A 49,335-nucleotide genomic window follows, 5' to 3' on the forward strand; every position below is an offset into this window, starting at 1 on the left:
CTAAAAAAAACGCCAACATTACAAATAGAAATGCCGATCTTTACTCATGAGGAAAAAATTCAACTGTTAATTACCCAGTTGCCAGATAACCGCTCAGCAGATATTGATCCCGTCATGCTAAGCCAGCGTTATAACTTTAATCCGGAAAGTTTACCGCTTATTTTGCAGGAGGCAGAACTCTATCAGCAACAACGTAACTCTGCGGATATATTGCAACAATATGATATTCAAAAGGCATTAAATTTACGTACCCAGCAGAATTTTGGTCAGTTAGCGCAAAGAATTACGCCGAAGCGTACATTAAGCGATCTCTTGGTATCAGATAATATCATGCAACAATTACACGAGATCTTCACCGCAATTAAATATCGGGAAAAAGTATTAGCGAGCGGTTTTAAAGATAAGGTTAGCTATGGCATAGGGATTAGTGCGCTATTCTACGGTGACTCAGGAACAGGGAAAACCATGGCCGCGGAAGTACTCGCCAATACCATTGGCGTAGATTTAATCAAAGTCGATCTCTCTACGGTGATTAATAAATATGTGGGCGAAACTGAAAAGAATCTCTCCCGTATCTTCGATCTGGCAGAGTTGGACGCCGGCGTTTTATTTTTTGATGAAGCAGATGCATTATTCGGTAAACGCAGCGAAACTAAAGATGCTCAGGACAGGCATGCCAATATTGAAGTGTCTTATCTGTTACAGCGCCTGGAGAGCTATCCTGGCCTGGTTATTTTATCGACCAATAATCGCAGTCATTTAGACAGCGCGTTTAATCGTCGCTTTACCTTTATTACACGCTTTACTTATCCTGATGAAGCATTGCGATATCAAATGTGGCAAAAAATATGGCCCAAAAATATTAAAGTTTCACCGGATACTGATTTTAGTAAATTAGCACAGCGAGCGAATATCACCGGTGCCAACATTAGAAATATCGCCTTGTTGGCCTCGTTTTTTGCCGAAGAAAATGAAAATCAAGAAGTTAGTCATATTAATATCGAAGCTGCCTTAATGCGTGAGTTAGCCAAAACAGGCAGGCTCGCCATTTAATGTTTCAGTAAAAATTTAGCAATAAATTAAAATGAGACCATTTTAAACATTCAGTATTTATTATTAACTTAGAGGATTTAGCATGTCGAAATATCAAACAATAATTGAAGTGAATAAAGCAATGGAGACTATGTTGCGCGAGTATTTGAATAAAGAAGTCGCTATTCGTTTTGATTTGCCGGATGTTGATGCCGTACAGTCTGACGCCGCGGTAAGTGTGTTTCTTTATGATATACACGAGGATCTACAGCTTCGCACCGCTGAGTCTCGCGGGTTTAATGCCGGAGCGGGGCGGTTATTACCCGGTTGGGTCAATATCAAGTGCAATTATCTAATTACGTATTGGGAATCTACCGGGCCTGCTACGGATGCCAGTAGCCCGGATAGTCAGCCAGACAATCAGGCAATACTGGTCATGTCTCAGGTACTGGATGCGTTAATTAACAACCGCCAATTGACAGGTATTCCTGGAGCCTATACGCAGGTTATTCCACCCAAAGAAAACCTGAATAGTTTGGGGAATTTCTGGCAATCATTAGGTAATCGTCCACGTCTTTCACTTAATTATTGTATTACTGTGCCGATTAGCCTGAGTGATAAACAAGATGAAGTGACGCCGATCAAGTCACTGTCTGCTAATATTGAGCAAACGGCTCCGCTCCATCCACAGATAATCAGTAATGCACTTCGGGAACTATTGATTGTTACCATCGGTGGTGGTGTTGAAGCCAGATTGGCGGTCACTCATGTTGATTTGGATACCACCCCTATTGCCAATATGACAGGTGATATATCTAAAGTAACGGTTTCATTGCTAGTTTCCGGTATTACGGGGGCGGAATATTTCGTCCAGATGGGGGCTGTTTTTGATGGCTGGGTAAGTAATGAAACCGCTGTGATAAATTGCGATGGCTCTGACGTTTATATCAACTCTATTGATAAATCGGGCTTGTCTGAGTTTAAGTGAAAGTGTAACAATTAAATAATTCCAAACACCTATTTAGGTATATTACTTTAATCGTCGTAAATATTCATCCGGCACTATATTTACCAACCTATAACGTCAGTAATATACCATTCCTGAGGAGTACGAAGATAAGGAATGTCCCCTATACCTTAATTTAACCAATATGCATTTAGTTATATTGACGAGGTACAGAATTTTGCCACTTGCTGGTTGTGGAGCTATAACCATGAACGTCCACACATGGGGCTGGGTGGTATAACACCGATGCAAAAACTGACATTGAGCACAAATATTCTACTATAACCTCCTGTCGAAAATGGGATGATTACCACCTGACCACAACTTAATGCGACAGAACCCCACAGCGCCTTTCAGAATCCAGTCTTAAATAATCATATCCTGAGGATAGTCTTATGCTTTACTCCAGTGAGTCGAAGGAAAAAAAAACACACTCAAAAGAAACCGAAAGAGATAATGCTGGCCATTTGTTTCAACAGGTCAGCCAGGGCAGTGTTGGTGTCTCACCGCCTGATGAGGGGGGGAAGCTGTCGTCCGGAGGCGGCTATGGCCGTTTATTCGCTTTTATTCGTGAGGCCCACCTGGAAGAAGCTCAGGAATTCAGGCTAAAAGGGTATAACAGCCAGGTGCCCGAGGTTGACGGGGTGTTACTGACGCAGCTGTGTGACGACTTGGCCGCGGCCAAATCTCGCCTGTGCCTCCAGGTAAGCGTTGGGGGGGCGCTGAGTTCTCTATGGCTGCTGGATCAGATAAGCAACATAGAGCGTCTTACGAGCAAGCTTTCGGACGACGTCATAAAGCGCTGGGTTGAGCATGAGCTGCCACGCAAAGGCAACGGGGAAGCCACGGAGGCCGCATTGGGGAGCCGGCGTACGGCTCAGTCGCTGGCCAGACGGCTGGAGTCAACCCTGCAGACACTGATACTCGTTGTCCGTACCCTGCGTGCCATGGATGACTACAGCACCCCGGAAAAACGGCACGACATGCTGGTCGCTGAGTTGACCGGCGCGTTCTCCTCCAGTGATAAAAGTACGGTGATACAGGCGCTGGGGAGCATCACGGCAGAGACGTCAGGCCATGCCGCCTGGGCACGAGCAGCGGCGTGGGAGGCCGGTAAGTCCTCCACCGTCAATGCGATGATTGCGGCCTCGCGGCACGAAGCAGATAAAGCCAATAAAAAAGCCCGTCAACTTCAGGGTGATCCACAGACTTTCTTTAGCCATGTCGCCGCCTATCTTCAGAGCCTCTCCAGCGATTTGGTAAAAGCGTCGATTCACGCGGGCCCGAGCACCACTTCCCCGGCCATACCGCAGGTGAATAATGATGAGGCGGCTGCCTCTTTGTTGCGCTCAAATTCTCTCTCGCAGCGTATAAAAACGGGTTTTGATAAGAAAAAATCACAAGCGCAAACTGCCGTGGCGGGAATGAAAGTGCACGCGCACCGGCTAGTCCGGATCACGCAGCATGGTCACCCCACCAGAACGCCAACAAAGGACCCTGAACACGTCGTTGCCGATTCCATCATCAGAAGCATTTTATGGCAGTGGCAGCAGCCTGCAATCAAAATTCAATACGCCAGCGCTGCGCTGTTGTCAAAAGTGGATGAGCTGAAAAAAATTGAAGGGATACTGGCTTCTTACTCCGCGGCGGATGGCCGGGGAAGCGAACAAGAGCGCCGCAATACCCCTGTCAGCCCGTCGGGTGAGGAGGACCTGGTTGCGGAGATCAGGGAATGGCTGAGCGGCAGCCTTGAGCAGGAAAACCCCGAAAACCAACGGGCGGTAAAAGTGGCGACGCTGGAGCGGTTGCTGGGCGGCGATATCGACCATGCGCAATCCCTTTTGGCACGCCTGGGTAGTACCACCGACAGTATTCAGAAGGCGCTTAAAAGGCAGAGGATGTCAGTCAATGACATGCTGGAAGCACGGCTGCCTGTTGATATTGCCCGCTCTCTGTGGGCGAAGACTGATCATTTGGTGGATAAATTCATGCCTGACATGGCCAGGGAGCTTGCTACCGCTGCCCAAGCGTTGAATGACGCTACTCTTGCTGCCGGAAATTCAGCGCGCAATTTATCCGAGGCCAAGGTACAGGCAGGCAAAGCACAGTTGCTGGCGACAAAGGTGAAGGAACGTCTGTCGGCAGAGTCTGCACGGCTGACAGAAAGGCCACTGGATGAACATTCACGGGGCGCACGCCTTGCCAAGCATTGGGCAAACCTCGCCAAAGAACAGAACGTGGGTAATTATCCGCCACCGGATGCACAGCAGGTACTTGCCTCCCTGAAGGAACAGGAGCTCTTAGCGGGGACTCTTTCAACCGGCGATCCGGCCGGGTATCTCTTCGCCACCCGGCTTGCCGGTGAGCTTGAAAATGCCGGTAATGATGAAGTGAGATTACCGATGAGCCCGGAGCAATATGCTGCCTTAGAGAAGGGGCTTGTTGAGTATATTGTGAAATGGGGGCAAAAGCGGATTTCACGAGGGGTCACCCGTATTGTTATTGAACTGTCCTTTGAACAGGCTTTGAATACGGTATCGTTCAACGTGTCCAGCCTCTTCCGGCTACCCTATAAGGTGCTGAAGGCCGGGATAAAAATACCGTACAATGTTAACGCGGTTAATAATTATACTATGCCCGGTCATGATAAGCCCTATAAGGCGATTTATGGCTTGCTGGGCAAAAAACTAAAGCAACTTGGCTTTAATCTACTGACGGCGCCCGTGCCTGGCGCGATCAAACTTGCGGCCGGCGCCTGGCTAACCGCAGGTGCGGCCTTGCATAATGTATATGTCGGGCGCAGCGAGAAAACATTCAGCGCGGTTTGTCAACATGTGGCGGAAGGGAAGAAAAGTGAAAAAATAAAAATGGGCTCAGTGGGGGGGATGGTTTTTGATTCAGTGCTCGATACCGCCACTACGGCCGCCTTTAAAGGGGCGAAAAGAGGCTGGCAATCAGGCCGAAGTGAAAATAACGTTATTTCCGGTAATGCGTTCGTTAGCAAACATGTTGGTGAAAGCAATGATGAAATGCATCCACAGGCGCAACGGAGCGAAATGGCTGCCGAAAATGATAACCTTGCATGGGAGAATGCTGCGGCAAATGAGAGAGAGGCCATGCCGATGAGTTATTCATCGCCATTACAGCCGCAAACGGATGTTAAGCCGTTGTCTGATGAGCATGATCCGGATGCTGACCGACGTAAACGGGGAGTGGCGAATACGGCTCCCCCTCCGTCCCCTGAATTGCATGATAACATCCCATCCGACGCGACGTTACAGTCAGGGAATTTTGATTTTGATCGAGACATACATTATAAGGACTTCTCCGATGAGATGAAAAAACAAACCTATTTACATGCCATTCAGTTTGTATTGTATCAGATAGAGAATGATATACAATTATCAAAGCGAATCAGAGATAATGCCCATCTTGCCAGAACCGGCGGCAGGCTCCTCGTCCCTGTTGATATAGAAGGGCACAAGCTTAATAACACGATATTCCTTCCTGAGAACCGTGGCACCAAATCGGGTGTGCTTATTCGTCTGGACTCTGACATTCCTTATTACTCTGTTTGCAAAGGGGAAGACCTTTTAGAAGATGTCAAATGGGCTATGCCCTACAATGCTGATAAGCGGGAGATCGATAGAGGTGTAAATATCCATAAGATGCCTTTCACTACCACTCATTTCAGTGGCATTGATACACTTAATAATATCAGGGCCGGAAGAGACAATTTTGAGGAAAAATTTAATTATAATAATCCAGAACCGATGGATATAGTGAGTATTTCAGAAACACTCGCTAATACGATGGAGGCCGACTATTATCTTAAAAGACAAACCATTACCAACAAGTTATTGGTTTCCAAGGCGTTTGAAAACCCTAATATTTTTGCCCCTGACTCTTTGGCAATCGAAGAGGAATCTTATCCGGATCACACTTGGGCTAGATATTTTGATATAGCTATCAGTAAATTGAAATCAAAAGATTACAAGTTACGAGGTAAATTTAATATCAGTGAGGAAAGTTATTTAAAATTAAAAGAAAGAATGTATAAGGATGAGAGGGAAGGTAAACAACCCACCATAAAGTTGCCTGCTGATGAAATTAACGCAAATGGAGAGCTGACATCTGAATGCATTAATGGCTCGATAATGAAACTAAAGAAAAAAATAGCGAGTCTAAAAATAAAAAAAATGAAGGCATTGTGCTGGTTAATTATGAGAATGAATTAACCAAACTCTCCTTGATTGATATGGAATCGTTAATTAATTACCTTAAGGCAATTGGTGATGAAGATACTATAGCCAAAATGAAGAGTTACAAACCAAAAGGAAATTATGAAGATGTGATTTTCGCAGCCAATTTGGCGCAGGAGCTGATCAGTGGGATGAAAAATTTTTCAGAAAAATTTTCTGAGGAAGAATTTTCAGCTGTTATTTATAAATTAACGATAGAAAAGGGTATTTCCAGCCTTAATCTAACAAGGATATATAATAGGTTTATTCTCGACAATAAACGGTTAAATCCTTTTTTTGAATTTTTTTCAAAAGAAAAGCCAGCTGGATACTTCACTATTGCTGACTTTAAGAAAAGTGGGAGTGCTGAAAGCAGGAGTGAATTTAATCAACAGTTTTATGATTATCGTGACAAATATAATAAATATGATGCCGAAATATTATCCTGTAGTCTTATAGCAGGTAGCGGCATAACATTTGATGAAATTAATCAAAAACCACAGTCTGTACAGACTTTAGCTGTATTTGGCAAAACCCTAGATAACTATACGACTGCTCATCATGAGGTTATTCATATTGTGGAGAAACCACCCCAATATATTCCTGGAAGAATTATTCTGATGCAGTTATCATCCGGGAGATATATTCTCGTATCCAACTTGATGGGTAATCTTAGTTCTGTAATTCTTACCGAGCAGGCGGGTGATAAGATTAATGATTTGTTATCGAATGAATTAGTTACTTTTGAAAAAAACTGGGTTACTAAAAAGGTAGATAAAAGATATAGGCAATACAAAGACTTGTATTATCGTCAGCAAGTCAATGATATGATTATCAAGCCACTGTATGGTAACGACTGGAATAATAACCCAATAAAAAATATATCACACGAATATTTCACATTAGCAAAAGACGATAAAGCGAACCCCATTTTAATTAATGATACATCGACAGTGGCCGGCACGCTGGCACAAGGACTGGAGATTGCGCAGGCTGCCTATGTGGAAGTTTTACATCAAGTTATGGATGAAACTAATGAGATCTGGAAAGCAATAAGAGGTACTATTCCGCTGGTTAATATCGTTTACCATTCATTGACAGATTCAGAATATAAAATTGACAGTGGAGAGTTACTCCTTGATCTCATAAGTATTATTCCTGTAGTTAAAGGCATAGGTGTTACAATTAAATCAGCATCTTCAATCATGAGGTTAGGCAGCACTTCGTTGAAAGCTGGGATGAAAAATGGACTACGTGGATTTGGTTTGTATACATATGTAGCAAGGCAAATTTCACCAGATTTGTTATCCGCAACCTTAAAAAACTCATCGTTGATGACAAAAGCACTTTATGATGCGATGGAACCTATACCGTTAAGATCTTCTTTAAAAGGTCTGTATAAAGGGGTGAAAAATGATTTAAAATTAACATCGTTGGATGGTTTTTCAGGGGATGTATTAGCCCGTAAAAATATAAAGGCTGATTTAGAGTTAATGAATGATGGGGTGTTGAAAGATAATTCAGGCAAAAGATTCATAAGAGGTGAAAAAGGCGAGTTGTATCACGTCGAAAAAAATCACAGAAATAACAGATGGATGTTGATTGATGGTGATAAAAAAACACCTATCATTAATTCATGTGGTAGATGGTGGAGGATAAGAAATGAAACAAAAAACAGAGAATTATTCAGGAAAAAGTGGGAGGTTAACGATATCAATTTTGAAGGAGTCCACTCTAATCACGGCATATATAAAATTCGTCCTGACAACCTTCAATCTGTGCAGGATTATAATTATTACATTAAAAATAATAATAAATTCTATCAAGTTAAATATGATAAAGAGAATAATACATTACGTTTAATAAACCCCACTTCACCTAGCCTGTTAGGACATTACCCTCCGATAATGTTGGATAAAAATAATAAATGGGTATTTAACACTAATATCGGACTGAAAGGAGGTGGGAAAGATTCGTTCTTACGCGAGTTTTTCGGTAAAAACAAACATAAGTCTTCACAAACTCATGAATCCTCAACTAAAAAGCAAAAAAATATTCCTTCAGAGGTAACAGTAGCGCCGCCAAAGGTACAAGCATCCACCTCTGATCCGTCGGCACCAGCAATATTAGTGCATGTAGTGCATGTAAAGTCACCCCCTATCCCCAAAGTGAAGAGTGACCCAAATGAAATTACTCCTAGAGATGCGATGATAGTCGTTCCTCTTCGTAGTGGGAAAGTCAACAATGATACACCGCCGCTAATCGATCCTGAAAAATATAATAAACTCGATTCGCTGTCTTTGGAGAGGACTAAGGTCAGCGATAGTACAATAAGGTCCGCAATTTACAACAAAAACGGTATTACCGGACCATTTTATGGGGTTGGGGATCACTATAAAAAGATAACTGAAAATACAGATTCTATTTTGAAACAGTCTGCAGAAAATGATAAAAAATTAAAAGGCACCCTCGATAAAATGAAAGTAAAAGAAGCAGTGGACATGAAATTTACTAAAGGTAAATTAAGATCTTATGCGGCTCATTCGGGCGCTTCGAATACGGCAATCCATACTGATAGTTATAAAGATGGTTTTTTTAATCTTCCCGGGAGTTTGAGTGAAAAAAATCCATTCCCTGGTGTGAAGATTATCGAGGATACAGTCAACCCTGCTCTTCTTAAATATAAACCGATTAACATTCCAAGAACTACAAAATGGAATCCTAAAAGTGATTTAGGATCTTATCACGTAGAGGATACAGAAAAATATATTTCTGAGGTCAAAAGCCTATATGAAAAAAGTGGAGTAAAGCTTACTCCTCTAGTTGAAAAAAGAATACGGGATTATCTTTTAGCCCAAAAGAATATTTTACCTAAAAAGGCCGGCATTGCTGGGTTGCATGCAGAGGTACAAGCGTTTAACTATATGGTTACCAAATTTAATAAAGATGTAACGCAAGCTGAAAACCTCAACCAAATCTATATATTTACTAAAAGGCTAGTTGGAAATAAGAATAACGATTTCCCTGCCTGCGTTAACTGTTCAGGAATTCTATCTGGTTTGGAAAATATAATGACTGGGAAAGTGGAAAAAGATGTGAAATTGAATCGTCGGCACTCTTGGTAGTGACGCAGATTTAGTGCTGTAGTATGATTTACCTTTTGGATGACAGATGGCAAAGATTGATGTTATTTGTCCCCGTTGCTCAGAAACTCATGGCGTTATCCGTAACGGCCACTCTGGCTCCGGTGCTCAGCTAGACCGCTGTAATCACTGTCTAAAGACTTTTCAGCTTAATTTCCGCGACAAAGGTGCCAGAGCAGACACCTATCAAACCATTGTTGATATGGCAATGAATGGTTCAGGCTGCCGTGATACCGCTCGAGTTCTGGGGATAAGCCTCAACACCGTTCTTCGCCATTTAAAAAACTCTCGCCTCAGCAGGTAGCGCAGGACGTTGAGCCCGGAGCTGAAGTTGTGATTTGTTGTGAAGCCGATGAGCAGTGGTCTTACGTTCGGTGTAAAGGCAATCCCCGGTGGCTCTTCTACGCTTATGACCGTATCCGCAAGCGTGTTCTGGCGCATACCATCGGCCCAAGAAATGCCTTGACCTTGAAACGGTTATTGACGCTGTTAAGCCGGTTTGACATCGCCTTCTACATGACAGATGCCTGGCCGGTATACCGAACGCTGCTGGCCTCGACCAGCCATGTCATCAGCAAGAAATACACTCAGCGGATCGAACGGCATAACCTGAATTTGCGGACACATCTTAAGCGACTTGCTCGTAAGACTATCTGCTTCTCAAAATCAGAAGAAATGCACGATAAGATCGTCGGCTGGTATCTAACAATTAACCACTACCACTAAATTTGCGTCACGACCACACAGTCGCTGTTTTTGTTGAGGAGATTTGTATTAGAATATTAAAGATTGGAACCGGAAAATGTAGAGTGGATATGACACGATGATATTACGATCGTATAATAATTGTTCGGGCAAGGGAGTGTTACAGTGTAATAGCTTAATAAATAATCATTAATCTGAAATTTTCTATAGGGTGATAGTTTTACACTTAATGTTAGTTATTTTAAACATACTGTTAGTTATTTTAAACATACTGTTAACTTAAGGTAGTTATTATAAATAAAATAACTTATTTTTTATACTTAGCAGATGCCGACGGAAGGGCTACACTATTTACGGACTACCTACAGCAACCATAAATAATACGTTATAATATGGAGGTAATAGTGTTTATTTCAAAGGAATTATTGAATTTCATTACGGTTGCAAACGTTAAATCGTTAGGTAAAGCATCTGATTTACTATTTGTTACGCGTTCTCCCATTTGCAGAAGTTTGAAAAAATTAGAACATACTCTGGGTGTTAAATTGTTTATTAGGACAAGGCAGGGTCTTATATTAACGGAGGATGGAATTATGTTATATAATAAGGTTTTCACACTGTACTGTCAGCTTGATGAATTACAAAAATTATATAAACGAGAGCGTTCATCTTTAATTGATTTATAATTTATAGTTGATATTGTAATTTATATTACTAGGATTAGTCTATGGGTGTTAAAACCACAGCCTAATGCTAAATACAGTCACTACTGAGGAGCATATAGATGAACTCAATGAGAGTACTTACTGGTTTTTTATAATTGAGATTGGTATGATGAGCCATCTCAACAAACTATCCTTATTAATAATCTATATTGATTTATGGTATATATATTCCTGAAGTTAATGAGTATCATCGACAAAAAATAATTTGTTTGCGAACATATTTACTTCACTGTTATAAGGATAAAATAATATCGTAGTTTACGGATGTTCTGTCAGCGTCCGTTAGGGGCTGATATCGATTTTATATTACCCAATATCGTAGAAACCATCAGTTTTACCTGTTGGGATACGATGATCCAGAGCGATCCGCCAGTACAAATTGGCTGGATTCTGATAATTATCAATGAGATTGGACTTGAAAAAGAAAGATAGCTCATCTGGTAAATAGTTATAGGAGGTAACTATCGCGGGCAATGGAGAAAGAAATAATGCGTTATATATCATACTACAGAAGTTACACTGGTAGAAATAAATGCACTTCTGTAGTATTTTCCATGATTAATACTTTTGGTTTTCCCTGGTGTTGATTAGACTAATGTTGTCGCCTGGCTCTTGTGGTCAGGTTTTTTTATCAACTTGTTCTGTATTATACGGACATAAATATGGGAAGATAGTTGTACTAAGGTGCAATTCATGGCTGTACTTTAAGGTAGAAGGTAGGGTATAGAATGCACTCAAATGTCAACAGAGAAAATGAATAATTGAAAATTGAATTATTAGATCGAGAGTAAGCCATAATAATATCCGATTCGTGGCCAGATTAACTGATGTTTAAATATGTAAAATAGAATGTAGTTTGACTGTGTACTGATTGTTTACAGATAACCCCAATTGGTATATTATTTTTAGTAATAATGGATTTTGTTAAGGAGAAGGACACTTGACTAACTTATTTTTCAATAATGAATTAATTAATACTACTATAAAAAGGCAGCTTGAAAGAAAACTCGAAAAATATACTAATATTAAATATGCCTACGCCATAATGAACAAGAAAAATCCGACTGACTTCGCAATTATTTCCAATAGAATAGAATGGTTCGAATTTTATACACAGAACAATTTTCAGTTTATCGATCCTGTGCTTATAACCGCATCACATCGAGTCACACCATTTTCCTGGGATGAAAATATCATAATAAATTCAGGATTTAAGTTGCCAAAAATATTTGACATGGCAAAGAAGTACAATGTGATTAACGGATATACCTTTGTTCTGCATGATCAAAACTCTAACCTGGTCGTTCTCTCTCTTATGACTGACAAAGATTGTGATGGAGATATAGAGGATAAAATAGATGAAGATAAAGGTAATATTCAACTGCTATTGATGATAACTCACGAGAAACTGACTTCACTTTATAAAGATCTCAATAGTGCCAGTGATTTTTATAAAATGAATAACAATGAAATTTTTTCAAAGCGTGAAAATGAAATTATTTACTGGGCAAGCATTGGCAAATCCTATCAAGAAATTGCTATCATTTTAGGTATAAAACTTACCACAGTAAAACATCATATGGGGAACGCAGTAAGAAAACTAGGTGTGACTAACGCCAAGCATGCTATAAGTCTTGCCGTTGAGTTGCAACTGATCAGACCCGTTATTCCTGACCTTCAAAGATAATGGCCAATTATTTAATGTATCATTCCCAGTGGGTAAGGCTTTGTTAATTTTGTGTATCAATATCTGTTGATTGTGGTCATCAACGGGCATGTAGACCAAATAAATTCTTTGATTTTTTTCTGACATGCCTTGCTCAACGACTGAAATCAACCAGCCAGACCTTTTAAATATAGTCAACATTGGATGGCTGATTATAGCATAAATACCTTCATAGCCCTGATGTCTGGTATAGTTTATCATGGATAAAAAAAGCATTGAACTGAGAGGATAATGTTGTAATTGCAGTTTTTTAGCACGATCTTTATCAATGAATAATCTGCTAGCTTCTACATAGTTTCCGTTCGGGAGTTCAATATTGTTGAAATATGACTTAAATACTCCGGTTATCATGTTTGGATATTTTATTTCGATAAACCGAAGACTGCAAATAACCTGATTATCATGGACTCCGAACAGGTATGTAGTGTGGTTGTTATCATACTCGTCATATTCCATACCATTTTCACAATTAACGATCCAATTGAGGCGATCTTTAAATACTTTTTTCCTAAGTGAAAACAACTCGCTAGACCGGCTATCGGACAGGAGATTATAGCTAACATCAAATATTTCCATCATTTTATTATATTCCATAACCGAATTAACATCAGACCATATCTTAAAAGACGGCGAAGAGACGCCAGGGATCTTAACAAAGCGAAGTCAATAAGTAAATTTTTTGGCCATGTTACAACCGCATTGAACTGAAAGTACTTCGTGCTTGAGAAAATCATTCACTCGGCCACTCAATCCTACCACGACTTATCGTCACTTTTCTCATCGACTCAAATTTACCTCTCTAGATGCTTAGCAGTGCTAATCCTCATGAGGATGAACTCTGCATCGATATCAATTTTTTAAACTCTGCTATTAGTTGATTATCTGATTCATCGGTCAACCATATTTATGTTGTTAATACTTGACTGATTTACTCAAAGAATCAGTGTTCCATTTGTCACTCTCTTCAACTACGAAATAGTCTTGTTTCAGATCACATTTATAGAAAAATATTTCTGGAAATATGTAGGCACATTCCTACAGTTGGTTTCCGAAATTCTTTGTTTATTTTTTATGCTGTTCATTAATGCCTTTAATTTTGTATGGTTATATTTCTGTTGTATGAAATCTCTTACACATCAATGGGAGGATCTATTTTTTTGAATTTTTATTGCTTACATATTGTTACATTTAACTCATTGGTGTTAGGTGGCTAACATTTCTACACTGCGCCCGCAGCCTGAACGTAACAACTTAATATCAATAAAAATAATTTCAATAGTGTGCTGATCGAATCCCAACCGAGCCTGAAATGGACTGCCCCTGGCAGGTTGGCTGAGGCCACTACCGATAAGTGTGTTACAGCAACGGTCAGTATATTTTTAGGCCTGTTCTCCGTTCATTTTCACCAAAGAAACCGATGCATCCACCGTTTATCTTTATTTCTTTATTTTTGTTCAGTGACTGCTTGTGCGCTGATTGAGCAAAAATTAATAACGATGTTTGACCTCATGGGCCTCGGTTTCCTTATTTAGGAAGTGGTTATGGGCGGTAGCCTGTCTGACGCCAGTCTCATCAGGCTTAGGGTCGTGATCGGATTGTGGCGTAGGGGGCTGTTTAACCGTCCGGAGATGAAAGATAACACCTGATGCCTTGTGGTTTTGATAGGGAATAATATATAAAATGATGAGGGTAATTAAATTAATATTTTTAATTATTTTATTTTTTATAGCGTTAATATCAGTCTTTCTGTTTTTAGTGAAAATTAGTGCATATAAAAATGCCACGTCAAGAAATAAATATTGGAATGAATCAATCTCATGTTATTTTATTGCTTACACTCCAAATTATAAGTACTACGGTGGTGTCGGACGCGTATTAAAGTTATTTTCAAATCAGTATTTTTTATTGTCTATAATGAAAGAAAAATTGAGAAGCTCAGCCTGGCATTTTTGGGAGTATCAATTCTCAGATCACGTTGCACCAGAATGGTCAGGGGACGATGTTTTATATCCTTCAGATCATGACTGGTCTGGGTGGACTCTTCATGAGTGTAAAGGACCGAGTTGAAAAGTAATTTTTAATTATGCATTCATGAGGCTACTGCATATATTACTCTCAGAGTGATATTAATATTTATTTTTAATCTTTTTTGATTTATCTGTCATGCCAATTTTGATAGTTAAAATAAAATATACAACAAGAAAACAGGATGATTGCCCGAGCTGGCGAATGTTTACAGTTACGAAGAAGAGTACCTATATAGTAATGAAAAAGGAGGGCGTAACGGAAGCTGCAAGCGGTTTTCTTCACCCAAATACAATATCATTTTGTAATATTTACGATGTTCCATTTTAGCGGGATAGAAGGGATTCATATTTATGGCAATATTGTTTTCTATAGAGTTCTTTTTGGTTTTCTTGATATTTTTTATTCTATACTGGCTGATGTCTCCTTGGGCTAAAATACAAAATATTATGCTGTTGCTGGCCGGGTATTACTTTGTTTTTCTCACCAGTAGCCTTTCTTTGTTTGTTCTGCTGTCCTGGAGTTTGTGTGTTTATCTGCTGGTCGCGATGTCCACCCATGAAAGATTTAAAAATAAGATTACGCTGACGTTAGGCGTGATGGTATTTGCCTATTTTATGGTGTTTAAATATTACTTACCGGTCAGTGAATGGGTTCAGGCTAGCCTGGGCGCACATCGCATTAATTTATCTTTGCCGATGCTGAATATTCTTTTACCGCTAGGGCTCTCTTTCTATCTTTTTAATTCAGTTAGTCTGGTTCTATCCGTTGCGCGCGGTGAAATAAGCCGACCCGGCTTGCTAAGCCTGCTGCTCTACATCAACTTTATCCCTACGCTGATTGCCGGGCCGGTAAACCGAGCTGCTGCACTGATGCCTCAGATTGAGGCCGGTTCGCGTACGATACTGGATTTCAAACGCGCGTTTTATCTGATTGCCCTTGCGCTGGTGAAATTATTTCTGCTTAGCTCGTGGTTGAATGAGACTTTCGTTGCTCCGGTCTTTAGCCTGCCTGACGGGCAAAGCGGTTGGGATTCTATTATTGCCGTCTATGGCTGGGCGTGGAATATCTATTTCAATTTCTCCGGATATACGGATTTAGTCACCGGGATTGCCCTGCTGCTGGGATTTCGTATTGCCAAAAACTTTGCCCATCCCTACCTGGCCGATACGCTTAAGAATTTCTGGCGTGACTGGCACATCAGTTTGTCGACCTTTATTCGGGATTATATTTATTTCCCACTGGGTGGTAGCCGAAAAGGCTATTGCCGTACCCAGGTGAACGTCATGATTGCCATGGTGCTGTCAGGGATTTGGCACGGCGCGGGTCTGAATTTTTTGCTGTGGGGGGCTATCCATGGTGCCGGACTGGTAATTTATAACTTATGGCATGACCGGGTATCCGGCCCTCGAAAAAGACATATGCCCGCCATACTGGCCCGACTGCTCACTTTCCATTTTGTCTGCTTCGCGTGGATATTCTTTAGAGCCAATAACTTCGATGATGCGATGATCATTATCAGCAATATCAGCCAGTTTGAACTTGCCTCTCTGACGGATCAACAGCGTTGGACGATCGGTGGATTTATCCTGGTGCTGATTGCTTATCCTGAGCTGGTTAATCTGCGAAACAGAGTCGCAGCAGCGCTCTTAGGCATTAAATGGTACGGGCTTCCGCTTGTCATCGTTCCGGTTCTTGTTCTGGCATTTTTCTTCGCTCCATCTGGCGTTCCGGGATTCATCTATGCAAACTTTTGATTATTGTGACGCGATTAAAAATACCCTTAAATCTTCGCTGATCGCCCTGACCTGTGCCGGGGGACTTATCTGGCTAAACCAGCAATCGCTCAATCAGTACTGGGAGCTGCACTTCCATCGCGAGAGTCCCTGGTCAAAGAACTCTTCGCTTTTGTGGGGGCAAGGCGCGAAAATCATGGTGGCCGCAGAGTCTGCAAAGTTGGTTTTTATCAGCCAGTTATTTACCTCTTCTCCAGGGGCTGGGGATGGGGGGCGGCCAGCAGTTTCAGTGGAAGAGTCTTTTGTTGTTCCTAAATCCCTGACGATAGCCGTATCTGAGCTGAATTCACCTGCGAATGACCGACAGCTCAGCCGGTGGCTCACTGTGCACCGACCGATATCCGTTACGGAGCAGGTCAAATTCGAGCCAAGAAGCCGGCCGAGCCATCTTTATAATGAGCAGGGCAAGGCGCTTTTACCTGCGGGTAAAAAAGTATTGTTAATTGGTGATTCGATGATGGAAGGGGTGGCTCCCAGGGTCGTCAAAGCCCTTAAGGACAACCACGCAACGACTGGAGTCAATCTCAGCAAACGCAGTACTGGCCTTGCCTATCCCGGTTTTTTCAACTGGCCCGCAACCACGGAAAAAGCGTTAGAGCAGGATCCTGATATTGGTTTACTGGTGGTTTTTCTTGGCCCTAACGACCCCTGGGCGATGCCGGTTGAGAAGGGTAAGCCCTTCGTCAAATTTAGATCTGAAGTTTGGGAGGCGGAGTACCGGAAACGTATCCGCCAAATTTTGACGTTGGCGGAACAGCGTTCTATACAGGTCATCTGGTTATCGCCGCCCAATATGCGAAAAACTAAGTTAAATGCGGACATGGCCTGGCTTGGCACCTTATATACTTCAGAAGTGCAAGACATGGGCGGTATCGCTATCAACGTTAATTCCCTTTTCGGTCATCAGAATGATACTTATATCCAGACGATGACGGTTAACGGTAAAGTAACGGTCGTTCGGGCAAATGACGGTATTCATTACACTCCGGCTGGAGAGAAATACATTGCCAACGCTATTATTGAAAATATCCATTTTTTGTCGCAAAGGAATAAAGATATTGATGAAGGATAAGTTGTTAATTTGTTCTGGAATAGTCGCACTGATTGCCTTATCACTTATTCTGACCTCTTGCACGGAAAAAACCAAGGCCGTGCCCAAGCAGGTAACGGCACCTCAGCACGCTGGGGTATTAACCGATTACGGCGTGCCGCAGATAAAGAAGCTCGCGGATAAACTGCGGCACAGCGATACCGAACTGACGCATATTATGGTCATCGGTGATTCTCATACGGCGGCTGACTTTCTCTCCGGGCAGCTCCGCAAACAGCTCCAGAGCCAGTTTGGTAACGGTGGGATTGGGTTTATCAGCCCGCTGGCAGTTCCCGGAAATCGTTACAGCAATGTTAAATTCAGTAAGGCCGGTGGCTGGCAGCTTGAGAACAGTCGCAGGGAGAAAAATCCGGGCTTTACGTTAGGCGGTAATATTGCGGTACCTCTTTCAGGAAAGAGTGAAGTTCGCATTTCCGCCGTAGACGGAGAGCCTGAACTGCGGGCACAGGCGCTCTACCGCTCTCGTGGTGAAACCACTCTTAACGTGCAGGCACAGTCGCATTCGCTGGCCGATAGCGGCTGGCAATGGGCTATGTCAGCTCCCGTTATCGTCCCCGCTTCTTTTGCTGTCTCAATGACGGACGGGGGGGATGCGCAGTTGGGGGGGTTCTGGTTGACGAACCTTCAGCCTCATGGCGTGATCGTTAGTGCACTGGGCATAAACGGTGCGCAGGTGTCGATGCTGGATAAATGGGAGGCAAACTGGCCGGGTGTACTAAAAAAGCTGGAGCCGGATCTGATTATTCTGGCTTATGGCACCAATGAAGCCTTCAATACCGACCTGCCGCTCAACCATTATCAGCAAATGCTGACCCGCCAGATTAAAAAAATACGGCAGTCGGTACCGGATGCGACCATCTTATTGGTCGGCCCCGGAAGCAGTATTATGAATAAAAAAGGCGTGGGTTGTCGCCAACGTCAGCCCGAGTTACTTAAACCGATCATTGCTGTCCAAAAGCAGGTTGCGCAGGTGGAGAACGTACTATTCTGGGACTGGTTTGCCTTTATGGGCGGGGATTGCTCCATCGAGCGTTGGGCGGTAGAGGGCAAGGCTCGCCCTGACCTGATTCACCTGTCTGCTGAGGGCTATCAGGACAGCGCTGCGGCGCTGTGGCAGGATTTAGCAGAAAGGCTTAATCTGTAAACTCGTTGAGTCATTTAGCGCACATGGCTGTTATGAAACTAAGTGATCATTATTTTCTGTTCAGTGTTTCTCAATATATTTTAATTTACCCTAAGCTAGCCTGTTTTTTCTTATGGGTTATTGAGTGTGCACTGTTCTTTATTTAATGTATTAGAACCTAAAACTTCATATAAGACATATTTAAATCAATTAAGCCTAGCGTACAAATTTAATTAACCTATTAGGTAACTATACGTAGACCACTATCCTCATATCACCCTTGGCTTTACTGGCTGCGGGTACCACAACGGCGTCTGTTGCGCCAAATAAGCTGGCAACGGCAGCAACCAGCGGTATTATCATTGCTCCAGGAGAGTATTTTTCGTTTTGTCGTATGGTGGGTAACCCGACGGAAATACGGGGATTTGTTGAAGGAATGGCGCTTTCTTATGGTGAGGCACGCCAGGGAGTTGGCGGTGGAATTTGTCAGTTAAGTAATCTTATTCACTGGATGGCGATCCATTCACCATTGGTGGTGGTAGAACGGGCAAATCATAGTTTCGATCCTTTTCCGGATGAAGGGAGAGTTTTACCTTTTGGCTCCGGTGCAGCCATTTTTTATAACTATATTGATCTCGTTTTGCATAACCCAACGAAAAATACCTTTCAACTGGTCTTTAATGTGGCTGAACACCAGTTGGAGGGCGAGTTGCTGTGTGATAAATCTCGGGAAGTAAAATATCATGTTTATCAACAGGCGCATCGGTTTGTTCGTCGGGGTAATCGGGTATGGCGACAGAATGAAATCTGGCGTGATGTTTCAACCAAAGGCCAGGGATCAATTATCTTACATTCAGAATGTTTGTATCGTAATAAAGTGGTGGTCAAATATCATGTGAATGCAGAGCAAATTGAATCGGACTTATCATCAACCGAACAGTAATAGCCGGCAGAATGCCATCTATGGTACTAAATTAAATATCAGAATTACTGTTGAGAGTTTTCGGCTGCTTACGCGGCTACGACCCCAACAGAACATTTCCCCTTTAATCGATTTTGTCAGCAGCCTGAAACCAGCAATAAGCTGGTTTCTTCAATCATTAGCGGTAGCCCGAAAATAGACCAGCAGCCACTAATATGATGGGGTGCTGGTATAAATCAGTCTTATGCTTCGATCGGCGCACGCCAGTCATCAGCACCAGAAGTACCGGCAACAGTGTGCTCCCAATTGATCTTACGGTATGCCAGCGATACACGAACCAGTTGAGTAAACTCAGCTTTGGTGGAGTCTTGGCAATGTGGCATTTTACAATCGATATCAATAATAGTGGCATCTTCCAGTTGGGTGGTGAAGAAATGCTCTTGTTTACCTTCAATCGACGTGCGATACCATTTTAATTCAACGGTAGGCAACATTTCCCCAGATGCTAAGGCGTTATACATCAAAGGCACGGCTTTATTATAAGCTACGGTAAAACGTAATGGTTTATGTGCACGTTGACCAGAAGGTTGGCCAGATTGAGGATCGGTTGGCACAGTAACGATATGTTCAAACTCTTGAACCAACATTTGGTCTTCATGACCTTGAACGAAGATATTACCTACAGATTCGGCAGTGAAAGCACCCGCAGTAATATTACCCTGAGTTTTTCCTGTGATGGCGATATAAGCTGGAGTTGGCATCTTAATTATCCTTGATAGTTTTCTTCATATTGATTAAACGCTCATCATTTCTGCTGTCCATATTAAGTCAGTCCAGAATGTAACGCGTTCCATTACTGTCTGACATTACTATAAGCAGGTCTCTTCTGAGTGCCAAGTTATCTTCAACTTATGTTTTTTTATTGATAACCAAATTAGAATAAAAAATTATAATATTTGCGTAACTGGTGTTTTATGTTGAAATTTTGATTTTCATCGGCGGTTAAATCAAACAAAACAATAAGTTTATATGATTTTATTTTAATTTAATCGATTGTTTTAGATGATAAAGTTAATTTTTTTTAAGTTATTTTTTGTGATCATATACAGAATGATGGCGTGGTCACAGGAATCAAACCAGCATCTAACAATACAGAAAAATTTATGGATTTTAACTTGAAGATCGTGGACGATATATTCATTGAAATTAGGGCTATATAAGAAAGTTCCTACAGTGTGTTAGGCGAATTTACATTTTATGTGATTTGGCTATTTGCTGTGGACGTGGGTTTTAAAATTTCGATATTTATCTTGACCAGGTTATAGGGAAAGAAAATTACGGTGTATTACAGTAATTGTTATCTTCTTAAAATAGAGGGTAGCAGTAAGTCAACTGACACCGATGATATCTGGATTTCATTTTATGGTGCGTGTTTGTGGTATCCAAATAAGGATATTGGCTGACATCCCTTATAGTGACTAAAAGGACGAGTGATGAGTAAGAATAATCAAAGCAGTGTTGCTCCTAAGGAACGGATTAATATCAAGTATGTTCCGAATACTGGAGATCAGGTTGCAGAAGTTGAATTACCGCTGAATCTGCTGGTTATTGGTGATCTTAAAGGTATTCGTGAAGATACGTCGATTGAAGAACGTCAGGTTGTTTCTGTCAATAAGAATAACTTCAACTCAGTAATGAACGAAGCGAATATCAATCTGGCTTTCAACGTACCTAACCGCTTGGAAGGCGACGGAAAAGAAGACATGTCAGTCTCGCTGTCAATCAGCGCGCTGGATGACTTTTCACCTGACAATGTAGCGAAAGAAGTCCCTGAACTCAAAAAAATTCTGGAACTGCGGGAAGCTCTGGTGGCATTGAAAGGGCCGTTAGGGAATATCCCTGCTTTCCGTTCTCGTCTACAGGATTTGCTTGGTAATGAAGCTATGCGTGAGCAGTTGCTGAAAGAACTGGACATCCTTAATCAAAAGTAATTAGAGCGGGTAAGAGGGAGTTTTACGTATGTCGTTACACGAAGAAAATACCGTTTTAGCAGCGGAACCTGCCAGTGCAACATTCTTGCTTGACGAGATTATGTCTCAGACGCGCATGACACCAGGCAATGACGGTTACGACATTGCTAAACAGGGCGTTGCTGCTTTTATTGCCAGTATTCTGGATACCGGAACCCACTCTGAGCCGGTTAACAAACTGTTAGTCGATAAAATGATTATTGAGCTCGACAAAAAGTTGAGTGCTCAGATGGACGAAATCCTGCATGCCAGCGAGTTTCGTGAAATAGAATCGTCGTGGCGCTCATTGAAATTGTTGATTGACCGTACCGATTTTCGTGAAAACATCAAAATCAATATCATGCATGCAACCAAAGATGAGTTGCTGGAAGATTTTGAATTCTCTCCGGAAATTATCCAGTCAGGTTTCTACAAACACGTTTATTCCTCAGGATATGGCCAATTCGGTGGCGAACCAACTGCGGCTATTATTGGTAACTATGCGTTCAACAACAGCTCGCCGGACATGAAGTTATTACAATATGTCAGTGCGGTTGGCGCGATGGCACATGCACCGTTCTTATCCAGCGTTGCACCAGATTTCTTCGGCATCAATAGCTTTACTGAATTACCGGCGATTAAAGATCTGAAATCTGTTTTTGAAGGGCCAGCCCATACCAAATGGCGTGCTCTGCGTGAGTCTGAAGATTCGCGTTATCTGGGTTTGACTACCCCCCGTTTCTTGCTACGACTGCCTTACTCTACCATTGAAAACCCAATCAAAAACTTCAACTACTATGAAGATGTCAGTCGTAACCATGAGCATTTTCTGTGGGGTAATACCGCATTTCTGCTGGCGTCGAGCCTGACAGACAGTTTTGCCAAGTATCGTTGGTGCCCGAATATTATCGGCCCGCAAAGTGGTGGCGCTGTTCATGATCTCCCGGTTCACCTCTACGAGGCTATGGGGCAGATTCAGGCAAAAATCCCAACCGAAGTTCTTATCACTGACCGTCGTGAATTCGAACTTGCGGAAGAGGGATTCATCACTCTGACCATGCGTAAAGGCAGTGATAACGCCGCATTCTTTTCTGCCAACTCAGTACAAAAACCAAAAGTATTCCCGAATACCCGTGAAGGGAAAATGGCAGAAACCAACTATAAGTTGGGTACCCAACTGCCATACATGTTCATTATCAACCGTCTTGCTCACTACATTAAAGTTCTTCAGCGTGAGCAGATTGGTTCATGGAAAGAGCGGCAGGATCTTGAGCGTGAACTCAATATCTGGCTGAAGCAGTATATCGCTGATCAGGAAAACCCACCGACCGATGTTCGTAGCCGCCGTCCTCTGCGCTCGGCTCAGATTCAGGTATTGGATGTTGAAGGTGATCCGGGCTGGTACCAGGTTGTGATGCAAGTGCGTCCGCATTTCAAATATATGGGAGCCAGTTTCGAGCTGTCACTGGTTGGTCGTTTGGATAAGGAATAACAACGATGGCTGCGCTTCTGAATTGGACTCGAGGGAGTTCTGCCAGCTTGTTTGACCGCATCCAAGGGAAGGGCTTTAGCCCTTCCCCTCATGGCCGTATTCAGGATTTATTGAATTCAATCAAACAGCATTTGAATGAAGTGCTTAATTCTCGTCCTGGCGCTTGTCAGAGTGCTGTTGGCTTGGGTGTTATTGATCTTAATGATGCGACTGCAACGTCAACCGATTTTCGAAAAAGTATTGAGCAGGCCATTAAGCACTGTATTGAGCATTACGAACCTAGAATTTCTGCCGTTGCTGTTCAATCTTTAACCAATAATGGCGATCCACTGTTATTGAGTTTCCATATTAGTGCGTGTGTTAATTTCGACAATATTGGTGATGTCGTCGAATTCAGCATCCAGTTGGATACTAACCGCCGTTACTGTTTTAGCCAGGAAGCATAATGTCGTTCGAAAAGTACTTCAGAGACGAGCTGGATTACCTCCGGCAATTAGGACGTGATGCCGCAGTTGAACGGCCTCATCTCGCCGTATTTTTATCTGAGCAAGGTTCTGATCCGGATGTTGAACGCTTACTGGAAGGCTTTGCTTTTCTGACGGGCAACCTGCGTGCAAAGATCGATGATCAGTTTCCAGAATTAACCCATGGTTTACTGAATATGTTGTGGCCGAATTACTTACGGCCAATCCCCAGTATGACCATTATTGAATATACGCCTGATGAGAGCGTCATTACTGAGGCAACTCTGATTAAGCGGGGTTGTCAGGTAATGAGCGCACCCATTATGCAACAGGGTGAGCGCAGTTCATTCACCCACAGTAATGCTCAGGTTGGGCCACAATGTATTTTTACGTTGTGCCGCGATATCTGGTTGTTCCCGATGTCTATCCGGGATATCTCAACCAATAGCAGTAATGAACAAGGTATTTTGAGTATTCAGTTCGCCTCAAAAACTGAATTGAACCTACAGGATCTGCAACTCAATAAATTGCGCTTCTATTTAGGTGAAGATAATTACACCAGCACACAACTTTATTTTTGGATTAGTCACTATTTCGAACGCGCTGAATTGGTCGTCAACGGGATCACGATACCGATGCCGGACTTTGATTTTAACCCGGTCGGTTTTGAGCGGGATGACGCCTTATTACCCTATCCGAAAAACGCCTATATGGGTTACCGCATCTTGCAGGAGTATTTCTGCTTCCCTGAAGGCTTCCTGTTCTTTGATGTTAATGGTGTCATCGATTTCCCGCCGCATTTGAATGCGAATGAATTAACACTGAATCTCTATTTTTCTCAGGCACTTCCCCCTGAAGTGAAAGTTCGTTCGACCACTCTTAGGCTAAATTGTGCCCCCGCGATAAATCTGTTTCAGCATGACAGCGAAGCGATTGATCTTGATGGTACGCAAACGGAATATCCGCTGTGTGCCAGTTATCATCATCCGGATAACTATGACATTTTTTCGGTTGATCGGGTGGATAGCTGGCTCAGTGAAAAAGGGACAACTCAGGGGCGTGCGCGTGGGCATGCCAGAGTTTATACCTCGTTTGAGAGTTTTCACCATCAGATCGAACATGCGCAAGAACGTAACGCGCTCTATTACCGTCTACGGGTAAAAAACTCACTATTCCGTAAGGGATTTGAACACTATATTTCCTTTGTGCGCAGTGATGAGTCGAAGCTGACACTAGCAGAAGAGAATGTCTCTGTCAGCCTGACGTGCACCAACCGTGAGTTACCGCTGATGTTACGTATAGGTGATATCAACCAGCCGACCAAAGAAAGCCCTTCATTCGCGACTTTCCGTAATATCACCCGGCCTTCAGTCCCCTTGTATCCTGTTATGGATGGCAGCCTGCATTGGTCGCTACTGTCCAATATGTCTTTGAACTACATGTCCTTATTAGATAAGGATGCATTGAAGCAAATCTTGCATACCTATGATTTCCCCAGCCTGCATAACCGGCAATCTGCTCGTGCGTCGCAGAAAAGACTTGATGCTATCCAGCGCATTGAGACTCAGCCTATCGACAGACTGTTCCGCGGATTACCCGTCAGAGGGGTGCAAACCACGCTCTGGCTGGAGCAACGAGCCTTCAGTTCTGAGGGCGAACTCTATCTCTTCAGTACGGTATTGGCTCGCTTCTTTTCACTGTATGCCAGCGTAAATGCGTTTCATCTTTTAAAAGTCATCAATCTTGATAATCAGGAATGTTACGAATGGCCGGTACAAACAGGTCAACACGCATTGATGTAGATGTAGATGTTGTTGAAACAGCGCCAGAAGAGCAGGCGCTGGATGTCTCACGTTATAACTTTTACCAATTGGTCGAGCTGCTCAACCAATTGGCGGTAGCGTGGCAAAATCCAGCCAGCACAGCTATCCCTGCCAATGAAGCTATCCGGTTTAAATCAACCGCCAGTCTGGCCTTTCCTACCCGGGATGTGATTGCTCTGGATACCTCTGCCCGTGGTCAGTTTGAGCTGGAGGTTTCCTTTCTCGGTTTGCACGGCAGTCAATCGCCGCTGCCCGGATATTATCTCGATTCATTAGCCTGGGAGGATGCGCAGAACGAAAATCGATTGACGGATTTTCTGAATGTATTCAACCACCGCTTGTTAACACTGCTGCATCAGATTTGGCGCAAATACCGTTACTACATCTGTTTTGACGAAGCTGGCAGTGATGCATTTTCACAACGGATGTTCTCACTGGTGGGGTTGGGCAGTGAGGTCATCCGCAACAAATTGCAGATTAACCACAGTAAAATGCTGGCCTACGCAGGGCTACTTGCCAGCCCCGGCAGAGCACCGGAAGTGATCTGTAGCCTGGTCTCACACTGTTTCAACTTACCGGATATCACGTTACACAGTTGGCAGTTACGCAAGGTTGATATTGCCCCATCACAGCAGAATCGGTTAGGGACGAAGGTAAAGGTCCGTGGCAAAAAATATGATGAAAAGTCAGTGCTTGGTGTCAATTTTTCCATTGGTTCCAGGGTTGCTGATCGTAGCGGGAAATTCTTGTTATGCATTAACACACTGACACGGGAACAGTTTCTCTCTTTTTTGCCCAACGGGGACAATTATGCACCACTAGTGATGTTTGTGGCCTTCATTATGCGTGATCAGTTTGCGTGGGATTTACGTCTTGGATTGGCGGAGCAGCAGGTGGACGGAATGGTTTTAGGCGTTAAGCAGAATACCTTGTTGGGCTGGACCAGTTTCCTCGGGCATCCCGAACAAAACCCCCACGTAACCATCAGCGTTATGGAATGACAATGAGTATTCAGGAATAGACACCATGGATAAACAACAGCCAACGTTATCATTGCGGGTCGTTAACAGCGATAAATTGGAAAGTGGTAAACAAGCCAGCAGCCTGTTTCATGCACAGGGGGGGATCGTGGGGAGTGATGATAGCCACCATTGGTCTATTCAGGATCAAGGTGGTCATATCAGCCATTCACAGTTTGCCGTCGAATGGCGTGATGGCTCTTTTTGCCTGCGGGCGTTAAATGGTTCTCTGAACATCAACCAGTCGGTACTGATACCTAATTCAGGTTTCGTTCGCCTACAGCAAGGGGATGAAATTACGCTGGGTAACCTGGTGATCAGGAGCCATATCAGCCGTTCGGCGACCGATATGCTCGATCCACTGATGGTATCACCGGAATCACTGGTATCAAGCGACAGCAACCCGATGGATGCCATGATGGAAGGGGGGGCGTCAGCTATGCCCCACCACCCACAAGACAACCGACTCGCATCGACCATTGCCAATAATTTCAGCCATGACCCCTTGCGGGTACTGGAAACCGAAAGCCTGACGACACAAAACCAGGGCGCGGGATCCTCAGATATTGACCAAACGCTGCAACAGGATCGCTATCATAACCCGCTTTTCTCTTCCCCACTTTCAGATAACACCAAGGACAGTGCCATGGATCAGGCATTTATCGATCTTCCGCAAATCAGTACGTTCCTTAACGGAAAGCCAGAAGTGCCGGAAAGTAAAATGGAGCAGCATCATGTTGCCATTACACCGTTAATGCGTGGTTTTGCGGCTCAACTGCCGATCCGTAACAGTCAGGATGCCAACGATTTTCTTGAAGAGGCCGGTAAAACACTTAAAGCAACGATAGAAGGCTTGCTGGCTTTACAGCAAAGCCAGCATGGGTTGCGTGATAAACATTTACGGCCGATTGAAGACAATCCATTGCGCCTGAATATGGATTACGACACCACCCTCAGCCTGATGTTTGCCGATCAAAAAAGCCCGGTACATCTTTCCGCCCCGGCGGCAGTGGCCGAGAGCCTGGATAACTTGCGTTTACATCATCAGGCCAATCAACAGGCCATTACGCAAGCATTGAACACCATGTTGGAGGCTTTCTCACCGGAGCGCCTGTTGACACGCTTTACACATTATCTACGCAGCAATGAGCGACAGGAACGGGATCCCGCCTGGGCGTGGGAAATGTACAAAAACTACTATCACGAACTGGCTTCCAGCCGTCAGCAGGGTTTTGAAAAGCTCTTTGGCGAAGTTTATGAGCAAGCTTATGACCGGGCCTTGCGTCAAGGCATGAAGGATAGTGAGTAATGAACAACGGCAGAGGTTATCTCCTGACGTGTACGTTGTGCATGGTGTTGTTGCTGTCAGGGTGTAGCGGTGCATGGGAAGCCACCAAGAAGGTCGGTAAGGTGGTGATGGATTCGGATATTCCGGTAGGGCCGGCATCCGATCAACCCTCAACAGTTCGGTTGATATTATTGGCAGAACCGGACATGAACCCGAATGAGAAAGGGGACGCGACCCCGATAGAAGTGGCGGTGGTGTACCTGAGTGAAAACTCCAAGCTACTGGCTGCCGATTATGACCAGCTCACCCGTGAAACTTTGGAGAAAACGCTGGGTAAAAATTATATCGACCATCAGGAATATACCTTACTGCCAGCCCAATTTAAGCCCATGAATCCCATCAAGCTGGCAGACAATAACAGCTATCTGGGGGTTATTGCTTACTATGCCGATGCCGACCGTAGTGAATGGAAGAAAATAATTAAAGTAAAAGGAATCGGCCATCACTATAACGTTTTGGTTCATGTCAGAGCGAATGATATCGAACTAAGGAAAGAGGAAGAATAACTATGCCAACTAAGAATCGAGTGATTTGGCGCGAAGGATTGTTTATCAAGCCACAGCATTTTCAGCAGCAGCAGCGGCATAACGATTATCAGGTACAACGCAGGATCATCGCCTTACAGGGTTATAGCTACGGTTTCAGTTCGCTTATCCTGAATCAGGAATTGTTGAAATTAGGCCGCATAGGATTGACGGTGGCCAGTGGAGTGATGGCGGATGGCACGGTGTTTGATATCCCTTATCAAGACCATTCACCCAAGCCTTTGGATGTACTGAATTGTAATGATGCAGCCAGCCGTGACATCTATCTGGCGCTCCCGATGTTGAACGATTCAATTAATGAAGTCGCAGGCCCGCAGGGGCAGATCCCAGGTGCTATTCGTTATCGTGAATACCGTGATGATATCCGTGATTTGCACACCGAGGGTGGCGATGTCAGCCAGTTGATGTTGGCGCAGTTAGTACCACGGTTGATGCAGGGATCAGAAGATCTCAGTGCTTATTCGGTGCTGCCGTTATGCCGGGTCAAAGAGAAAAGACCCGACGGTGCCTTAATTCTGGATGAAGAGTTTATTCCCACCTGTACCACCCTCAGTGTCTCCGCTCAGTTGAAAAGCTTTATGGATGAAGTGGAAGGTACCTTGGTTGAGCGTGCCCAACTGTTGGCAAAACGTATTGGTTCACCGGGTCAGCAGGGGATCGCTGATGTGGCTGAATTTATGATGTTACAGGTCTTTAACCGTGCTCAGCCTCTGTTCACCCATTTAGCGCATCAGGCTATTATGCATCCACAGGACTTCTACCGCCAACTGGTACAAACCTGCGGTGAGTTGCGCACCTTTACCGATGAATCCCGCTTGGCTGGTGTATTTCCGGTGTATAACCACGACAACCTGACCGACAGTTTTCAGCCGTTGTTTCTGGCTATGCGTCAGGCATTAAGTACGGTATTGACCCCACGGGCAATCTCTATTCAGTTACATATGCAGGCCCACGGTATTCGTGTGGCGACCATTAATGATCGTGACCTGTTGCGCAGTGCTGACTTTGTTCTGGCGGTGCGTGCTCAGATACCGCAGGAACAATTGCGTCGGCAGTTTGTTCAGCAAACAAAAATTACCTCACTCGAAAAAATACGTGATCTCGTCAGTGTGCAACTGCCCGGCGTGCCGTTGGTGGCTTTGTCAGCTGCACCGCGACAACTGCCTTACCACTCGGGATACACCTACTTCATGCTGGATCTGCAAAGTCCGGGATGGAAAGAAATCCAACAAAGCAACGCCATTGCCTTCCACGTTTCGGGCGATTTCCCTGATCTGGATATGCAATTCTGGGCAATCAGGAGCAGCTAATGAAAATGGATGCCGCGACCGATAGCTCCCCATTCACCACCCAGAACGCCGATACCCACTATCGGCAGTATCAGCTTGGGCTGCGTGGAGAAAGCCTGAATGTCATGGTGGATGCTGCCACGCCATTACTCGGCATGGTATTGCGCCTGAAAGATATGGAAAACCAGTCGTTGCCGGATCAGCTTTATCAGCAGGTGGTGACGGATATCCGCGCCATTGAGCAATACCTGCAAACTAAAGGTTATGAACCCGGAGCCATCATTTCTTTCCGCTATGTGTTGTGCACATTCATTGATGAAACCGCATTAGGTCAGGGTTGGAACACGCAAAATGGTTGGTTACAGCAATCGCTATTAGTGCATTTCCATAATGAAACCTGGGGCGGAGAGAAAGTGTACGTCCTGCTGGAACGTTTAATGGGAGAGCCAAAGCGTTATCAGGACTTGTTGGAATTCATCTACCTCTGTTTTTGTTTGGGTTATCGCGGTCGTTACAAAGTGACATCACAAAACAGTGATGACTTCGAAAGGTTATTCCGTCGGCTCCATCATCAGTTACATCAGTTGCGTGGTGACGCGCCACCGACGGTGCTTTATCAACAGGGGAGCCGCCAGAGTAGCCGCTATTACCTGAGTAAGCGTCTGACCATTAAACATTTGCTATGGAGTGGGTTGGGTTTGTTGGTGGTGATTTATCTGTTTTATGCCGTCCATCTGAACAACCAGACTCAGGATATTTTGCAACAGTTAAACAATTTATTGAGCTAGGGAAGCCCCGATGATTCAAATTGACTTGCCCACACTGGTAAACCGTCTTAACCCAATTGCTCGCCACGCTCTGGAAGCGGCTGCCGCACATTGTGTCAGCCAGCAGGAAGCTGAAATTACAGTTTCTCAGGTCTTGTTCCAGATGATCTCTACTCCACTATGTGATGTCAGATTGATACTGAATCATGCCGGGGTTGAGGTGGATGAGCTGCGGGAACTGCTCGATCAACGCGTTTCAGGCTATCAATCTATCACCCAGGCTTATCCGAGCTTTTCCCCGTTATTGGTGGAATGGTTACAGGACAGTTGGTTGCTGGCATCGACAGAGATGGAGCACGGCCAGTTACGCAGTGGCGTCATGTTACTGACATTATTGCTCAGCCCAATGCGTTATCTGATACCCACGGCAAGTCGATTATTATCCCCGGTTAACCGTGAGTTATTGCGCCAGGATTTTGCTAACTGGACGGCAGATTCGGCTGAAACACCACGGATAGAAAAAGGGGCCGACGGCGATAACCTGGCGGCAATAAACGGTGAAAGTTTACTTGCCCGTTATGCCAGCAATATGACTGAGCAGGCACGTAATGGTGCGCTGGATCCGGTGTTGTGCCGCGACGAGGAAATCGATCTGATGATCGATATTCTGTGTCGTCGCCGTAAAAATAATCCGATTGTGGTGGGGGAGGCCGGTGTCGGCAAAAGTGCACTGATTGAAGGTTTAGCGCTGCGTATCGTCGATAATCATGTGCCAGAAAAACTACGTAACAGTGTATTAATGACATTGGATCTTGGTGCGCTTCAGGCTGGCGCGGCAGTGAAAGGAGAGTTTGAAAAACGCTTCAAAGGCATTATGGCGGAAATAGCACAGTCCACTACGCCAATTATCTTGTTTATTGATGAAGCACATACGCTGATCGGGGCGGGAAACCAGCAGGGCGGGTTAGATATATCAAACCTGCTCAAACCCGCTTTAGCGCGCGGTGAGTTAAAAACTATCGCGGCAACCACCTGGAGCGAATACAAAAAGTATTTTGAGAAAGATGCGGCACTCTCGCGTCGTTTCCAGTTGGTTAAAGTTTCCGAGCCTGATGCTGAAGAAGCGACGATTATTATGCGTGGTCTGCGCACCGTCTATGAACAGGCTCATGGTGTACTGATCGATGATGAAGCTTTACACGCCGCGGCAGTTCTCAGTGATCGTTATATCTCGGGTCGCCAACTGCCGGACAAAGCGATCGATGTGCTGGATACGGCGGCCGCACGTGTCGCCATCAATCTGACTTCAGCACCGCGTCAGGTCTCGGCGCTGAAAAACCAGCTTCACCATCAGACGATGGAAATCGAGATGCTGGAGCGGGAGCTGCGTTTGGGCTTGAGCCGCCCGGATGAGCGTTTAGCGGTTCTGAAACAACAGCAAGTGGCAATAGAACAACAGCTCACCGAACTGAATGCGGGTTGGGGGAAACAGCAACACCTGGTACAGCAGATCATCGCTCTGAGAGCGGTTTTGTTGGCGCAAGAAGAGATGGCGACAAATGAACAAGTCGCCAGTTTGACAGAACTCGGAGATGAGCTAGCACAGTTACAGCAACATCAGACGTTAGTCTCACCACATGTGGATAAAAGTCAGATAGCGGCGGTGATTGCTGAATGTACCGGAGTGCCGTTAAATCGCCTTTCCCAGAGTGAATTAGCGGTCGTCACAGAACTGCCATCTTATCTTGGTCAGCAGATTAAAGGGCAGGATATGGCTATCCATTGTCTGCACCAACACATGTTGACGGCAAGAGCCGACTTACGCCGCCCAGGTCGCCCGATGGGGGCCTTTTTGTTGGTGGGGCCAAGTGGGGTCGGTAAAACAGAAACCGTGTTGCAGATAGCTGAACTGCTCTATGGTGGTCGTCAATATCTCACCACCATCAATATGTCTGAATTTCAGGAAAAACATACTGTTTCCCGCCTGATTGGCTCCCCGCCGGGCTATGTCGGCTATGGCGAAGGGGGGGGTCTGACTGAAGCTATTCGCCAGAAGCCTTACTCGGTAGTACTGCTCGATGAAGTCGAAAAGGCGCATCCGGATGTCCTTAACTTATTTTATCAAGCTTTTGATAAAGGGGAGCTGGCTGACGGCGAAGGCCGCATCATTGATTGCAAGAATATCGTGTTTTTCCTAACTTCCAATCTGGGATACCAGACCATTGTCGATAATGCTGAAAATCCTGGCCTACTCAATGAGCAACTTTATCCTGAATTAGCGGAATTCTTTAAACCGGCGTTGTTGGCCCGGATGGAAGTCGTTCCCTATCTGCCTCTTGGCAAGGAAACATTACAAACGATTATTCACGGCAAACTGGGGCGTTTGGATAGGTTGCTACGTCAACGTTTTAACGCTGAAGTCGTGATTGAACCTGAGGTTATTGACGAAATATTACGCCGTGCCACCCGAGCTGAAAACGGCGCGCGTATGCTTGAATCAATTATCGATGGTGCTCTGTTACCGCCAGTTTCCCTGCTGTTATTGCAAAAAATGGCCGCCAATACAGTTATCAGCCATATCCGGATTGCGGTAGAGGGGAATGTGTTTACCGCACAGGTTGAGGATGCGATATGAGACAACGGCTAAAAAGCGTTCTTGCATTACTGGATAATGACTCAATCGAACAGCTTATCTACCGTTTTCTGGAGGTTAATCATCGTCGGCAAAGGTTTAGTGCCCTGATGGTGTCGATGTTTAATGCCAGTGAAGGGCGTCTTGATTGCTACCGTCAGCCTGATGAAAACCAGTGTATCTCCCTGAAACTGGATGCGGATATTGAAGATATCAATCATCCGTTGGTTCAGGTCTTACGCAATGGCGTGCCCGAGATATGGGACAATTTGTGCCAGGGGGTGCGTATCGAAAATAACGACTTCCGTGGTTTTATTCAGGCGCTGCCAAACGAATGCGGGTTGTATGCCATGCCGTTGTTTGATGTTCAGGGACGAGCCTGTGGTGTCATTGCCGTTTTTTCCGAGAACATCGAACGTTTTGCCGATACGCGCGGAATTTTTGGTATTTATTGCCATATTTTCCAGCATCGCCTGAACAAATTGCAGGAGATGGCACACCTGAGATCGCAATTAAGCCAGATTCGCACGGTATTTAAAGCACAGCGACAACGTGAAAAACAATTAGATGAGCTATTGGTTTCGCTCAGCACTGCGGATGCCAACACTGTGCCTGGACTCTCTCAGGACTACAGCAAAATAGACAACCTGACCGAAGCGGTAGAAGCGTTGGAATGTGCGGTATTGATGCAACGTCAACGCCAGTACGGCAATGATAAAAACCGTATTGCTGCCAGCCTGGGGATCGCGCCACGCACCCTGGGCTATAAGCTAGCGAAATACAGGTGTCAGATATGAATACGTGGTTATTGATTAGTTCGTTGCTGTTTTCCAGCCCCCATAGCAGTACATTTTGGGACATGGGATTTAGCCCATCGACGATGACAGAAAGTGATAGTGGAAAGATGGCGCTGGTGATGCGTTGTCGCAGTGAAAGCTCGGCGCTGGTGCGGCTGGATTGTTACGATAATGCACTGTCCTCGCAGCCTGAGATAAAAGCCAGCACGCAGAATACCGGCCCGGCGTGGCAGAGGGCCATGAGTCATGAAAAAGGGCGAACGGATCACTCCACCACATTTCTGGTGACCGAAGGGGAAGGCATAAATCCACGGGTCATTATCACTACCCCTGCTATCGGCGTTCCCCCTCCTCGACCGGTGCTGATGCTGAGCTGTATTGACAACATCACCCGCCTGCAAATTGCGCTGGCCAGGCCACAAAAAGAGGCTTCAGTCACCTTGACCACTAACAATAGTCGTTTTGATGTGCACTGGTTCCTGCGTGAAAACGGCTATTTGCTTGAGTCCAGCCGTGGTCTGGCGGGTATTGATGAGATTAAGCGTTTGATGTCGGCTAACACACTGACTATCGAAGGGACAAACAGCACTTTCCCCCGACTGACATTTAATCTTTCTCAATTGACGCCAGCATTGAAATCGCTGCGTCGCGCCTGTCACTGGTGAGGTATATGGATATTACGTTACAACATCCCTGGCACGCACTCCTGCGGACGCCTTTGTCACCTGAACAGACCGCACTGCCACTGGCCGATGATAACCCGCAATGGGAATATATCGACGGCCAAATGGTTAAATTGGGGTCGCTGGCCCATTCCACGCTGAATATTAATGAGATTCAGCAACTGGCCATAGTGCTACTGTCAGAGAAAAGTAAAGATTTTCGGTTGATGGTGCATTTGCTCCGTACCTTGCAGCATGCCGGTGAGCCGGATGAACTGATGCTGGCTATCTCGTTACTGACCGAATACGTCCAGTTGTTTTGGCAGGAAACATGGCCACAGAATCCATCCCATAAACGGCGATTTGCCCAACAAATACTGAAGCGTTTTGACAGCGCTGCGGGCAGCTTTAGCCTGCGAGCGAACGCGGCTCAACGCGAAAATGTACAAGGATTATTGGCACATTTAGCGCAGGTTTGGCATGGCAGTGAACCGGGTCTGGCCACCGAGGTGGATGGGTTACGTACCCGCTATATGCGACAACCCGAGCGGTTTGTCGAGACGGTGGTCCCTGACGAACCACGGCCACCTACCACCGGTGTCGCTGCCACGAGCACAACAGTTGCCAGTCCAAGTATGACCATTGATAGCTCTAATGATAAAGCCTGGCGGCAGACGGTGCTGAAAATGGCGGATTTGTTATGTGAGCTTCAGCCTGATGTGGCGATGGGTTTCCGGTTGCGACGCCATGCCGTATGGGGGGGATTGACTGCGCCACCGATGGCACAAAGTGATGGCCGAACCCCGCTGGCTGCTGTTTCTGCCGATCGGATCGCCGATTATTTAGTGCAGTTGGCCAATGCTGATTTGTCGTTGTGGCAGCAGGTGGAACAGAGCCTGACACTTGCGCCTTATTGGCTTGATGGACATGTACTTTCGGCGAAAATTGCGGTGCGGCTGGGCTATGAACAGGTTGCTCAGGCTATCAATGATGAACTCAGCGATTTTTTGGCCCGCATTCCCGCATTAAAAACCCTCTTTTTTACGAATATGACCCCCTTTATTTCCGCTGAGTCCACCGTCTGGTTACAGCAGAATTCGGGGCATCAGCGCGGCAGTAGCACTCTTGAACAGGATGAAATTTGGCAATGCTATCAACAGCAAGGATTGGAAGCCGCGTTACAAATGTTAGATCGGCAACCGCAGCAATCCGAACCCCGGGACCGTTTTTACCATCAATTGCTCAGCGCACAGTTGTTCGAAAAAGCAGGATTAACCGCACTGGCGCAGCAGCACTACCACAACTTATTACAGGTGGGGCAGCAATTGCAGTTAAGCGAATGGGAGCCGGCGTTGATCGCGTTGCTAACAGAAAAGCAGCGACAGCTCACACCGTGCTAGCCATGGAATGGAATAGGAGTGTTAGCGCATGAAACTGCCATTTTTTCTACGCATAGCCAAGCCCGCAATCCCTCGTCTAAAAGCATCAGTCCCGGTGGTATTGGCCTTGCTGGCTTGTGCGGCATTAATTTGGGTGTGGATCTACGGGCCCGCGTGGCAGCTTGGGGGAAATCACCCGTTTGAGACATTATTAAGTCGTTGGTTAGTGACGGCTGTTTTTGTCTTGATGGCCGTTTGCTGGCTTGGCCTGAAAGGTATGACGCGTTTACAACAATTGGAAAAGCTCCAATTACAGGTAAAAACGCAAGTTGATGACCCCATCAGTGCCGATATTGAACAGCAGAACCAATACCTGAATGCCTGGAAGCATCAGCTTCAGCGTCATCTGAATACCCCGGCATATCTGTATCGCTTACCTTGGTATATGGTGATTGGCGCGCGCAACAGCGGAAAAAGTACGCTGATCAAAGAGGGTTATAAGCTGACAGAGATTGCCACCTCAGAGCGGATAAATTCGGAAGAAGCGGCCTCACTGCGCGTCAGATGTTGGTTAGGGGAGCAGGCTGTCATTATCGATCCCGCCGGAGAGCTGATAGAACAACCGACGACATTAATAGCGGGTAAAGCTTCATTAAACAGCCGCTTATGGCAAAGTTTATTGTCCTGGCTGGTGGAGCAGCGCCAACGCCAACCACTGAACGGCATTATTCTCACCGTCGATCTGCATCAGATGATGACCTCGAATAAAACCCAGCGAGAGACCTACGTTGCTGATATCCATCAACGTTTACAGGATATACGGCTGGCGTTGCACAGTCAGGTACCGCTGTATGTGGTGTTCACCAAAATGGATCTGTTGTACGGATTCGAAGCCATGTATCAATCACTGGATAAAGCGCCGCGTGATGCGGTTCTGGGCGTGACATTCAGCCTGGATACTGCGGATCCGCAGGTGTGGCGTACTGAGTTACAACAGTTTTGGCAACAGTGGATCGCACAACTGAATAGTGCGATGCCGGACATGATGCTTAACAGTGTTGATGCCGGGCAGCGCAGCCAGTTGTTCAGTTTTACCCGTCAGATGCAAGGCTTGCATGACTACGTGGTGCAATTACTGGAAGGTATCTTGTACAGCGGCGATAACGCTCAGCCATTGTTGCGCGGTATTTATCTCACCTCAGCCCAACAGCGCGGGCAAATGGACGATATCTTTACCCAATCGGCTGCCGTGCAATATCACCTTGCCCCTCAGGCATTCCCTACCTGGCCAGTCTCAGATACGGCCCCCTATTTTACCAAAGAGTTGTTTAGCCAAGTGCTGCTAGCTGAACCGAATTTGGCGAGCGAAAACAGTATTTGGTTACACCATGCCAGAAAGCGCATGATCATTTTCTCTTGTGTGGGCGCGTTGGTCGCACTGACCTTATGGGGCTATTGGCACTATTACTACCAGGTAAACTACCGGGCCGGACAAGAAGTATTAGCCCAGGCAACCACGTTCTTATCGATTCCTGAGCCAAAAGGTGATGACCGCTACGGCAATTTGCAACTGCCCCTGCTGAACCCTATTCGTGATGCCACGCTGGCTTACGGTAACTATCATGAGCGAAGCTCTTTCCTGGCTGACATGGGATTGTATCAGGGTAATAACATCGGGCCTTATGTCGAAAGCACTTACCTGCAACTGCTACAGCAACGTTTCGTCCCATCACTGATGAGCGGCCTGTTGGAACAGTTGAATGCGGCACCAAAGGGCAGCGAGGAGAAACTCGAAATCCTGCGAGTGATGCGCATGTTGGAAGATGGCAGTGGTCGCAATATCGCGCTGGTTGAGCAATATATGAGCCACCGTTGGAGCCAACAATTCAACGGTCAGCGCGAGTTGCAGCAACAACTGTTGAGCCATTTGAACTATGCATTGCAACACACGGATTGGCGTGCGGCACGGGAAAGTGGCGATCAATATGCGATTAAGCGTTTTGCGCCTTACCTCAAACCGACTCAATCGGCACAGCAGGAGTTGAGTAAGCTCTCCATTTACCAACGTGTGTATCAGAATCTGCGCATCAAAGCGCAGGACGCATTGCCGCCCGCTCTCGATTTGCGTGATCAAATTGGCGCGAGTTTTGATGACGTGTTTGTCTCCAGCAACGATCGCTTGCTGGTGATCCCACAATTCCTGACACGTAATGGTTTGCAAAACTATTTTGTCAAACAGAGCGACCAATTGGTTGATCTGACCGTGATGGATAGCTGGGTGCTTAATCTCAGCAAAAACGTTGAATACAGCGAGGCTGACCGTAAGGAGATCCAGCGGCAGGTTACCGAGCAATACCTTGGCGACTATACCGCCACCTGGCGTGCTGCCATGAATAATCTGTCGGTTGGCGAGTTTGAGGATTTACCGCAGGCGATCAGCGCGATTGAGCAGGTGATCAGTGGAGAGCAGCCTTTCCGCCGTGCATTGCAAACATTGAGTGATAACACGCGATTACCGGCCATACCCGATTCAGTCGCAGGTAAAGATCGTCAGGATCTGATGCAGGAACCCAATTTCCTGCTGCTAGCGCGAATCAACCGCGAGTTTGCTCCTGAGACCGCGATACTGGTTGAAAATGGTGATAAAGGCAGCGTAATTCAGAGCGTTTATCAGAAGCTGACCGAATTACACCGTTACCTACTGGCGATTCAAAACTCACCTGCGCCAGGAAAAGCAGCGTTGAAAGCGGTGCAATTACGTTTGGATCAAAACAACAGCGATCCGATCTTCGAAGTCCAACAACTGGCCAAAAATCTGCCGGAACCACTTAACCGTTGGGTGGGTGATATGGCGGAGCAAGCCTGGCGTGTGGTGGTGATGGAGGCGATCCAATCGTTGGAGGTGGAGTGGAATGATACGGTGATCAAACAGTATCAAACCTATCTGGCCGGGCGTTATCCCTTCGATCCTAACGCTAAGCAGGATGTCCCATTAAGCGAGTTTGAACGTTTCTTCGGGCCGAAAGGGACCCTCGATGCGTTCTATCAGCAAAACCTGAAGCCATTTGTTGAGAATAACCTGACCAGTGGCAGCGATGGGCAATTGCTGATCCGGCCTGATGTCTTACAACAATTAGCGCAAGCGAAGAAGATCCGCGACACCTTCTTCTCAAGCCAAAATGGTCTGGGTACACAGTTTGCGATTGAACCGGTGATGCTGAGCGGCAATAAACGGCGCAGCGTACTGAACCTGGATGGACAACTGTTGGATTACGCCCATGGTCGTAGCGGTGTGGTGCATCTGGTCTGGCCAAACTCCATGCGTGCTGGCGTCGAAAGTAAGTTGACGCTGGTACCGGATGAAAGCGGCAAATCGCCACGTAGCCTCAGCTTCAGCGGCCCATGGGCTCAATTGCGACTGATTAATGCGGGTGAGCTGACCAATGTGAGCACTAACTCCTTCGATGTCCGTTTCATGGTTGATGGCGGGGAGATGACTTATCGCATCTCTGTTGATGAGTCTGACAACCCGTTTGCTGGGGGATTATTCAGTAAATTCACGCTGCCGGACACCTTGTATTAATTGTTGTCATCGAGTCACCCTGCGCGAGTGGCAGGGTGACGGCTAAAGGATTGCGTACGCATGAGCGAAACCTCGCAAGATATCATCATTCAAGTTGGCGCTGATCCACGGCACAGACCGGAATTCAGCGCCATTCGTGAAGAGATCAATAAGATCAATCATCCGGCACGGCCCGAAGTGAGCTGGCGCTTAATTGAATCATTGGCGCTGACCCTGTTCCGTGTCAATGGGGTGGATCTGCAAACCGCGGTGTATTACACACTGGCACGCACCCAGATAAATGGATTGGCCGGATTTACGGAAGGCTGTGAGTTATTGGCGGGGATGGTCATCAGCCAATGGGATCAACTGTGGCCGGAACAACCGCAGGCGCGCACCGAGATATTGGAATGGTTTAATGCCAGAGTGGGTAATCAACTGCGTCAGCATGATTTTGAGCACGACGATTTACGCTTGCTGTACCGCGCAGAGCGGGCATTGCAGTTGCTCTGTGACAAACTGCAACAAGTTGAGTTAAAACGGATCCCTCGCCTGGAAAATCTACTCTATCTGATGCAGAACACGGCAAAAAGGCTTGAAGCGGCCAATGATGCAGCAAAACAGCCCCCGCCAACACCATTAAAGATGCCATCAATGGTGTATTTATCCGTCCCTGAGCCAGAGCCGGTCCGCACGGCATTTTCTGCTGCGGCGTTACAGCCGAAAGAAGAATCTCCGCCCAATGTTGAAGTCCGATTTGCGCCCCCGGTAAAAAAACATTCCCCCGCCCTGTGGGGTTTTGTGGGTGGCGTTCTTTTAAGTTTGCTGGTGGCGACCGTGGTTTACTTTATCCAGGTCAAACCGATGCAGCAGCAACTTGCGGCGCTAACCAGCCAACCAGAGGGTTCGGTGCTGTTATGGCTCACCCGCCCTGATATTGCGACTTATGCCGAGCAATTGAACCAACTGGAAAACCTCTCTCCTTTGGCCGGGCTGCGAACTGCAGATACCTCGCTGGCCATGGCCCGTCAACGTTGGCCGACCGATCCCAATCAGGTTGCTGAAAGTCAGCGCTGGACACAGTTGTTACTGGCGCGTATCGGGACGGACGCGGTAGACAGCAGCTACTTCCAGATACAGCAGCGCTTGCAGGCACTGTCAGATAAATTAATCGAACAGGAGAGGTCTCGTGGCAGCCTGACTATTTCCTATCTGAAAACAGCGGTTTACCAAATGCAAACCGAACTGAATCGAGAGATCCCCTTGGAAGAGTTATTACGGCAACTGGCCGTAGCAGCAGATAAAAATCAACCGGCATCCCCCGTACTCATTAAAAAGATAGATGACCGTTGGAACGCCTTACTCAGCCGTTATCACCAATTAATGCAGCAGACAAGCTCTGCACGTTAACTCCCAGGAAGGAAATAATATGTTTGCTGATGATAAAAAAGCCAACGGGAAGGGCAGTATAAAACCCAAGAATAGAGTATCACCCGATGCTGCCCCGACGATCAGTGGCGAACAGGTTGCGGGCATGGCGGGTGGTGTGGGTAACGTAGTCGGTGGCACCGCCGGCAAGCGCCTCAATCAGGCCGCCGACTTGGCTAAAACGGCTATCGATACCAAAGCCAAGATACTGGACGCGGGCGTTAAACCGATGAGTGTGGCGGCAAGTGGCGCAGGAGTAGCATTACCGGACAGCGCAGCGGCGGCGATATCCCGTCTGGTCAAACAACCCTCCGGCCTGCAATTTACCTTAACCGCCGCCGGTTTACCGCCACAGACCTTCGCGGTGGTGGATTTCTCGTTGAACGAGATGCTCTCTTCACCATTTGTACTCAATGTCGGCCTCGCCAGTGCGGATCCGTCGGTGGATTTCGCGGCGGTACTGGATGAAGATGCCACCCTGTTTATCTGGCGTGAAGGGGTGTTACAGCGCAGTGTGACCGGCATGGTTTCCAGCTTTGAACAGGGCGATACCGGTTTTCATCAGACCCGTTACAGCATGGTGATCCGCCCCGCACTCTGGCGAACCAGCTTGCGCCGCAACTCCCGCATTTTCCAGCAGGAATCGATTGAAAGCATTATCACTACGCTGCTAAAAGAAAATGGCATCAATGACTTTGCCTTTGGTTTCCGCAATTCACACCTGGCGCGTGAGTTTTGTGTGCAATATCAGGAATCAGATTTTGATTTTATCCAGCGCCTGGCCGCAGAAGAGGGGATTTTTTACTACTTCGAATTCAGCGCGGGAAAGAACACCATCGTGTACGCCGATGATGTTGGCTCGTTGCCGAAGGGCGCATCGCTCCCCTATAACCCCAATGTGGCAGCCCAGGCGCAGGAGCTGTGTATCACCACCTTCACCCGCAGTGCGCAGGTGCGCCCGGCAATGGTGCAGTTGAAAGATTACACCTTTAAAAATCCGAATTGGTCAGCGGAATTCAGCGAACAATCGCGTGAGTTACAGAACCAGCGCCCGGATTACGAGCATTTTGACTTCCCAGGGCGTTTCAAAGATGAACAACACGGCAAGGATTTTACCCGTTATCGTCTGGAAGCACTGCGTAATGATGCCAATATGGGGCAAGGTGAAAGTAATGATTTCACCCTTCAGCCGGGGCAATTATTCAGCTTAACCCGTCACCCACGTAGTGATCTAAACCATGCATGGCAGTTGCTCGGCATTCAGCATACCGGCAAACAGATGCAGGCGTTGGAGCAGGAGTCCGGTGATCAGGGCACGGTGTTATTTAACCAATTCAGCTTTATTCCCTCGGCTCAAACCTGGCGACCGACACCATTATCAAAACCCACAATGGATGGCCCACAGATTGCGATGGTGGTGGGGCCAGCAAGTGAAGAGATTTACTGCGATGAGTTTGGCCGTATCCGCCTGCAATTTTTGTGGGATCGCTATGGTCAGAGTGACGATCAAAGCTCCTGCTGGATCCGCGTCACGCAGCCGTGGGCGGGTCAGGGCTGGGGCATGCTGGCCATTCCGCGTATCGGTCAGGAGGTGGTGGTTGATTTTCTGCACGGCGATCCGGATCAACCGATCGTCACCGGGCGCACCTATCATGCCAACAATATCCCCCCAGGTTCACTGCCCGCCAGTAAAACCCAGATGGCGTTCCGCTCCAAAACCCATAAAGGCGAAGGCTATAACGAAATGCGCTTCGAGGATGCCAAGGGTAAAGAAGAACTGTCGATGCATGCTCAGAAAGACATGGATACCAAGGTTAACAACGATCGTGGAACGAATGTCGGTAACAATCATAGTGAGAATGTAGGAAATAACCAAAATCAGTCAATAGGAAATGACCAAAATCAGTCAATAGGAAATGACCAAGTTATCACTGTTGCTAATAACCAAAAGCAAATAATAGGTAATGATCAGATTGAAGAAATAGGTAACGATCAAACATTAGAAGTAAAAAATGACCGAATGATAACCGTGGCGAATAATCATATCGAGATAGTTAAAGAAAATCAGACAGTGGATGTTAACAAAAATCAAACTATCACGGTAAAAGAAGAACAGTCGACGACTATTAAGGGTGGACAACTGATAGATATCACTAAGTTTCGCCAGACAACCATTAAGGATAGTGATGTATTAACGGTGACAAATGATATTCAAGTTATATCTGAATCTGGCAATGTTGTTATCTCTAACGGCGGTGGCGCTTCAATCACACTATGTGTGGGTGGAGAGATAATTATTAAAGGTACCGCAATTCAGATTGAAAGCTCAGGGCAGGTTTTTGTAAAAGGCGACCCTATTCAGTTGAATGAGTAATTTACAGGATTATATTATGCAGAAATATGCTATTCAGGAAGGTTTTTTTGATATACCAGAAGATTTCGTCGACAGAACAATAAATTCTTTTATTTTAGGTGACGCGAATAATAGTCAGTTTAATTTCAGCATTTCTCGTGATGTGCCGTTCCCAAATGAACAGATAAGTTCTTATGTAGATCGACAGTTGGGTATCTTAAAGAAAAATATTAAGGGGTATAAATTGCTTCAACAACGTCCATGTAAGTTGGGGCAAAAAAATGAAGGTTTTGAAATATATGGAACATGGAAGGAAGGGAAACAAACGATTTATCAACGCCAGGCCGCTTTTTTTATATCAGAGAAAAATATAATTATATTTAGTGCGACCTCGGGGAAGATTTTTAATGAACAGTCAGATAAATATTGGCAGGACTGGTTAACCAGTTTTCGTTAAATCCCCACATATATCCCAGATAATTCGGGGTAGGAGGCGGCGACGCCGCAAGTCCCCGTTCGCTCACCCAGGTAAGTAAATGGGGGAGCGAGGGAAACCAGCACACCTGCTATCTGAAATATGATGGAAAGGAGTGAACATAATGGAAAATAGACCGGGAGTATGCCATGGCCGAAGCCGCAGCAAGAGCAGGAGATAATATCCACCACACCAGTGCTCTGGCTGGATTTATTGTGGGTACAATTATTGGCGTAGCCCTGATTGCTGCCGTGGCTTTTGCCACCTTTACGTGTGGATTTGGTGCGGCGCTGGTTGCGGGTCTGTTAGCTGGGGGGGCTGCTAGTGGCATCCGCTCTTTATCAGAATCCATCGGGAGTAAATGCAAATCGACAACCGGGAAAATACGGGCTTCTGGCTGCTCGAATAATGTTCTGATTAATGGCCGACTGGCCGCCAGGGCGGTAGTTTCTAGCGCTGAATGTGCAAAAGATATGCCGATGGCCCCGATTGCGGAAGGATCTTCAAATGTTTTTATCAATCAAAATGCTGCTGCACGTAAGGATGACAAAATACAATGTGGAGCAACCATAAGTGAAGGCTCAGATAATGTTTTGATTGGTGGCGGCAAAGTCCAGTATCTTCCGGTGAAAGATGAAGTGCCTGACTGGGTAAGAAAGGCTTCCGATATATTGTTCACCGTAGCAGGTATCGCCGGAGGGGCGGCGGGTGCCTTTAAACAAGTCGGGGGAGTGTTAAACAAATGTGCCCTCAAATTTGTCGGCACATTTGTTGCGGGAGAAATTGCGGGTGGCTATATCACTGATAAAGCCATGCAAGCGATTGGTGGGCTGTTTGGTAACCCGGTAGACATTACCAACGGTCAGAAAATTTTATTTGATGAGCATGAGTTGGATTTTGTCATATCAGCAAGGTTGCCCATTTTTTGGCAGCGTTATTATTCCAGTGAGTTGGATGAGGGTATTCTGGGTAAAGGCTGGCGTCTGGGTTTTGAGGTTTCATTATCAAAGACGAAGAATGAAATTATCTATTGTGGCAGAACCGGGCAAAAGACCTTTTTTCCTCATCTGGCTATAGGGGAATATTCATACTCAGCGGAATCACAACTTTATTTTTATCGCATGATAAATGGCCGCCATGTGATACGCACATTAGATGATATTTATAGCGTATTCCCTGATTTTGAAGATAATAAAATTGTTTATCTTGAACATATTGAAGATATAGATCATAACTTTATCCGTTTCCATTATAATGAAAATAACCCGCAGCAATTGGTTGGCGTCAGTGATAGCCAGAATAATTATTTAATTTGCCATTGGCACCCAAATTTGGCACGTTTACTGTCTGTCGAACAATTGGTCGACGGTAAAAAAGAGACAGTTATTCGTTACTCTTATGACGAGAACGGTAATTTATTAGCAGTTTATAATAAAAGTGGCATAAGGACACGTCGCTTTGTTTATGATCAAAACCATTTAATGGTAGAACACACCAATATATTCGGGATGCAGTGCTTTTATCGTTGGCAGCAGGTTGATAAAGATAAATGGTGTGTTGTTGAAAGCCACAATAGCGAAGGTGAACGGGCCAGATATACCTATGATTTTAATCATGGTCAGACTTCTGTTATTGATGAAAGAGACCTGAAAGCAACCTGGAAGTTTGATGAGCAACAACAGGTTGTCTGTTTCGAGGATTTCAATCAAGATATTTACAATATTGAATATAATCCACAAGGGATGCCGGTATTATTTCATTTGCCCGGCGATCGTTACATCAAGTTGGCACGCGATGGATTAAATCGTATCGTTGAAGAAATTGATCCATTGGGGCGAACTACCCGCACAGATTATTATCTCAATACATTAAATGTCATCCGGAAAACTTTTCCTGATAGCAGTGTCTGGCAGGCCAAATATGATGAGAAAGGACACCTGCTGGTTGCTAACGATCCATTAGGTTATAAAACATCCTATTGCTATGATGAACAGGGGCTACCGGTTCAGATTATTGATGCGAACGGAGGGACGAAAAGCCTGATATGGAACGATACGGCACAATTACAGCAGTATACCGACTGTTCAGGTAAAGCTGTTTATTACACGTGGAATAAGCATGGCAATCTGGTTAGCTCCGGCAATATGCTTGGCGAAATTACGCACTTTCTTTACAACGCTCAGAATGAATTACAGGCCATTAAATATCCTGATAATACCCAAGAACATTTCAGTTATTACCCGACGGGATTATTAAAATATCACCAGGATACGGCTGGCCGAAGACGTGAATGGTGTTATAACCGCCGAGGGCAGTCGCTGCAATATACCGACAAACTGAACCGAAAATTGCATTACTACTATGATGCCAAGGGCAATTTGAAACGCTTGTTGAATGCGAATGGAGGAGAGTACCGGTTTAGTTATGATGTAAGTGGCCGTCTGGCGGAAGAGCTACGTCCTGATAAGACGCGTTGTTTATTCCACTATGATGCCGCCGGACTTCCTGCTCGTTTGGGGTGGTTGGGGGCTGAACATTCGGAGAAACTGCCACAGTACCGGCAAAAGGATTATCAATATGATAAGGGTGGGCGTCTGGTCAGACACTGTACTGCGATGGCATCGTGCTTTTATGACTATGATGCTGCCGATCGGTTAGTGCAACTTGAACGTAAACCGACACCACAGGGAACAGATAATGGCATTTTGGACAATCTGCTAAGGTTCCACTGGGATAAGAACGGCCGTCTGCTGGAAGAACATCAGGATGGCGAGGTGATAAGTTATCAGTGGAATCCGTTGGGGGAGCTGACTGATTTACATCTTCCAGATAATAATTCGCTGCACTGGCTAAGTTATGGTTCAGGGCATATTAGTGCCATCCGTTTCAATCAACGGGTAGTGACCGAGTTTGAAAGGGATGATTTACATCGTGAGATCCTGCGTACCCAGGGGGCTTTAACACAACGACAGGGGTACGACTTACGGGGTCGGCGCAGCTGGCAAAGCGCTTATACTGAGGACATAGTAGATAAAACGGTGGCTAAGCCACAGCAAGGAAAGCTATGGCGAACCTTTCATTTTGACAACGCGGGTGACCTGACGCAAACGGATGATGCATTCCGGGGCGTTCAGCGTTATCTCTACGATGCGGAAAGTCGCTTGCTGGATTATGAAGCCCCTAAGCCGGAGGGCGGTCGAGAGCAATTCAGCTACGATGATGCTGATAATATTTATGCCTTACCGGATGTAGAGTGGAACAATATTCACAATGGTAAGCCTGATGGCTTCAGAACAAACCGCGTGCCCTTCTGGAAGGGGACTGGTTTTAGGTATGACGGTTTTGGCAACCTGATCGAGCGGACGCAAGGCAGCCAGACGCAATATTTTGCCTATGATGATGAGCACAGGATGATTAAAGCCTGGGGAGACGGGCCGAATGGCCGCTATCAGGCGGATTATCGGTACGATGCTTTGGGCCGGCGCACGGAGAAGAGCATCACTTATCAGGATAAGTCAGCAGCGGTGGTGACCGGTTTTCGTTGGCAGGGACTGCGGCTGATACAAGAAGTCAGTGCGGAACATACACGTAGTTATGTGTATGATCCCAATGAAAGCTATACACCTCTGGCCCGCATCACACAGCAGGAAGACCAGTTGGAGATTGATTATTTCCATGTGGACTTGAATGGCACCCCACTGGAGCTGACCAATAGCGCCGGTGATATCATTTGGTGCGGTAAGTATTACGCTTGGGGCAAACTACAACCGCAAGTACATCTGAAAGAAGAAATACCGGGGCTGCCATACCAACCCCTGCGTTATCCCGGGCAATATTACGATAATGAGACAGGTTTACATTATAATACTTTTAGATACTATGATCCGGAGATAGGGCGCTTTACCACTCAGGACCCGATAGGGCTAGAAGGGGGGATGAATCTTTATGCGTATGCTCCAAACCCTCTTACTTGGATCGATCCGCTTGGACTATCAGACAATCCGCTTGTGGGTCTTGATCTTGTGAATATGACGAAAAAGCAGATCAGTGAGATTTTATCAAATGCTGATAATATTTCATGGAAGGGAGGATCTCCTGATGGAAGGTTTGCACAGTGGAAATTCACGGATACAGGCACGACGGCAGTCAGACTAGATCCGCCTGATAAAGTTACATTATATGATCATGCCCATCTATATGATAAGGCAGGTAATTCATTAGATATTAATGGCAATGTTGTTGACTCAAACTTACCTGCAGCCCACAATAATACAGGTTGCTAGAAAATTATGCATATACAAAATATAGAGACCGCAGATTGTAATATTTTGAGAACGGAAATATATCCTGACGAAGTTGAGATATATTTTGAATCAGTTTACGATCTAGAGAAAAAACTGCACGTTAATAATATTTGCTTAGTGATTAAGAACTGGTCTCACTTTGAAGTAAAGGTCTATGTCTCAAATGGAATAGACGATATATATGAGGAAAGAAAATTATCCGGAAATGAATTGGAGTTCTTTGAATATATTCAAACCATATCTAATGATGGAAATGAAATGATATTGCAAGGATATAGCAAAAATTCTGGAAGTTGGTTGGAGTATCATTTTATAAATAGTAAGATTTACTTAAAAGAGATCTAAAAAACACTAGCAGGAATGAGTAGATATACCAAATTGAGATAGAGCTAACAGCCGGGAAGGTCTTTACTGGATCTTTCCGGCTTTTTATTGCTGTTATACCAACATGTTACCCTGCTGCACCTGAATCACCACCTGACCGGGCATTACGCTGATCGTCAGCGGTTGCCCCGTCAGGCCGCATTGCGTCAGCCAGTCCCCCGCCATATACAGCTCGCCGTTATCCCGTATTTAGTCCGCGTCGGTACCCTTGGAAGAGTTATTACGGCAACTTGCCGTAGCAGCAGATAAAAATCAACCGGCATCCCCCGTACTCATTAAAAAGATAGATGACCGTTGGAACGCCTTACTCAGCCGTTATCACCAATTAATGCAGCAGACAAGCTCTGCACGTTAACTCCCAGGAAGGAAATAATATGTTTGCTGATGATAAAAAAGCCAACGGGAAGGGCAGTATAAAACCCAAGAATAGAGTATCACCCGATGCTGCCCCGACGATCAGTGGCGAACAGGTTGCGGGCATGGCGGGTGGTGTGGGTAACGTAGTTCGATTTTGATATAGATACCAATCGAGTGGAATTTAGGAAAAATGATTTGGGCGTTGAGGAATATAAGATAAAAGGCGATGTTGAACTGGATAATAAAACAACTAAATTTAATAAGAGATGCTAAACCTATGAGAAAAAGTAACTCAGAAAACGTTGATAATTTAAAGGAAATTTTAATCTCTTTAGAAGAGATTGTTACTGTGATAGATAAAATAGGCTCTGGGTTTGATAAAAGTAACACAACGGCATCGGCGTTGTTGCTTTTCTTTAATCAATGTAATGTATTAGATAAATTATCCAGAACAAGAAAATATTTATATCGGGAGTTAGAAGCTAGATTATCCCCTGAAGAATATGATGAGTGGATAGAAAAAGATTTTCCTTTATGGAAGCCACCATATGAGAAAACAGAAAAGGAAATATTGGAAATGTTAAATTCTGCGACACTGAAATAAACATTTTTAATATAGTATCAAGTCTTTGATTAAATTTGGGTCATGTATTCAATGCGGAGATCATCAGGTAAAATCCTCGCATTTATC

At 45.3% G+C, this 49,335-nt stretch carries 36 protein-coding genes and 2 pseudogenes (1 of these 38 cut by a window edge); 35 read left to right on the plus strand and 3 right to left on the minus strand.

Going from position 1 to position 49,335, the window contains the following annotated elements; genetic code table 11:
• The 8 genes and pseudogenes from AEP37_RS09595 to AEP37_RS09630 form a co-directional block, all read left to right on the plus strand.
• Positions 1-1,053, plus strand: the 3' portion of a protein-coding gene (locus tag AEP37_RS09595; protein WP_049612739.1) for an ATP-binding protein. 1,044 nt of this gene lie to the left of the window's left edge; only the last 1,053 of its 2,097 coding nucleotides appear in the window; its start codon lies beyond the left edge, outside the window; it ends in the stop codon at positions 1,051-1,053.
• An 82-nt stretch (positions 1,054-1,135) separates the two neighbouring features.
• Positions 1,136-2,020 carry a DUF4255 domain-containing protein gene (locus tag AEP37_RS09600; protein ID WP_049612741.1) on the plus strand — a complete coding sequence of 295 codons (885 nt, stop codon included), beginning with the start codon at positions 1,136-1,138 and terminating at the stop codon, positions 2,018-2,020.
• A gap of 168 nt (positions 2,021-2,188) precedes the next feature.
• Positions 2,189-2,323 (plus strand): annotated as a pseudogene (locus AEP37_RS24800) (integrase core domain-containing protein); the annotation flags it as partial.
• Between the two features lie 110 nt (positions 2,324-2,433).
• Positions 2,434-6,276: a hypothetical protein gene (locus AEP37_RS09605; protein WP_049612744.1), complete on the plus strand. Its 3,843-nt coding sequence runs from the start codon at positions 2,434-2,436 to the stop codon at positions 6,274-6,276.
• Positions 6,249-9,404: a YwqJ-related putative deaminase gene (locus AEP37_RS09610; RefSeq protein WP_049612746.1), complete on the plus strand. Its 3,156-nt coding sequence runs from the start codon at positions 6,249-6,251 to the stop codon at positions 9,402-9,404. The genes AEP37_RS09605 and AEP37_RS09610 overlap by 28 nt, the downstream gene beginning before the upstream one ends.
• Positions 9,405-9,450: 46 nt before the next feature.
• Positions 9,451-10,148, plus strand: a protein-coding gene (locus AEP37_RS09620) for an IS1 family transposase (protein ID WP_156168565.1) whose coding sequence is annotated in 2 segments (ribosomal slippage) — positions 9,451-9,709 and positions 9,709-10,148 — 699 coding nt in all. Because the reading frame shifts where the segments join, the coding sequence is not laid out codon by codon here.
• Positions 10,149-10,531: 383 nt separating this feature from the next.
• On the plus strand, positions 10,532-10,813 hold the full coding sequence (locus AEP37_RS09625; protein ID WP_049612751.1) for a helix-turn-helix domain-containing protein: 282 nt from the start codon (positions 10,532-10,534) through the stop codon (positions 10,811-10,813).
• A 979-nt stretch (positions 10,814-11,792) separates the two neighbouring features.
• Positions 11,793-12,539 (plus strand): helix-turn-helix transcriptional regulator, encoded by a 747-nt coding sequence (locus AEP37_RS09630; protein WP_049612753.1) that lies wholly within the window; start codon positions 11,793-11,795, stop codon positions 12,537-12,539.
• Here the strand turns inward: AEP37_RS09630 and AEP37_RS24805 are convergent.
• Entirely contained in the window at positions 12,453-13,157 is a 705-nt protein-coding gene (locus tag AEP37_RS24805; RefSeq protein ID WP_050691921.1) for an acyl-homoserine-lactone synthase, read from the minus strand. The genes AEP37_RS09630 and AEP37_RS24805 overlap by 87 nt on opposite strands.
• A gap of 668 nt (positions 13,158-13,825) precedes the next feature.
• Between AEP37_RS24805 and AEP37_RS27860 the strand changes: the two are divergent.
• The 5 genes and pseudogenes from AEP37_RS27860 to AEP37_RS09655 form a co-directional block, all read left to right on the plus strand.
• Positions 13,826-13,945: pseudogene (locus AEP37_RS27860) on the plus strand (type VI secretion system contractile sheath small subunit); the annotation flags it as partial.
• 1,011 nt (positions 13,946-14,956) lie between these two features.
• Positions 14,957-16,360: an MBOAT family O-acyltransferase gene (locus AEP37_RS09640; protein ID WP_049612757.1), complete on the plus strand. Its 1,404-nt coding sequence runs from the start codon at positions 14,957-14,959 to the stop codon at positions 16,358-16,360.
• Positions 16,347-17,471 carry an SGNH/GDSL hydrolase family protein gene (locus tag AEP37_RS09645; RefSeq protein WP_049612758.1) on the plus strand — a complete coding sequence of 375 codons (1,125 nt, stop codon included), beginning with the start codon at positions 16,347-16,349 and terminating at the stop codon, positions 17,469-17,471. The genes AEP37_RS09640 and AEP37_RS09645 overlap by 14 nt, the downstream gene beginning before the upstream one ends.
• Positions 17,461-18,654 carry an SGNH/GDSL hydrolase family protein gene (locus AEP37_RS09650; protein ID WP_072086272.1) on the plus strand — a complete coding sequence of 398 codons (1,194 nt, stop codon included), beginning with the start codon at positions 17,461-17,463 and terminating at the stop codon, positions 18,652-18,654. The genes AEP37_RS09645 and AEP37_RS09650 overlap by 11 nt, the downstream gene beginning before the upstream one ends.
• 259 nt (positions 18,655-18,913) lie before the next feature.
• The gene (locus AEP37_RS09655; RefSeq protein WP_235801388.1) at positions 18,914-19,576 is read left to right on the plus strand and encodes a VanW family protein; all 663 of its coding nucleotides are present in this window, start codon (positions 18,914-18,916) and stop codon (positions 19,574-19,576) included.
• Between the two features lie 221 nt (positions 19,577-19,797).
• Here the strand turns inward: AEP37_RS09655 and AEP37_RS09660 are convergent, their stop codons facing one another.
• On the minus strand, positions 19,798-20,316 hold the full coding sequence (locus AEP37_RS09660; RefSeq protein WP_049612762.1) for an Hcp family type VI secretion system effector: 519 nt from the start codon (positions 20,314-20,316) through the stop codon (positions 19,798-19,800).
• 732 nt (positions 20,317-21,048) lie between these two features.
• Between AEP37_RS09660 and tssB the strand changes: the two genes are divergently transcribed.
• The 19 genes from tssB (at position 21,049) to AEP37_RS09755 (ending at position 48,248) form a co-directional block, all read left to right on the plus strand.
• Positions 21,049-21,546, plus strand: coding sequence for a type VI secretion system contractile sheath small subunit (gene tssB, locus AEP37_RS09665; RefSeq protein WP_049612765.1), 498 nt, complete (start codon positions 21,049-21,051; stop codon positions 21,544-21,546).
• Positions 21,547-21,574: 28 nt separating this feature from the next.
• Positions 21,575-23,056, plus strand: coding sequence for a type VI secretion system contractile sheath large subunit (gene tssC, locus AEP37_RS09670; protein WP_049612767.1), 1,482 nt, complete (start codon positions 21,575-21,577; stop codon positions 23,054-23,056).
• A 5-nt stretch (positions 23,057-23,061) separates the two neighbouring features.
• Positions 23,062-23,502, plus strand: a complete 441-nt coding sequence (gene tssE, locus AEP37_RS09675) for a type VI secretion system baseplate subunit TssE (RefSeq protein ID WP_049612768.1) — start codon at positions 23,062-23,064, stop codon at positions 23,500-23,502.
• A complete protein-coding gene (tssF, locus tag AEP37_RS09680; RefSeq protein WP_049612770.1) occupies positions 23,502-25,322 on the plus strand; it encodes a type VI secretion system baseplate subunit TssF in 1,821 nt (606 codons plus the stop codon). Before tssE ends, tssF begins: the two co-directional genes overlap by 1 nt.
• Positions 25,286-26,344 (plus strand): type VI secretion system baseplate subunit TssG, encoded by a 1,059-nt coding sequence (tssG, locus tag AEP37_RS09685; protein WP_049612772.1) that lies wholly within the window; start codon positions 25,286-25,288, stop codon positions 26,342-26,344. Before tssF ends, tssG begins: the two co-directional genes overlap by 37 nt.
• A 25-nt stretch (positions 26,345-26,369) precedes the next feature.
• The gene (gene tagH / locus AEP37_RS09690; RefSeq protein ID WP_049612774.1) at positions 26,370-27,671 is read left to right on the plus strand and encodes a type VI secretion system-associated FHA domain protein TagH; all 1,302 of its coding nucleotides are present in this window, start codon (positions 26,370-26,372) and stop codon (positions 27,669-27,671) included.
• Positions 27,671-28,216, plus strand: coding sequence for a type VI secretion system lipoprotein TssJ (tssJ, locus tag AEP37_RS09695; RefSeq protein ID WP_049612777.1), 546 nt, complete (start codon positions 27,671-27,673; stop codon positions 28,214-28,216). The genes tagH and tssJ overlap by 1 nt, the downstream gene beginning before the upstream one ends.
• A 2-nt stretch (positions 28,217-28,218) precedes the next feature.
• Positions 28,219-29,565 carry a type VI secretion system baseplate subunit TssK gene (gene tssK, locus AEP37_RS09700; RefSeq protein WP_049612779.1) on the plus strand — a complete coding sequence of 449 codons (1,347 nt, stop codon included), beginning with the start codon at positions 28,219-28,221 and terminating at the stop codon, positions 29,563-29,565.
• Positions 29,565-30,332 carry a type IVB secretion system protein IcmH/DotU gene (gene icmH, locus AEP37_RS09705; RefSeq protein ID WP_082170749.1) on the plus strand — a complete coding sequence of 256 codons (768 nt, stop codon included), beginning with the start codon at positions 29,565-29,567 and terminating at the stop codon, positions 30,330-30,332. The genes tssK and icmH overlap by 1 nt, the downstream gene beginning before the upstream one ends.
• A 10-nt stretch (positions 30,333-30,342) precedes the next feature.
• The gene (gene tssH / locus AEP37_RS09710) at positions 30,343-32,946 is read left to right on the plus strand and encodes a type VI secretion system ATPase TssH (RefSeq protein ID WP_049612780.1); all 2,604 of its coding nucleotides are present in this window, start codon (positions 30,343-30,345) and stop codon (positions 32,944-32,946) included.
• Complete coding sequence (locus AEP37_RS09715) at positions 32,943-33,740, plus strand: helix-turn-helix domain-containing protein (protein ID WP_049612782.1); 798 nt, start codon at positions 32,943-32,945, stop codon at positions 33,738-33,740. The genes tssH and AEP37_RS09715 overlap by 4 nt, the downstream gene beginning before the upstream one ends.
• Positions 33,737-34,405: a type VI secretion system-associated protein VasI gene (vasI, locus tag AEP37_RS09720; RefSeq protein ID WP_049612784.1), complete on the plus strand. Its 669-nt coding sequence runs from the start codon at positions 33,737-33,739 to the stop codon at positions 34,403-34,405. The genes AEP37_RS09715 and vasI overlap by 4 nt, the downstream gene beginning before the upstream one ends.
• A 5-nt stretch (positions 34,406-34,410) precedes the next feature.
• Positions 34,411-35,802: a type VI secretion system protein TssA gene (tssA, locus tag AEP37_RS09725; protein ID WP_049612786.1), complete on the plus strand. Its 1,392-nt coding sequence runs from the start codon at positions 34,411-34,413 to the stop codon at positions 35,800-35,802.
• A 28-nt stretch (positions 35,803-35,830) separates the two neighbouring features.
• On the plus strand, positions 35,831-39,364 hold the full coding sequence (gene tssM, locus AEP37_RS09730; RefSeq protein ID WP_049612788.1) for a type VI secretion system membrane subunit TssM: 3,534 nt from the start codon (positions 35,831-35,833) through the stop codon (positions 39,362-39,364).
• Positions 39,365-39,424: 60 nt separating this feature from the next.
• A complete protein-coding gene (locus AEP37_RS09735) occupies positions 39,425-40,753 on the plus strand; it encodes a VasL domain-containing protein (RefSeq protein ID WP_049612790.1) in 1,329 nt (442 codons plus the stop codon).
• Positions 40,754-41,000: 247 nt separating this feature from the next.
• A complete protein-coding gene (tssI, locus tag AEP37_RS09740; RefSeq protein ID WP_082170755.1) occupies positions 41,001-43,145 on the plus strand; it encodes a type VI secretion system Vgr family protein in 2,145 nt (714 codons plus the stop codon).
• Between the two features lie 16 nt (positions 43,146-43,161).
• Positions 43,162-43,581: a DcrB-related protein gene (locus AEP37_RS09745; RefSeq protein WP_162208242.1), complete on the plus strand. Its 420-nt coding sequence runs from the start codon at positions 43,162-43,164 to the stop codon at positions 43,579-43,581.
• A 167-nt stretch (positions 43,582-43,748) separates the two neighbouring features.
• The gene (locus tag AEP37_RS09750; RefSeq protein ID WP_049612796.1) at positions 43,749-47,882 is read left to right on the plus strand and encodes an RHS repeat-associated core domain-containing protein; all 4,134 of its coding nucleotides are present in this window, start codon (positions 43,749-43,751) and stop codon (positions 47,880-47,882) included.
• Positions 47,883-47,888: 6 nt separating this feature from the next.
• On the plus strand, positions 47,889-48,248 hold the full coding sequence (locus AEP37_RS09755; RefSeq protein ID WP_049612799.1) for a hypothetical protein: 360 nt from the start codon (positions 47,889-47,891) through the stop codon (positions 48,246-48,248).
• 93 nt (positions 48,249-48,341) lie between these two features.
• Here the strand turns inward: AEP37_RS09755 and AEP37_RS24815 are convergent, their stop codons facing one another.
• Entirely contained in the window at positions 48,342-48,476 is a 135-nt protein-coding gene (locus AEP37_RS24815) for a SymE family type I addiction module toxin (RefSeq protein WP_072086273.1), read from the minus strand.
• 19 nt (positions 48,477-48,495) lie between these two features.
• Here AEP37_RS24815 and AEP37_RS24820 point away from each other — a divergent pair, with 19 nt between their 5' ends.
• The 3 genes from AEP37_RS24820 (at position 48,496) to AEP37_RS09760 (ending at position 49,248) form a co-directional block, all read left to right on the plus strand.
• The gene (locus tag AEP37_RS24820) at positions 48,496-48,642 is read left to right on the plus strand and encodes a VasL domain-containing protein (protein ID WP_235801387.1); all 147 of its coding nucleotides are present in this window, start codon (positions 48,496-48,498) and stop codon (positions 48,640-48,642) included.
• A 19-nt stretch (positions 48,643-48,661) separates the two neighbouring features.
• Positions 48,662-48,802: a hypothetical protein gene (locus AEP37_RS26080; RefSeq protein WP_156168566.1), complete on the plus strand. Its 141-nt coding sequence runs from the start codon at positions 48,662-48,664 to the stop codon at positions 48,800-48,802.
• A gap of 68 nt (positions 48,803-48,870) precedes the next feature.
• Complete coding sequence (locus AEP37_RS09760) at positions 48,871-49,248, plus strand: hypothetical protein (RefSeq protein WP_235801386.1); 378 nt, start codon at positions 48,871-48,873, stop codon at positions 49,246-49,248.
• Positions 49,249-49,335: the final 87 nt, after the last annotated feature.

It is taken from the genome of Yersinia pekkanenii (genome assembly GCF_001152565.1).
GTDB lineage: Bacteria > Pseudomonadota > Gammaproteobacteria > Enterobacterales > Enterobacteriaceae > Yersinia > Yersinia pekkanenii.

Bases quoted from the DNA above. Each gene is read 5' to 3' on its own strand.
- AEP37_RS24805 (WP_050691921.1), bottom strand. From the start codon at position 13,157: ATGATGGAAATATTTGATGTTAGCTATAATCTCCTGTCCGATAGCCGG.
- vasI (WP_049612784.1), top strand. From the start codon at position 33,737: ATGAATACGTGGTTATTGATTAGTTCGTTGCTGTTTTCCAGCCCCCAT.
- icmH (WP_082170749.1), top strand. From the start codon at position 29,565: ATGAAAATGGATGCCGCGACCGATAGCTCCCCATTCACCACCCAGAAC.
- AEP37_RS09605 (WP_049612744.1), top strand. From the start codon at position 2,434: ATGCTTTACTCCAGTGAGTCGAAGGAAAAAAAAACACACTCAAAAGAA.
- AEP37_RS09760 (WP_235801386.1), top strand. From the start codon at position 48,871: ATGTTGAACTGGATAATAAAACAACTAAATTTAATAAGAGATGCTAAA.
- tssM (WP_049612788.1), top strand. From the start codon at position 35,831: ATGAAACTGCCATTTTTTCTACGCATAGCCAAGCCCGCAATCCCTCGT.
- tssK (WP_049612779.1), top strand. From the start codon at position 28,219: ATGCCAACTAAGAATCGAGTGATTTGGCGCGAAGGATTGTTTATCAAG.
- tssF (WP_049612770.1), top strand. From the start codon at position 23,502: ATGTCGTTCGAAAAGTACTTCAGAGACGAGCTGGATTACCTCCGGCAA.
- AEP37_RS09645 (WP_049612758.1), top strand. From the start codon at position 16,347: ATGCAAACTTTTGATTATTGTGACGCGATTAAAAATACCCTTAAATCT.
- tssA (WP_049612786.1), top strand. From the start codon at position 34,411: ATGGATATTACGTTACAACATCCCTGGCACGCACTCCTGCGGACGCCT.
- AEP37_RS09640 (WP_049612757.1), top strand. From the start codon at position 14,957: ATGGCAATATTGTTTTCTATAGAGTTCTTTTTGGTTTTCTTGATATTT.
- AEP37_RS09745 (WP_162208242.1), top strand. From the start codon at position 43,162: ATGCAGAAATATGCTATTCAGGAAGGTTTTTTTGATATACCAGAAGAT.
- tssC (WP_049612767.1), top strand. From the start codon at position 21,575: ATGTCGTTACACGAAGAAAATACCGTTTTAGCAGCGGAACCTGCCAGT.
- tssE (WP_049612768.1), top strand. From the start codon at position 23,062: ATGGCTGCGCTTCTGAATTGGACTCGAGGGAGTTCTGCCAGCTTGTTT.
- AEP37_RS09650 (WP_072086272.1), top strand. From the start codon at position 17,461: ATGAAGGATAAGTTGTTAATTTGTTCTGGAATAGTCGCACTGATTGCC.
- tssB (WP_049612765.1), top strand. From the start codon at position 21,049: ATGAGTAAGAATAATCAAAGCAGTGTTGCTCCTAAGGAACGGATTAAT.
- tssI (WP_082170755.1), top strand. From the start codon at position 41,001: ATGAGTGTGGCGGCAAGTGGCGCAGGAGTAGCATTACCGGACAGCGCA.
- AEP37_RS09750 (WP_049612796.1), top strand. From the start codon at position 43,749: ATGGCCGAAGCCGCAGCAAGAGCAGGAGATAATATCCACCACACCAGT.
- AEP37_RS09735 (WP_049612790.1), top strand. From the start codon at position 39,425: ATGAGCGAAACCTCGCAAGATATCATCATTCAAGTTGGCGCTGATCCA.
- AEP37_RS09660 (WP_049612762.1), bottom strand. From the start codon at position 20,316: ATGCCAACTCCAGCTTATATCGCCATCACAGGAAAAACTCAGGGTAAT.
- tssH (WP_049612780.1), top strand. From the start codon at position 30,343: ATGATTCAAATTGACTTGCCCACACTGGTAAACCGTCTTAACCCAATT.
- AEP37_RS09600 (WP_049612741.1), top strand. From the start codon at position 1,136: ATGTCGAAATATCAAACAATAATTGAAGTGAATAAAGCAATGGAGACT.
- tssG (WP_049612772.1), top strand. From the start codon at position 25,286: ATGGCCGGTACAAACAGGTCAACACGCATTGATGTAGATGTAGATGTT.
- tagH (WP_049612774.1), top strand. From the start codon at position 26,370: ATGGATAAACAACAGCCAACGTTATCATTGCGGGTCGTTAACAGCGAT.
- AEP37_RS26080 (WP_156168566.1), top strand. From the start codon at position 48,662: ATGTTTGCTGATGATAAAAAAGCCAACGGGAAGGGCAGTATAAAACCC.
- tssJ (WP_049612777.1), top strand. From the start codon at position 27,671: ATGAACAACGGCAGAGGTTATCTCCTGACGTGTACGTTGTGCATGGTG.
- AEP37_RS09755 (WP_049612799.1), top strand. From the start codon at position 47,889: ATGCATATACAAAATATAGAGACCGCAGATTGTAATATTTTGAGAACG.
- AEP37_RS09715 (WP_049612782.1), top strand. From the start codon at position 32,943: ATGAGACAACGGCTAAAAAGCGTTCTTGCATTACTGGATAATGACTCA.